This window comes from Paraburkholderia atlantica (assembly GCF_009362785.1).
GTDB lineage: Bacteria > Pseudomonadota > Gammaproteobacteria > Burkholderiales > Burkholderiaceae > Paraburkholderia > Paraburkholderia atlantica.
The window spans coordinates 1-57671 of record NZ_WHNQ01000024.1; the positions used below are offsets into that span (position 1 = coordinate 1).

Genomic DNA, 57671 nt, shown 5'->3' on the forward strand with positions numbered 1-57671 from the left:
AGCGAAGGACATGGACGGCACCGTGGTGAACGTGGCGGGCGCGGCGGGTAACCGCACGGTGACGGGCGTGGCGAATGGCGCAGTGAACGCATCGAGCGTGGATGCGATCAACGGCAGCCAGCTGTACGGCGCGGCATCGAGCACGGCCGAGGCACTGGGCGGCGGTTCGACCGTGAACGCAGACGGTACGCTCAGCGCACCGAGCTACAGCGTAGGCGGCACGACGGTGCATAGCGTGGGCGATGCCGTCACGAACATCGACGGTCGCACCACGCAGAACACGGAGGACATCACGAAGCTGCAGACCCAGGTGGGCGATGTCGGCACGCAATTGTCCGGCGCAGTGCAGTACGACCGTAAAGCTGACGGCTCGGTGAACCTCGGTGCCGTGACGCTGGGTGGAGGCCAGAGCACGGGTCCGGTGATCCTGACCAACGTTGCCAACGGCGCGAGCCAGTACGACGCGGTGAACTTCGGCCAGTTGTCGGCGTTGCAGGACCAGGTGACGGATCTTAACGGGCAGGTCTGGACTCTGGGCAGCCAGCTGTCCAACGGCCAGCCGGGCAGCTCGAATTCTGATGCGTCGAATGGTCCGTCTTCGGGCGGCGGCAACGACGCGGTGGTCAACGCAGCAGCGCCCGGTATCGGTGCGGCCAGCACGGTGGCTGGAGCGGGCGCGGCAGCCTCGGGCGACAACGCGACGGCAGTCGGCGCCAACGCAGCGGCAAGCGGCGTCAACTCGACGGCGATCGGCACGGGCTCGCAGGCCGCCAATGCGAACTCGGTGGCGTTGGGCCAGGGTTCGGTGACGGATCGCGACAACTCGGTGTCGGTGGGTTCGGCCACTCAGCAGCGTCAGATCACCAACGTTGCAGCGGGTACGGCGGACACGGATGCGGTGAATGTCGGTCAGATGAACAGCTCGGTTGCGCAGGGCGTGCAGCAGGCCAACAACTACACCGATCAGCGTATCAACGCCACCAACCAGGCAATCAACGACGTCGCGAAGAACGCTTATGCAGGCATCGCAGCGGCAATGGCAATGCCGAACATGACGCCGTCGGGTCCGGGCAAAACAATCGTCGCGGCGGGAGGCGCGACTTATAAGGGTGGTAGCGCGGCAGCAGTAGGCGCCACGTATCGCTCGAGGAACAACAAGTGGCTCGTCAACGCTGCGATGTCGGTCACTTCAACTGGCGATGCAGGTGTACGTGCGCAGGTTGGCTACGAGTTCTGATAGCCGTGTAACGCAAAAAGCAGGAGACCTGTCAGTCGAATAGTTGTTGAGCGAGTGTGTTGAAGGAGTCTTGCCGTTCCCGGCAAGACTCCTTTTTTGTTTGGTGCGCCCATCATGGGCGCATTCCTGCGGTGCAAGTTCCGCCATCAGCTGGTCAGCGCTCGAAAAATCCCGCATCAGCCCACTCCGAGCCACTCCCGCATCACATCGTCACGCGACAAAAACGACGCAAGCGCGCCGTCGAACACGATCTCGCCATGCCCCATCACCGCGACCCGGCTCGCGATGTCCTGCGCGATCACGAGTCGCTGCTCGATCAACAGGATCGCGATACCCCGTTCGCGCAACGCGCGCAGACAATCCGCGACCTGTAGCATCACGAGACTCGCGAGCCCTTCGCCGGGCTCGTCGATCAGCAGCAGATCGGGGTCGCCGAGCAGCGCCCGCGCGAGCGCGAGCATCTGTTGCTCGCCGCCCGACAGCGCGCCGGCGCGCGTGCGCTTGCGCTCGGCCAGCACGGGGAATAACGCGTAGGCATCGTCGAGCGTGAAACGCGGCGCGCGGCCGCGCGCACGCGACGCGGCACCCGGCGCGATGCCGAGCAGCAGGTTTTCATGGACGCTCAGCGCGGCGAACACATCGCGATGCTCGGCCACATAGCCGAGCCCGAGCCGCGCGATCTCGAACGTGCGCAGCCCGGCGAGCGAGCGTCCCGCGAAACGCAGTTCGCCCTCGCAGCGCACGAGGCCCATGATCGCGCGTGCGAGCGTCGAGCGGCCCGAGCCGTTGCGGCCGACCAGCGCGACCACTTCGCCGGGCGCGATGCTCAGCGTGGCGCCGTGCAGCGCCTGGCTCGCGCCGTACCATGCGTTCAGGCCGCGGATGTCCAGCAGCGCGCTCATCGGCCTGCTCCGCGGTCCGGGGCGTCAGCCGAGCGCGCGTCTGAGCCGGCATCGAAGCGCTCACCCAGATACGCGGCCCGCACCACCGCGTCCGCCCGAATCGCGGCCGGCGACCCGCTCGCGATGATGCGCCCCTGCACCAGCACCGAAATCCGATCGGCGATCGCGAACACCGCGTCCATGTCGTGCTCGACCATCAGCAGCGTGCGGCCCGCCGTGGTATCGCGGATCAGCTCGATCGCGCGCGCCGCCTCGGCGCGGTTCATGCCTGCGGTCGGCTCGTCGAGCAGCAGCGTGTGCGCGCCGCCCGCGAGCGCGATGCCGAGGTCGAGCGCGCGCTGCTCCGCGTAGCTGAGCGTGCCGGCCGCGACGTCGCGGCGCGGGCCGAGGCCAACCGCGTCGAGCACGTCGGCGGCGTGCGCATCGACCGCGGCGGTGCCGGTCAGACGCTGCCACCAGCGCGTGCGATCGCGCTCGGCAAGCTGCGCCGCGCAGCGCAGGTTGTCGAACACGGACAGCCGCGCGAACACGCTGGTGCTCTGGAAGCTGCGCGCGAGGCCGCGGCGCGCGATCGCGGCCGGCGCGAGCCGCGTGATGTCCGCGCCGAACAGATGGATACGCCCCGCGCTCGGCCGCGCGCCGCCGCCGATCAGGTTGAACAGCGTCGATTTGCCCGCGCCGTTCGGGCCGATCAGCGCGTGGCGCTCGCCGGGCTCGATCGCGAGATCGACGCCGCGCAGGATCGCCGTCGCGCCGAAACGCTTTTCGATGCCGTAGAGCGCGAGTGCGGGGATCATCGTGCGGCTCCGGAGGATCTTGCCGCGCGTGCGTGCGCGGTGACGCGTGCATGCGCGCGCAGCGCATGGCGTGTGGACAATGCAGCCAGGGCGGCGAGCGCAACAAGTGCCAGCGCTAGAGGAAGCGGCGACAGCGCCGGTGCAACGGGGACATCGGCACTCGCACCGGCGCCGAACCATGCGCTAAACGCCGCGCCTTCGTCCGCACCGAACTGCGCCGCATAGGCCCACTGCACCGCGATCACGATGGCAGCGAGCCACAGCAGCCCCGCCGCCGCGCTCCACAGATACGCGGCCCGGCAACCACGCCAGCCATAGGCCGCAATCCGCGCCACCTGCCGCGACGTAAAGCCAGCAAGCCCATCCGGCGCGGCCATCACGACGACGACAAAGAACAACCCGAGATAGAACAGCCACGCCCGCGTGACACTCGCGACCACCACGCTGAAAAACGTGATCACGATCGCCCCCGCGACCGGCCCGAAGAAAGCGGCCGTGCCCCCGATCACGGTCGCGATCAGCACCGCGCCCGAACGCATCATGCCGACGCCCTCGGTCGACACGAGTTCGATATTGATCAACCCGAGCGTCCCCGCGATACCCGCAAAAAACGCCGACAGCACGACCACGCCATAGCGAACCCGGCGCGGATAGCAGCCGATCGCCGCCGCGCGCGCCGGGTTGTCGCGCACCGCGTTCGCGAGCCGCATGAACGGCGTGCGCGACAGCGCAAACATCGCGATGCTCGCGACGACGCACCACAATGCGATCAGCGCATAAGCCTCGCGCGCCGGACCGAAGCTCCAGCCGCCGGGCAGCGGCCCGCTCGCGCGATCGATCGCGACGCCCGCCTCGCCGCCGAACCAGCCCGGCAGCGTCCATGCAGCCGCGACGAGGAGCTCGCCGAGACCGAGTGTGATCATCGCGAACGCGGTGCCGGCACGGCGCGTCGCGATAAAGCCGAACAGCACGCCACACAGCGCGCCGCCGAGGCCGCCGACCACCGGCAGCAGCACGAGCGGCACGCCGCCTGCGTTGAACACGCGCGCGGCGATCAGCGCGCCGAGCCCCGCAAACGCGGCATGTCCGAACGACAGCAGCCCGGTCTCACCTAGCAGCAGGTTGTACGACAGCGCGAACACGATCATCGTCGCGCTTTGCGCGAGATAGGCGAGCAGCCAGCTGTGCGGCCAGATGAAAGGCGGCACGGCCAGGAAGATGACGAGCGCGAGCCACGGCGCGAGCGCGCGGCCGGGGCTGCAAGGCCGCACCCCGCTGTCCATCGCATCTGACGACCCGCTCCGCTTACGCATGATCGTCACGCCGTCCGAACAGCCCGCGCGGCCTCATCGCCAGCACCGCGACGAGCAGCAGGTACGGCAGCAGCGGCGCGACTTGCGCGAGCGTCAGCGCGTCCCATTCGGGCGGCAGCACCGCGCCGGCGAGCGACATCGCGTCGCCCAACGACAGATCGCTCGCGACCGCCAGCGTCTGCACGCACCCCACCAGCAGCGACGCGACCAGCGCCCCGCTCAGCGACCCGAGCCCGCCGATCACGACCACGACGAACACGATCGAGCCGAGCGACTCCGCCATCGCCGGCTCGATCACGAACAGCGGCGCGCCGATCACGCCGGCCAGCGCGGCGAGCGCGGTGCCGGCCGCGAACACGCCGGTGAACACGCGCGGCACGTTGTGGCCGAGCGCTTCGACGGCCTGCGCATGCGTGAGCGCGGCGCGCACGATCAAACCTGTCTTCGACACGCGCAGCATCGCGACGAGCGCCGCGAGCATCGCGAGCGACACCGCCATCATGAACGCGCGATAGCGCGTGAACACCGCGCCGTACAGCGAGAACAGCGGTCCGTCGAGCACGGCCGGAATCGTCGCCGACAGCGGACTGAGCCCCCAGCCGAGCTTGACCAGTTCGCCGAGCAGATACGCGGCGCCGAACGTCAGCAGCAGCTCGGGCAGATGACCGTGCCCGCGCACGCGCCGCAGCAGCCAGCGCTCGAGCGCCGCGCCGAGCAGACCGACGACGAGCGGCGCGACTATCAGCGCGCTCCAGAAACCGGCGCGCGCCGCCACCGAAAAGCCGACGTACGCGCCGAGCATGTAGAAGCTCGCATGCGCGAAGTTGAGCACGCCGAGCATGCTGAAGATCAGCGTCAGCCCGGCCGACAGCATGAACAGCAACAGCCCGTAGCTCAGGCCGTTGAGCAGAGTGATGATGAACGACTGCACGCGTCTAGTCCGCCGGTCCGGTGACGCACAAAGGTTCGAGTGCCGCGCGCAGTTCGGCGGGCAGGTTCACCGGACGGCGCGTTGCGCGATCCACGTAGACGTGCACGAAATGCCCCTGCGCGGCGGGCGCGGCGGCGTCGTCGCGGAACAGCCCCACCTCGTAGCGCACGCTCGACGTGCCGAGCCGCGCGACTCGCAAGCCCGCGTCGATACGATCGGGAAACACGAGCGGCGCGAAGTAGTTGCACTGCGTCTCGACGACGAGCCCGATCGTCGCGCCGTGCTCGAAATCGAGCACGCCCGCGCGGATCAGATACTCGTTCACGACGGTGTCGAAATAGCTGTAGTAGACGACGTTGTTCACGTGGCCGTAGACGTCGTTGTCCATCCAGCGCGTGGTGATCGACAGGAAATGCGGATACGCGGCGCGGCCGGCGGGGGCGGGTTTGTTCATCGGAGGTGGCGGTTGGTGGATGCGAGGATGCGGGGCTGCCTCACAGCGACTCGGTCAGCATGCGGCGATAGTCGTCGGCGCTCGCCTCGCGCGGATTCGTGCGGTGGCAATGATCGAGCAGCGCGCCCTGCACGACCTTGTCGAACATGCTTTCGTCGACGCCCATCTGCCTGAGGCCGGTCGGCAGGCCGAGCCGCGCGGTCATGTCGAACAGCGCCTGTGCGAGATCCGCATGCTCGGGCACCCCCATCACGCGACGCATGCGCGCATAGCGACGCTCGGCCACCACGCTCGGCGCGCGCTCGTTGAAGCGCAGCACCGCGGGCAGCACGACCGCGTTCAGCGTACCGTGATGCAGCGACGTGCGGCCGTTCACCTTCAGGCCGCCCAGTGGATGCGACAGCGAATGCACACAGCCGAGGCCCTTCTGGAACGCCATCGCGCCCTGCATCGACGCGCTCATCATGTTCAGTCGCGCCTCGCGATCGCTGCCGTCCGCGCACGCGCGCTCGATGCTGTGCCACGCGCGTTCGAGACCATCGAGCGCGATGCCGTCGGCGGGCGGATTGAAGGCCGGCGCGAGGAAGGTCTCGATGCAATGCGCGATCGCGTCCATACCGGTCGCGGCGGTCAGCCCCGGCGGCAGGCCGAGCGTGAGACCAGGGTCGCACAGCGCCGATTTCGGCAGCAGACTCCACGAATGAAAACCGAGCTTGCGGCCGTCGTTCAGAATCACGATCGCGCCGCGCGCGACTTCGCTGCCGGTGCCGGCCGTGGTCGGAATCGCGATCAGCGGCGCGACGGCGTCGGTGATCTTCGCGCTGCCGCCTTCGATCGTCGCGTACTGCGTGAGCGGCCCCGGATGCGTGGCCGCGATCGCGACGCCCTTCGCAAGATCGATCGACGAGCCGCCGCCCACCGCGATCAGCCCGTCGCAGCCTTCGTCGCGATACAACCGAGCCGCCGCGAGCACCTTTTCCTCGGTCGGATTCGACGGCGTGTCGTCGAACAGCGGCACGTCGCCGAGCTTCAGCGCGTCGAGTGCCTGCCGCACGATGCCGGCCGCGACGACGCCCTTGTCGCTGATCACCAGGGGCCGCTCGATGCCGATGCGCGCGCACTCGGACGACAGTTGCGACAGTGCGTCGTAGCCCAGATGAATATGGGTCAGGTAGTAGATGTAGGCCATGCCGTTGCTTCTCCCTGAGCGTGCGCTCATTGACCGCTGATTGACGTGGATGATCGGTTCGGTAATGCGTCGATGGCTGTGCTGTGTCGGGTAGTGTCTCGTGTGCTGTGGGCTGTCTCTATGTTGGCTGCGTTGTCCGCGTTGTCTGTGTGCTGGCTAATGTTGCGGTTCGATGGCTGGAGCGCTTCACAGCCCCGGCCGCTCGACGAATTCGAACGGCAAATTGCGCCGCCGCATCCATTCGCCGAGCGCTTGCCCCGTGCCCGCGCGCCACGGCCGCAGCTTCGCGGGCTCGACGAGCTGGTATTCCAGCAGTTCCGGCGACAGCGCGATCGTCCCATGCGCCTTCACGTGATACGCGATGATCAGCTCGTTCTTGCGGATGAATTCGTACACGCCGATCAGCTCGACCGACTCCGCGTGCAGTGACGTCTCCTCCATCACTTCGCGCGCGATGCCCTGCTCCGGCGTCTCGCCGTTTTCGAGGAAGCCGGTGATCAGCGCGAACCGGCCCTCGGGCCACGCGGCATTGCGCGCAAGCAGAATCTTGCCCTCGTACTCGACGATCGCGGCGACGACCGGCAGCGGATTATTCCAGTGCACGTAGCCGCACTCGGTGTCGGGACAGATCTGACGGACGCGGCCACCGTCGTGCTCGGGGTCGGTGCGTTCGGTGAGAGGCTTCGCGCAGCGGGGACAGAATCGATACTCGGTCATGGCGGGGGACGTCTCTTTGTTTCGTGTTTTTTGGCGGGTCGTAGTGGAGTGACTTTGTGTGTGCCGAGTGGTGCGTCGAGGCGCCGTTTGTTACCCGGGTTCCGGCAGCTTCACGCGTCTTCGATCACGCGACGCAAAGTTCGCGCACGTCGGCGGCGAAACGCTCGACCGTTTCGGGCTGCGTGTCCCACGCGCACATCAGCCGGCAACCGCCCGCGCCGATGAACTCGTAGAACTTCCAGCCACGCGCGCGCATCGCCTTCGCGGCATGCGGCGGCAACTGCGCGAACACCGCGTTCGATTCGCTCGGAAACATGATGCTCACGCCCGGGATTTCCTGCAACCGCGTCTCCAGCAGGCGCGCCATCGCGTTCGCGTGACGCGCATTGCGCAACCATACGTCGTTGTCGAGCAGACCGAGCCAGGGCGCGGAAATGAAGCGCATCTTCGATGCGAGCTGGCCCGCCTGCTTGAGCCGATAGGCGAAATCGTCGGCGAGCGCGCGGTCGAAGAACACCACCGCCTCGCCGACCGGCAAGCCGTTCTTGGTGCCGCCGAAGCACAGCACGTCGACGCCCGCGCGCCACGTGATTTCGGACGGATGCACGTCGAGCGCGGCGACCGCATTCGCGAAACGCGCGCCGTCCATGTGCACCTTCAGATGACGGCGCTTCGCGATCGCGGCGATCGCGCGCACTTCCTCGACGCTGTAGACGGTGCCGACCTCGGTCGACTGCGTCAGCGTGACGACCTTCGGCTTCGGATAGTGGATATCGGCGCGCCGCGTGACGATGGACTCGATCGCATCGGGCGTGAGCTTGCCGCCGATGCCCGGCGCCGTCAGCAGTTTCGAGCCGTTTGAAAAGAACTCCGGACCGCCGCATTCGTCGGTCTCGATGTGCGCGAGTTCGTGGCAGATCACCGAGTGGTACGACTGGCACAGCGACGCGAGCGCGAGCGAATTGGCCGCCGTGCCGTTGAACACGAAGAACACTTCGCAATCGGTCTGAAACAGGTCGCGCAGACGGTCGCAGACCTGGTTGGTCCAGGAGTCGTCGCCGTAGGCCGGCTCGTGGCCGCTGTTGTTGGCGGCGATTAGCGCGTCGAGCGCTTCGGGACAGATGCCGGCGTAGTTGTCGGACGCGAAATGTTGCATGGTCGAGCGACGCGCCCGGCGACAGGCGCGAGGAAATGACGGAAAGCGGTCATTTTAGTGCGCTCGTGCGAGATTTGTTTTCGGGTGCTAGCTGCAACCGCAATCCGGCATGCGGCCACGGCGCGGGCCGCGCGGCACGCGCATTACCGCGATCAGTCCCGCCGCCCCCGCCAGCAGGGCGCCCGCGGCGAGCCACAGCGCCAGCGAAAACGATCCCGTGTGGGCGGCAATCGGCGCGGCGACCAACGGACCCGCGATCTGTCCGATACCATAGGCCGCCGTCGCGTAACCCATCAGCCCGGCCGCGTCGTCGCCGCGCAGCCGCCGCGCCTCGCGCATCGCGAATAGCGTGATCGCGGTAAACGGCAGGCCGATCAGAATGCTGCCGAGCGAAAACCCGCCCGCCGTCGGCCACACGATGCCCAATGCGATGCCGAATGCCTGCAGCACATACGAGCCCGCGAGCAGCGCGCGGTTGTCCCAATGCAAGGGCAAACGCGCGGCGAACAACGCGCCGACGATCAGCGCGGCACCGAACATCGGCCAGAACAGGTCCGGCCACGCCGAGCCCGGCAACGCGTGGCGCGCGATGACCGGCAGAAAGGTCGCGGTAATGATGTAGCCGAAGCCCGGGATACCGTAGAGCAGGACCAGCCAGAACGCGTCGGCGCGGCTCGTGCTTGTCGGAACGCCGACCGTACGAGGCGGCGGGTTTGCGCTGGCGCGCGATCCGGCAGCAGGTTTTGCCGTGGCGGCGCTCGCAACGACAGGCCTCGCCGCCGCCACGCGCCGCGTATTCCCGAACACCGGCCACACCAGCGCCGTCAGCACCGCGCCGATCACCGCAAAGCCGATCCATCCGGTCACCGCGCCATAGCCGCCCGCGACGCTGACCAGCAAACCGGTCCCGACGATGCCCACGCCCGGCCCGGTGTAGATGACGCCGCTCCACGCATGCGCGCCGAGTTCGGCGAGCCGCCGCAAGCCCCACTGCGACGCGAACACGAAGGTCCATGCGCTGACCGCGCCGGCGACGAAGCGCACCAGCGCCCATACCCAGAACTGGCCGGTGACGCCCATCGCGAGCGTCAGCAGCACGGTTGCGGCGAGTCCGACGCGCACCATGCGCGCGGGCTCGGCCCGCAGCGCCGCGCACGTCATCGCGCCGACGAAATAGCCGGCGTAATTGAACGACGCGAGCCAGCCGCCATGCTGGATATCGAGGTGCGGCTGGCCGAGCGCGGCGCCGTGCAGCATCAGCGGCAGCAGAGGCGTAAAAGCGAAGCGTCCGATCCCCAGCGCGACGGCCAGCGCGGCCATACAGGCAAGCGCCGCGCGCCGGGCGGCGTGCGGTTCGTGGAAGCGCCGGTACGCATGGGAGGCAAGGTCGTTCATGAGCGGACGGTCAAGCAGCGATGGGGTGAATCCATATTAGCTTGACCTTTCGATCACGAAAAATGAATAATTAGGATGCCATTCATCGCCAGGAGAGAATCGTGGATCTGGCCGCTCTGACCATATTTCGCGCGGTCGTGCGCGAAAACGGCGTGACGCGCGCCGCGGCGAAGCTCAATCGCGTGCAATCGAACGTGACTACGCGCATCAAGCAGCTCGAGGAGCAGCTCGGCACCGAGCTGTTCATCCGCGACGGTCGCCGGCTCGTGCTGACGCCGGCCGGCGAGACCCTGCTGCCCTACGCGGAACGGCTGCTCGCGCTCGCCGACGAGGCGCGTCACGCGGTGCGCGAGGATCGCCCGAGCGGGCGTCTGCGCCTCGGTACGATGGAAAGCGTCGCGGCGACGCGTCTGCCGGCCCTGCTCGCGCAATATCACCAGCAATGGCCGGCCGTCGAACTGGAGCTGGAGACCGGCACGACCGGCAGGCTGATCGAGCGCGTGCGCGAGTTCGAGGTCGACGCGGCACTAGTCGCTACGCCGCTCGATCCCGCCACGCTCGGCGATGTGTTCGAGACCGTGCCGATCTTCCACGAGGAACTCGTGATGCTGACGCCGCGCGGCCATCGGCCGATCCGCGAAGTGCGCGACATTGCGCTATCGACGCTGATCGCGTTCGAGCGCGGCTGCGCCTATCGCGCGTATATCGAGAAGTGGTATCTGGAGCACGGCATGCGGCCGGAGCGCGTGCTGGAACTTGGCTCGTATCACGCGATCGTCGCGTGCGTGGCGGCTGGTGCGGGCGTTGCGGTCGCACCGCGCTCGGTGCTCGATCTACAGAGTGACACGAGCAATATCGCGGTGCACGAGTTGCCCGATATCGGCATCATCGACACCTTGCTGGTCTGGCGACGCGGACATTTTTCGTCGGCGCTCAATGCGTTGCGGCGCGCGCTGGTCGCATCGCAAGAAGGGACGGCCGACGCGGATGCGGCGGCGTCCGTGGTTGCGAACGTGGTCTGATCGTTGAATCCGCGCCGGCAACCAGGCTCGACGCAAGCCGAACGGCTTCAGCAAAAGCAAAGGGGCCACGCAGCGCGCCGATCTTGCTGGCGCGCTGCGTGGCCCCTTCGTCGAACCCGGCTGGACTTCGCGTCGAGCCGGACTCAACCGACCATCAGTTTCAAAGCTGCCCTTCGACCCAGCCCTTGACGCCCGCGAGCGCCGCCGGCAGGTTGGCCGGCTCGGTACCGCCAGCCTGCGCCATGTCCGGACGGCCACCGCCCTTGCCGCCCACCTGCTGGGCCACGAAGTTGACCAGCTCGCCCGCCTTGACCTTCTTGCTGGCGTCGGCGGTCACACCGGCGATCAGGCTGACCTTGCCGCCTTCGACCGACGCGAGTACGATCGCCGCGCTCTTCAGCTTGTCCTTGAGCTTGTCGACCGTTTCGCGCAGCGTCTTCACGTCCGCGCCTTCGAGCGTCGCCGCGAGCACATGCACGCCGCCGACTTCGATCGCCTGACCCGCGAGCTCGTCGCCCTGGCTCGACGCCATCTTCGACTTCAGCGCGCTCAGTTCCTTCTCGAGCGCCTTCACCTGGTCTTGCACCTGGCCGATGCGCTGCGTGAGTTCCGCCGGTTGCGCCTTCAGCAAGGCCGCGGCCGCGTTGACCCGCGCCTCGAGCTCCTGCACGTAGCGCACCGCGTTGTCGCCGGTGATCGCTTCGACGCGACGGATACCGGCCGCGACGCCGCCTTCCATCACGATCTTGAAGAAGCCGATGTCGCCCGAGCGATTCACGTGCGTACCGCCGCACAGCTCACGCGAGAAGCCGAGGTCGAGCACGCGCACTTCGTCGCCGTACTTTTCACCGAACAGCGCCATGGCGCCGCCCTTCACCGCATCGTCGTACGACATCAAACGCACGATACCGGGCGCGTTCGCCAGCACTTCCGCGTTGACGATTTCCTCGACGCGGCGGATCTGTTCGTCCGTCATCGGCGCGTTGTGCGCGAAGTCGAAGCGGGTCTTGTCGGCGTCGACGAGCGAGCCCTTCTGCTGCACGTGCGAACCGAGCACCTCGCGCAGCGCCTTGTGCATCAGGTGCGTGGCCGAGTGGTTGCGCGCCGTGCGAGCGCGGCGCACCGCGTCGATTTCCGCCTTGACGACGTCGCCGACCTTCAGCGTGCCCTGCTCGAGCGTGCCGTGATGGCCGACCACGTCGGCCTGCACCTTCAGCGTATCGGCAACGGCAAAGCGCGTGCTGGCGTTCGCGAGCACGCCCTGGTCGCCGACCTGGCCGCCCGACTCCGCGTAGAACGGCGTGTGATCGAGCACGACGACGGCCGGCTGGCCGGCTTGCACCTGCTGCACCGACGCGCCGTCCACATACAGCGCGACGACCTTCGCGTCGTCGAAGACGATTTCCTCGTAGCCGTGGAACGTGGTCTTCGCGCCCGAGTACTCGAGGCCCTGGGCCATCTTGAACTTGCCCGCCGCGCGCGCCTGCTCGCGCTGACGCGCCATCGCGTCGTCGAACGCGGGTTCGTCGACCGTCACTTCGCGCTCGCGGCAGACGTCCGCGGTCAGATCGAGCGGGAAGCCGTAGGTGTCGTGCAGCTTGAACGCGAGTTCGCCGTCGAGCGTCTTGCCACCCTTGGCGTCGAGATCGGCCAAGGCGGCTTCGAGAATCGACATGCCGTGCTCGATCGTCTCGAAGAAGCGCTCTTCTTCCTGACGCAGCACGTCGGTCACGCGCTTCTCGGCCTGTGCCAGTTCCGGATAGGCGTCGCCCATCTGCGCGACGAGGTCGGCGACGAGGCGATGGAAGAACGAACCCTTCTTGCCGAGCTTGTAGCCGTGGCGGATCGCGCGGCGCACGATGCGGCGCAGCACGTAGCCGCGGCCTTCGTTGCCCGGAATCACGCCGTCGACGATCAGGAACGAGCACGCGCGGATGTGATCGGCGATCACCTTCAGCGAGTTGTTGGTCAGATCGGTCACGCCGGTTTCGCGGCCGGCGGCTTGAATCAGCGCCTGGAACAGGTCGATCTCGTAGTTGCTGTGCACGTGCTGCAGCACCGCGGCGATACGCTCGAGGCCCATGCCGGTGTCCACGCATTGCTTCGGCAGCGGCGTCATGTTGCCCTGCGCGTCGCGGTTGAACTGCATGAACACGAGGTTCCAGATTTCGATGTAGCGGTCGCCGTCTTCCTCCGGCGATCCCGGCGGGCCACCCCACACGTCCGGGCCGTGGTCGTAGAAAATTTCCGAGCACGGGCCGCACGGGCCGGTGTCGGCCATCTGCCAGAAGTTGTCCGACGCGTAGCGCGCGCCCTTGTTGTCGCCGATGCGGATGATGCGCTCGGCCGGCACACCCACTTCCTTCGCCCAGATGTCGTGCGCTTCGTCGTCTTCCTGGTAGACGGTGACCCACAGCTTGTCTTTCGGCAGCTTGTAGACCTCGGTCAGCAGTTCCCACGCGTAGTGGATCGCGTCGCGCTTGAAGTAGTCGCCGAACGAGAAGTTGCCGAGCATCTCGAAGAACGTGTGATGACGCGCGGTGTAGCCGACGTTCTCGAGGTCGTTGTGCTTGCCGCCGGCGCGCACGCTGCGCTGCGCGGTCGTGGCGCGCGAATACGGACGCGATTCCGCGCCGAGGAACACATCTTTGAACTGCACCATCCCCGAATTGGTGAAGAGCAGCGTCGGGTCGTTGCCGGGCACGAGGCTCGACGAACGGACGATCGTATGGCCCTTCGATTCGAAGAACTTGAGGAATTTCTCGCGGATATCAGCGGCTTTCATAGCGTGCGGGGGACGGTCCTGACGGTTCCTGACGAAGACTGGCGGTCGGTGGGATGCGCCAACTGTCTGTTTCTTTAAACGACTGATTATACGGGATCGGCACGCGCGCGCGGCACTGCGCGCCGCCTGGCCGGCTATCCGGCCAGGCCGGCATGCGCCCGCTGCGACACTCGCGTGTCCGATCGTCCGATCCGCGCTATGACGTTCGGCTGACTGCGCCCGCGAGCGGGAATCGCTTAAGATGACTTCCACGAAACTTCGCGCGAAATGGCGCATGGCGGCTCGCCGCGCGGCCCGCAACCATCAGGAGACATTCAGAACATGGGCGCTCTCAGTCACATCCGCGTGCTGGATCTCACCCGCGTGCTCGCCGGTCCGTGGTGCGCGCAGACGCTCGCCGATTTCGGCGCCGACGTCATCAAGATCGAACGCCCCGAGGTCGGCGACGACACGCGCCACTGGGGGCCGCCGTATCTGCGGACGCCGGACGGCGCGGACACGCGCGAAGCCGCCTACTATCTCGCGGCGAACCGCAACAAGCGCTCGGTCACGCTCGACATCGCGTCGCCCGAGGGACAGAGGATCGTGCGCGAACTGGCCGCGCAAAGCGACGTCGTGCTCGAAAACTACAAGGTCGGCCAGTTGAAGAAATACGGCCTCGACTACGAATCGCTCAAAGCGGTGAAGCCCGACCTGATCTACTGCTCGGTCACGGGCTTCGGGCAAACCGGGCCGTATGCGCAGCGCGCCGGTTATGACTTCATCGTGCAGGGCATCGGCGGCTTCATGAGCATCACCGGCGAGCGCGACGGCCAGCCGGGCGGCGGCCCGCAGAAGGCCGGCGTCGCGATCGCCGACCTGATGACCGGCATGTACTCGACGATCGCCGTGCTGACCGCGCTCACGCACCGCGACCGCACGGGCGAAGGCCAGTACATCGACATGGCGCTGCTCGACGTGCAGGTCGCGATGCTCGCCAACATGAACTCGAACTACCTCGCGAGCGGCCAGCCGCCGGTGCGCTGGGGCAATGCGCATCCGAACATCGTGCCCTACCAGACCTTCCAGACGAGCGATGGCTGGATCATCGTCGCGGTCGGCAACGACGGACAGTTCCGCAAGTTCGTCGAGGTGGGCGGCCGCCCTGAACTCGCCGACGACGACCGTTTCGCGACCAACCCCGCGCGCGTGCGCAACCGCGAACTGCTCGTGCCGATGCTCGCGGACATGGTCCGTCTGCAGGGCAAGCTGCAATGGATCGCGGCGCTCGAAGCGGCCGGCGTGCCGTGCGGGCCGATCAATAACCTCGACGAAGTGTTCGACAACGAGCAGGTGGTCGCGCGCGGTCTTCAGGTGGCTCTGCCGCATCCGTCGGGCGGCACGGTCAAGCTCGTGCGCAATCCGATCAACATGACCGGCACGCCGCCGCAGGCGCTGAGCCATCCGCCGCTGCTCGGCGAGCATACCGAGCTTGTGCTGCGCGACCTGCTCGGATACGACGCGCAGACGATTGCGGAGTTGAAGCGAAAAGCGGTGATCTGATCGACGAGGCGGCGAGACTCAGCGCGGCGCCCTTAGCGAAGCCAGCCAGCTGCGCCCCTCGTCCCAATCGCCGAGGCCGCTATCGGCGTTGATGTGGCCACGCGCGCCAATCTCGATCCAGCGGCTGCCCCACGCGTTCGCGCAGGTTCGTGAAAACGGCACGCCGCCATACGGATCGTCGCTGCTCGCCACGACGATCGTCGCAAACGGCAGGCGCTCGAGCGGCACCGGCGCAAAGCCGGTCGCGTCCCGCGGGAAATGCGCTTCGGCCGGATCGGGCACGGCGACCAGCAGTGCGCCGGCCACCTTCGCGAGTTGCGCCGCGCTCGCGTACTGCGAGGCCCAGAACGCCGTGGTCAGACAGCCGAGGCTGTGAGCGGCGAACACGACCGGCGCGTCCAGGGAGTCGAGCGTGGCGGCCAGCGCGCGGCACCAGGCGTCTCGCGAAGGGTGGTCCCAGTCCGGCATCCGCACGCGGACGAACGCGGGATCGAGCGCTTGCCAGCGCGTTTGCCAGTGGCCTGGGCCGGAGTCCAGATAGCCCGGCAGTACGAGTGTGGTTGGTTGTTGTTCGGTCATCGTGCTTCCCCGTGTTTGGCTTATGGCCCGCTCGCGGGATAGCGCGGCGGGGCGTCTACCGTATCACGCGCGCCACGCCGGCACCACGGGGATCGCTCGCTGGCTCGGGTGTCGCGCCGTTCACGCGGATCATCTGCACGTCGCCGTTGAACGGCTGCTGCTCGACCGTATAGCCGAGGTCCTTCAATTGCGTGGCGAGCTCTTCCGGCGCGGGATGGTACGGCTCGAAGTAGATCGTCTTTTGCGGCAGCAGCTGATGATGGAAACGCATTGCGGCGAGCGCGTCCGTCGGCGCCATGTCGAAGTCGGACAGATTCGTCATCACCTGAAAGATCGTCGTCAGGATGCGCGAGCCGCCGGGCGTGCCGATCGCTAGCGCGATCTTGCCGTCCTTCATCAGCAGCGTGGGCGTCATCGACGAAATCGGGCGGCGGCCCGGCGCGATCGTGTTCGGCTCGGCGTCGGCGGCGCCAGTTGCCGAGACCGCGCCCGACGCGCCCGTCGCACCGGCGCCGGCCGGCTTGATGAGGAAATCGTCCATCGCATCGTTCAGCAGGAACCCGCCGCCGTCCACCACGACGCCCGAGCCGAAATCGCCGTTCAGCGTGTAGCTGTTCGACACAGCGTTGCCCCACTTGTCGACTACCGAGAAATGCGTGGTTTGCGGCTTTTCCGTCGCCGCGGCGCCGTCGACGCCGGGCTTCTCCGGGGCCGCTCCGGGCGCTTCGCCGGTTTTGACTTCGGCCGCGCGCTGCGCGAGGTAGGCGTCGTCGATCAGCTTCGCGACCGGTACCGGCGATGCGTCCGGGTCGCCGATATAGCGCTGCCGGTCAACGAATACCCGATCCTCGATCTGCGCGATCAGATGGATGTACGGCGCCGAATTCAACGCGAGACCGTCGAACGCCGGCTGCAGAGCGGCCCGCATTTTCAGCAACTGGATCAGCCCGATGCCGCCCGAACTCGGCGGTGGCGCGGTGATCACGCGGTAGCCGTGCCAGTCGGCCGCGAGCGGCTCGCGCCAGAGTGCCTTGTACTGGCTCAGATCCTGGCTCGTGATCAGGCCGTGGCCGTACATCTGCGCGGCGATCATTTGGGCCGTGCGGCCCTCGTAGAACTCGCGGCCGCCGTCGCTCGCGATCCGCCCGAGCGTCTGCGCGAGTTCGGGCTGGCGCAGCGTCGCGCCCGCTTTGAGGTTGCCGAAATAGGCGTCGAAATTGGTCTTGCTGGCGAAGCTCTTCGCAGCCGCGTCGCGTCGCTGCTGCAGCCGCGGGTCGACCTGGAAGCCGTCGGTCGCGTAATGGATCGCGGGCGCGAGCACCTGCTTCCATTTGAGCTTGCCGAAGCGCCGCTGCGCTTGCCACATACCATCGACCGTGCCCGGCACAGCCGCCGCGCGATGCCCGACCGTGCTCATGCCCGGCACCGCGTTGCCCTTGTCGTCGAGGTACATGTCGCGGGTCGCCTGCTGCGGCGCGCGCTCGCGATAGTCGAGAAAATACGGCTTACCGTCGACCAGCAGCGTCATGAAACCGCCGCCGCCGAGGTTGCCCGCATCGGGCCGCGTGACGGCGAGCGTGAAGGCCATCGCGACCGCGGCATCGACCGCGTTGCCGCCTTCGGCGAAGATCTGCTGCGCGGTGTCGGCGCTGTAGCCGTCCGGCGCGGCGACGGCCGCCCCATCGAGCGCCGGCTTCGGCGGCGGTGTTTTCGCAGCGGCGGACAGCGGCGCAGCCACGTTCACGGCCAGCGCGGCAAACCAGGCCGAAGCGAGCACGCGACGGGTACGGCAAGAAAAGCTGGCGCTAGCCAAAGCGCGGGCGGAAGGCGCGCGAAACGCGCCGTGCGTCGGGATAGACATCCGAGAAAACTCCGGCAACGAGGCGAGCATGGCGCACGAGCAGAGAAGCCTCGTGCAAGAAGATGAAGAACCGCGTGGACGGCCCGGGCAAGCCCGCCCCGCGCAAAGGCCCAGCACAGGTGCGCGGCCGCGCGCAGCAGCGCATCCTAAGTCGGCGCGCAGCCGGCCGCCAACCCGTTTTACCTCCTGTTACAGCCCCGCGCGCCTGCTTCGGTCACTGCGGCATCCGCGCCAAACCCGCCCCGCTGTTGGCTGCGCGCCGCAAGCGCCTGCCGCGACCGGGCTCGTCAGGTAGAATTGACGGCTAAGCGGGCGCATTGCGCGCCCCCACGGACTCTCATCTTCTCGCATGAATACCGAACGCAAAGACGCTGACCGCAACGACGCGCCCGCGGCATCCAATTTCATCCGCAACATCATCGACGACGACAACCGCACCGGCAAATGGAGCCAGCGCGTCGAAACGCGCTTCCCGCCGGAGCCGAACGGCTATCTGCACATCGGTCACGCGAAGAGCATCTGCCTGAACTTCGGCGTCGCGCGCAGCTACGGCGGCGTGTGCCATCTGCGCTTCGACGACACCAATCCGGAGAAGGAAAGCGTCGAGTACGTCGAGTCGATCATCGACTCGGTGCGCTGGCTCGGCTTCGAATGGGAAAAGGACCGCACCGAGCATCTGTACTACGCGAGCGACTACTACGACAAGCTGTACGAGTTCGCCGAGCTGCTGATCCAGCGCGGCAAGGCGTACGTGGATAGCCAGTCGGCCGAGGAAATGCGCGCGAACCGCGGCTCGGCCACCGAAGTCGGCACGCCGTCGCGTTTCCGCGAGCGTTCGGTCGAGGAAAACCTCGACCTGTTCCGCCGCATGAAGGCGGGCGAGTTCAAGGAAGGCGAGCACGTGCTGCGCGCAAAGATCGACATGTCGTCGCCGAACTTCAACATGCGCGACCCGGTCATCTATCGCATCCGCTTCGCGCATCACTACCGTACCGGCGACACCTGGTGCGTGTACCCGATGTACGACTACACGCACTGCATCTCGGACGCGCTCGAAAACATCACGCATTCGCTGTGCACGCTCGAATTCGAAGATCACCGCCCGCTGTACGACTGGATCCTAAACGAGCTGGCCGAAGCCGGCATCTTCAAGCGTCCGTTGCCGCAGCAAATCGAGTTTTCGCGCCTGAACCTGACCTATGCGATCACCAGCAAGCGCAAGCTGCTGCAACTCGTCAACGAAGGCCATGTGGAAGGCTGGGACGACCCGCGCATGCCGACCATCGTCGGCGTGCGTCGGCGCGGCTTCACACCCGAATCGATCCAGCTGTTCTGCGAGCGCATCGGCGTGACCAAGGTCGACTCGTGGATCGACATGAGCGTCTTCGAAGGCGCGCTGCGCGACGATCTCGACGAGAAGGCGCCGCGCATCGCCGCGGTGCTCGATCCGGTCAAGCTGATCATCGACAACTTCCCCGAGCGCCTCACCGAGCCGTGCCACGCACCGGTGCATCCGCATCATCCGGAACAGGGCGTGCGCGAGTTTCCGATTTCGCGCGAGCTGTGGATCGAGCGCGAGGACTTCACGGAAACGCCGCCGAAGGGCTACTTCCGCCTGTTCCCGGGCAACAAGGTGCGCCTGCGCTACGGCTACGTGATCGAATGCACGCACGCGGACAAGGACGAGAACGGCAACATCGTCGCGGTGCACTGCAACTACTTCCCGGACAGCAAATCGGGCACCGAAGGCGCGAACAACTACAAGGTCAAGGGCAACATCCACTGGGTCAGCGCGGCGGCCGCGTGCCCGGCCGAAGTGCGCATCTACGACCGGCTGTTCAAGGAACCGCAACCGGACGCCGGCGGCCGTGACTTCCTCGAAGCGCTGAATCCGGACTCGAAGCGCGTGGTCCAGGCCTACCTCGAAACCGGCGCGCGCCATGCGCTGCCGGAGCAGCGCTACCAGTTCGAGCGGCATGGCTACTTCGTTGCCGACCGCGTCGATTCGAAGCCGGGTAAGCCCGTATTCAACCGCATCGTCAGTCTGCGCGACAGTTGGGGCAAGCCGGCCTAAATTCGCGTCAGCGACGGCCCGGCGCTGCCGGGCCATCCGGGTTGCAGGATGTTAGATCGATAATCACAGCGCGCTCGCCTGGGCGCGCCGGTCCGGGAGGCCCGATGAAGGTTGCAGGCCGCTGCGGGGAAGGGTCTGAAGGTATGGTTCGGGTCGCACGGGGCCCGCGCGGCTCAGCCATGCCGCATCTCGTGCGCGGCATGCACCGCGTGCTGCTTGCGCTGACCGCCTGCGGCGCGGTCGCGTTCGCCGGCCCCGCCCGCGCGGATGAACTGACCGGTACGCTGAAAAAGATCCACGACGACGGCGTCGTCGTGCTCGGCGTGCGCGAGGCGTCGATCCCGTTCTCGTACTTCGACGGCAAGCGTACGGTCGGCTACTCGCAGGCGATCGCGATGCAGATCGTCGATGAAATCAGGAAAACGCTCGGCATGGCGCAGCTGCGGGTTCACGAAATCACGGTGACTTCGTCGAATCGCACGCCGATGCTGCTGAACAATCAGATCGATCTCGAATGCGGCTCGACCACGCACACGGTCGAGCGCGAAAACGTCGCCGCGTTTTCGGACAGCCTTTTCCAGTACGCTGTGCGCATGATCACGCGCAAAAACAGCGGCATCACCGACTTCCGCGATCTCGCCGGCAAGCCGGTCGTGACGACCGCGGGCACGTCCGACGAGCGCCTGCTGCGCAGCCTCAACACCGAGAAGCAGCTGAACATGCGCATCATGAGCGCGCGCGACCATCAGGAAGCCTTCAGCGCAATGAAGGACGGCCGCGCGGTGGCGTTCGTGATGGACGAGCCGATCGTCTACGGTTTCAAGGCGACCGACCCGCATCCCGACGATTTCATCGTGACGGGCACGCCGCTCGGCTACGAGGTGTACGCGTGCATGTTCCGCAAGGGCGACGAGCCGTTCCGCGCGCTCGTGAATCGCGTGATCGTTCGCTCGCAGACGTCCGGCGACGCCGAGCGTCTGTACCGGCAGTGGTTCACGCAGCCGATTCCGCCGCGCGGCATCAATGTCAATTTCCCGCTGTCGGAGCAGAACCGCGCGTTGTTCGCGCATCCGAACGACCACGCGCTCGATTGAACGCAGCCTGCGCCGTCTATAGCGAGCGGTGCAGCTCCGCGAGCGACAGCGTCGTCTCGAAGAGCCGCGTCAGACTACGGCTCGCATAGTGCGGGACCTCGTCGATCGACGCCCAGCGGTAGTCGTCCATTTCGGGGATCAGCGTGCCGTCCGAGCGGCGCGGAAACAGCGACGTGCAGGTGCAAGTGCTCAGATCCAGTTCGCCGGCACTCGCGCGCGCCGCGAACAGATGCAGGTCCTTGTCGCGCCGGTAGACGAACAGACCGAGATCCTTCAGCCGACCAGCCTCGAGCGCGATGCCGGTTTCCTCGACCATCTCGCGCAGCGCGGTCACGTGCGGCGCCTCACCGTCCTCGCCCTGCCCTTTCGGAATATCCCAGTGCGTCGTTTCGGTGGCGTGCGCGAGCAGCACGCGCCCGTCGGGATCGAGCAGCACGATGCCGCATGAAACGATTCGCGGGCTCATCGCTTCTGCAGTTGCCAGGCGCCGCCTACCTTGCAGAAGTTCGGACGCAGGTTCATCGATTGCCCTTTCGCATTGAGTACGACGCCGAGGATGCGGCAAGTGCGCCCGCCGTCGTTCGAGGTGCTGTCCATCGTGATGGTCGCGTCGATCTTCACGCTATTGCCGGTGCCGTCGTTGACCCACGTGAAACTGTCGCCGTCCTTTCTGTCATTGAGCGCGCTCATGACCGCGTGCTTGATCGAGTCGTTGTCGCGCTGCTTCATGTAGGTGATCGGTGTGTCGTTCAGAAAGGCGAGGTTCGCCGCTTGCGCGCCGATCGCCGCGCCGAGCAGCAGGCTCGCGGCACTGAGGTGGAACAGCACACGGGTTCGCGTCGACATGTGGGACTCTCCTCGAAGTGCGCACGGCGGCTTTTGATCGTGACCTCAAAAGCATAGCATGCACATTTCTGCGGGCCGCGCGCCGTCGACGCGGCCATCAACGCGTGGCGGCCGTCCTCTGCAGGCGGAACGTGTTGACGACGTCGCGCAGCATCTGCGCCTGCTCCTGCATCGACTGCGCGGCGGCCGCCGCCTGCTCGACCATCGCCGCGTTCTGCTGGGTGGTCTCGTCCATCTGCGCGATCGCGAGATTGACCTGCTCGATGCCGCGGCTCTGCTCGTCGGACGCGGCGGAAATCTCGCTGATGATGTCGGTCACGCGCTTCACCGCATCGACGAGCGAATCCATCGTGCCGCCCGCCTTCTCGACGAGCGCCTTGCCGCTGCCGACGCGCGCGACCGAATCTTCGATCAGCGTCTTGATCTCCTTGGCCGCATCGGCGCTGCGGCGCGCGAGATTGCGCACCTCGCCCGCGACGACCGCGAAGCCGCGGCCCTCCTCGCCGGCGCGCGCGGCTTCGACGGCCGCGTTCAGCGCGAGGATGTTGGTCTGAAACGCGATGCTCTCGATCACGCCGATGATATCGACGACGCGCGCCGAACTCGCCGCGATGCTCTGCATATTCGCGACGACGTGCTGCACGGCTTCGCCGCCCTCGCCCGCGAGCTGCGACGCGGAGTGCGCCATGCGGTTGGCCTGCAGCGCGTTGTCGGCGTTCTGCTTGACGGTCGCCGTCAGCTGCTCCATGCTCGCGGCCGTCTCGCCGAGCGACGACGCCTGCTGTTCCGTGCGTGCCGACAGATCGAGATTGCCCGCGGCGATCTCTTCCGCCGCGACCGTGATGGTTTCCGTACCGCCGCGAATGCGCCGGATCGCGTCGGCGAGGCGGCTTTGCATGCGCTGCATCGCGAACAGCATGCTTTCCTGATCGTTGCCGGCCAGTGTGACCGGGCACGACAGATCGCCGTCGGCGATCGTCTGCGCGACGCTCGCCGCGTAGGCGGGCTCGCCGCCGAGACTGCGCTTCACGTTGCGGATGATCAGCACGAGCGCGATGGTGCTGACGCTGCCGATCATGAGGATCGTCAGCAGATAGCGCAGCAGATCGGCGCGGAACGCCGCGTCGATATCGTTCACGTAGACGCCCGAAATCAGATACCAGTCCCACGCGGCAAAGCGCTTGACGAAGCTGATCTTCGGCACGTGCTCGTTGTGGCCGGCAAGGCGTCCCATGTAATCGACGAAGCCCTGCCCCTTCGCCTGCGCAACCTTGACCATCTCGACGAACAGCAGCTTGCCGTCGGTGTCCGCGTAGTGCGACACGTCCTTGTTGCGCAGATCGGCGAGCACCGGATGCATGATCACGACCGGCGTCGCGGTCGTCACGATCATGTAGCCGCTGCCGGGGTAGCGCATCACGGACAGGCGCGCCAACGCCTGCTGGCGCGCCTGTTCGGGCGTCAGCTCGTGCTGGTCGGCGCGCTGCGCGTAGTCGGCGACGATGCCGTACGCGGTCTCGACGACGTTCTGCACCGCCGACTTGCGCTCGGCGAGCATCGTCGAGCGCGACTGCCACGCGGCCCAGCCGCCGAGGCCGAGCAGGCCGAGCCACGTGATCAGCAACGCGAGCCAGAGTTTGGTGTTGAGGCTGAGTCGGTTCACGCTGATTCCTCCATCGCGGCGCGTCAAACGGTTCTTTCGAACTAACGGCGTCGCACGAGAATTCCTGAGTCCGGGAAACACCCGAAGCGAGCCGTTCGATGATGGAAATGACACCGTGCGTGTGGCGTCGGGGGCCTGCTGATCGTCAGGGGGTCCCGCTTGCCAATATCAGCTGCTCGCCGATCCGGGCAGCAGTCTCGCGGTGATCATGAACGATGGGCGGATCTACAGGAACACGCTCGGCATGGCGCGTTCAAATGATCCGAGCGAGGTGCGCAAAAAACCGCAAAAAGACAAAAAAGGGTTACAGGCGCGAGGCATGTAACCCTCCGATGATTCTGGTACGGCAGGAGGGGCTCGAACCCCCGACCCTCGGCTTAGAAGGCCGATGCTCTATCCAGCTGAGCTACTGCCGTATGGATCGCTATCTGCATGAAACCGGCACTCGTGGCGAGCCGCCCAATTTCGCACAAACTAAAATTCTAACTGACCTGCAAGCAACCGGGCCCGGATTATAACCGATCGCTCGCCGCGCTCAGACCGGCTGCGGATGCAGCATGAACCAGCCGAGGAACACGATCCCCGCGATCGCGCAGTACAAACCGAACGACGCGAGACGTCCGCGCCCTTCGAAATAGCGCATCAGGAAACGCACGCTCAGGTACGCGGCGATCGCGGTCAGCACGCCGCCGAGCACCGCGTCGGCAAGCTGGCTCGGCGCGTGAAGCAGCTTCGGCAGTTCGAGTACGCCAGCCGCGAAAATGATCGGCGTGCCGAGCAAAAACGAAAATTCGGCGGCTTTCTCGGTGGTGAGTCCGGCGGCATTGCCGGCGATCATCGTCAGGCCGCTGCGCGAGAAGCCCGGAATCAGCGCGCCGACCTGCGCGAGGCCGACGAAGAACGCCTGACGGAACGTCAGCTTTTCCGGCGCCCGATGCGCGCGTGCGCGTTGCAGGCGATCGCCGAACCACAGCAGCACGCCGTTCACGATCAACGCAAACGCGACGATCCGCAGATCGTGAAAAATCGCTTCGAGGCGCTTTTCCAGCACGAGGCCGACGAGACCCGCCGGAATCGTACCGATGATCAGCGCCCACATCATGTGACCGTCGTCGTTGCGGCGGCCGCCGAGCGACGCGAAGAAACCGCGCACCAGTGCACACCAGCGCGCGCGGAAGTACCACAGCAGCGCGAACGCGGTGCCCAGATGCAGCGCGACGAGGAACGGCAGCAACTGCGGCGCATGCTTGTCGATGTGCATGTCGAACACGGCTGGCACGAGCAGCGTGTGGCCAAGGCTGCTCACCGGAAACAGTTCGGTCACGCCTTGCAGCACGCTCAGAAAAATCAGAAACGACAGGTTCACGCGGCGGTCCTTGTAAGGAAAGTGTCGGGAAACTGCGCGCCGCACAAAAGGGAACCCGGCGCGTCGAAAAGCGCACCGATTATGCCTGGCTGCACAGTCAGCGCCAAGCGGTTAGACCACATTCGGGGAAATATTGACGCACTGCGTCACAACTCGACACCGTTGTTACGCAAGAGCAAGGAAGCGGGCGGTGGATTCGTCGGACGCGTACCGCGACCGCAGAGGAATGAACCAGCGGGATCAGCGCTTGAGCGAGTGGAAGAAGTAGTACGTGCTAGCCGTGAATATACCGAACAAAGAAACCGCCATTGCCATTGCGAGATCCATGATGCCTCCTGAGCCGATTCGCCCGGGAGTCGGATTGACCGGACGCTCGGACGCATTATCAATAGGATTCGCCTTTTTCCGACACCCGCAATTTCCCGGGAAGGGTTTCCCCGTAGCGCAAAGCAGCGCAAAATCGCGGTTTCACCGCGCGTGACGCAGTCGCGGCAAGTGGCGCAAAACGCCGCTTCAATGCGGATGCAACGGTCGACGCACCCGGCCCCTTTGCACGACCCTCAACCTCTATCAGGCTACCTACTGACCATGCCCCTCTCCCCGGAACAGGACATTCTCGAGATCGCCCAGGACGCCTCCGTGCTCCGCTTTTCGCCGCAAGCCGGCGGCCGTCTGCTGTCGTGGACGATCGACGGCGAAGAGGTGATCCACTGGCCCGAGCACGCCGACTGGAGCGTGCCCGCGCGGATCCGCGGCGGCAATCCGCTGCTGTTTCCGTTTCTCGGCCGTCACTTCGTGGACGGCAAGATCGGCTATTGGCGTGACGCGCATGGCACCGCGCGCGAGATGCCGATGCATGGTTTCGCGCGCGACCTGCCGTTCGAGCCCCACGCCGACGTGCATGGCGCCGGCCTGCGCATGGTTCTGACCGACAGCAAAGCGACCCGCGCCGTCTACCCGTTCGGCTTTCGCTTCGAGGCCGCCTACGAGCTCATCGATCCGCGCACGCTCGAAGTGACACTGACCACCACCAATACCGGCCACACGCGCCTGCCGTACTACGCCGGCCATCACTTCTACTTCACGCTACCGCACACGCAGCGCGCGCAGACGACGATCGAACTGCCGCCCACCGAGCGCTGCCGTCAGCTCGGGGATGGCTCGATCAGCCCCGCCGAGCCGGGCGAAGCGAGCTACACGCTCGACGAAGACCGCATCTACGACCGCTTCCATTGCCTGACCGGCACGCCCGATCAACCGGTGCGGGTCGAGGCGCCGGGCATCAACCGCGTGATTACGATCGATCTGCAGCGGCCCGGCTCGGTGCCCTGGTACTCGGTCACGACGTGGACCGAAACGCCGCAGTCGGACTTCTACTGCGTGGAACCGTGGCTCGGGCTGCCCGATGCGATCCATAACGGCCGCGGGTTGCGCTGGCTCGAGCCGGGACAAACCGAGACGGCGGCACTGCGCATTACCGTCGAGAAGACCAGCTGAAACGCCGACGCCGGAAGCGAGCCGCTCGAAGCGGCCGCCCGCCGCCTCGCCCTCCTCGCCGGGGGGCGCAACACAAAACCGTTAGAATCGAACGCTTTGTCTGTCTGTGCCGCGTGATCGGGATCGGCGCGCGGCAGCGCTTTGCGAGGTCCAATGCTGGAAACAACAAGAATCAAACGACTCGGTTGCGCGGCGTTGCTCGCGCTGCTCGCGGCGTGCGGGTCGGCGCCGGTGGCGCCGGGCTACTACCGGGTCGAACGGGGCGACACGCTGTCGAAAATCGCGCGCGGCAACCGGCAATCGGTGCAGAACATCGCGCGCTGGAACAACCTGACAAATCCGGACAACATCGAGGTCGGCCAGGTGCTGCGCGTCGCGCCACCGAGCGGAACGGCGTCGACGAGCGGCGCAATCCGGAGCGGCGGCGGCAGCGGCAGCGCGGGCGCATCGGCCGCGCCACGTCCTGCGCCAGCGGACACGGCGCCGGCCACCGCGCCCGCGGCCATTTCGCTGGTCTGGCCGGCCGACGGCACCGTGTTCCGCCGTTTCGACGGCGGCAACTCGAAGGGGATCGATATTTCCGCGGCGGCCGGCACGCCGATCGTCGCGGCGGCGCCCGGCACCGTCGTCTATGCGGGCAACGGTCTGCGCGGCTACGGCAATCTTTTGATCCTCAAGCACAACGCCGACTACCTGACCGCTTACGCGCATAACCGCGCGCTGTTCGTGAAGGAAGGCGAATCGGTCAAGCGCGGCCAGAAAATCGCCGAAATGGGTAACACCGATACCGATCGCGTGATGCTGCATTTCGAGCTGCGCTACCAGGGCCGCTCGATCGATCCGTCGAAGGAACTGCCGCCACGCTAGGCTGCGGCGGGCGTGGGAACCCCGCCGTGCTATAACGCTCAATCCGAAGCGGCGTGGCTGCGCGCCCCGCCCTTCCGTTATTTGCAAGGAATCTGAAATGAAAAGCCCATTGGCGCGCGTCGCGACGGCCGCAACGATCAGTCTCGGCCTCCTGACGCTCGGTGGCCTCGGCGGCTGCTCGACCACGACCACGATGACCTATCTGCCGAGCGGCGACACCGGCTTCGCGATCAACTGCAGCGGCAGCGACGCGAGCACGAGCTGGGCCGAGTGCTACAAGCGCGCGGGCGAAACCTGCGGCAACTACGGATACGACGTGGTTTCGAAAGACGTCGACAACGGCGCGACGTCGGGTGGCACGATCGGCGGCATTTTTGGCGCGAATGTGAAAAACCGTTCGATGGTCATTCGCTGCAAGCAGTAAAGGCAGCACGCGGTGCGTACGCGCGGTCGCCCAGTGAGATAGCGTCACCGCTTAGCGGCGTCGCCGGCGTCCGGAGTGCGGATCGATGCGCGCGGCGAAGCGCAGCAGCAACGCGAGCGCGATCACCCACACGCCGACAAAGATGATCACCCTGGTCATGAGCCTCGCGTCGCAAAAAATAATCCGTCATCATCGGCCGCGTATGTGAATTCGCGGTGAAGATCGCCGCGGCGGGTTAAACAACCGCGTAAATCCGTTCAAAAAAAAGCCCGGCACGAGGCCGGGCTAACGGGGGTTCGGCGCATATCGGCAAAGGACCGGTTCACCATGCGCCAGAACGAAATCTAACAATCCGCATTTACAAGCGCAATCCATTAATTTTGCGGTCAATGTTACACGGCGTACGGATTACGCAATCCGTGAATCGGAAATGTCGGAATGAGACCGGCTAAATGCGCCGCAGCCTAGATACCCACCACGCCAAGTCATTCAAACTGGATTGTCCGAGCCTCGCACCAGCCAATGTTCTTGGGCGATCGACGAAAATCTCGCCGAAACAGCAGAGGAAAGACATCTGTCCGAATAACACTAACCCGTCCGGTAATAACGCCGCTTTCGCATACGAATATTAACTTGGTGCGGAAACGCACGTAACGCATCGATTAGTCGCAACGACACTTCCGAATAATCTTCGATATTTCATCACAACAAATTCGCGAATAGTGAAACATTTAACACCGACAATTCCACCGACAATCTTGAAACCGGATTCAAACTCGCGTTTCAACTTCGAATATTCGGATGATTAATGGCGCTGAGTGCCCGCACGGCCCGTGCGCCGTCGTCGTTGAATCCGCCGGCAACCAGGTTCAGAATCCGACTCAGTCCGGCGATGCATAAAAGGCCGCCCGGCGCGTTGCGCGGGGCCGCCACGCGGCCCGCCGGTGCGCGCCAATAGTTTATAGTGACGGCCCCGTCCGACCCCGCCTACGATGACTTCCCACGACGCCCCCCAAAGCCCCCTATACGCGAAGCTGCTTGGCGAAACTGCCAAGATCGGCTGGAGCGAGCTCGAACGTTTGTTTGCGCGCGGCATCCTGCTGCACGTCGCGCGCGACCTGGATCTCGTGAGCGTCGCCGAAGCGATCGCCAACGACGACACCACCCAGGTCGCCCAATGGTTGTCTTCCGGCCTCGTCGAGCGCGTGCAGTCGGAGACGGCCGCCGATTTCGCCGCGCGCGACCCAGAGCTGTGGGCGGTCGTCGTTTCGCCGTGGGTCTGCGTGCAGGAGCGCTCTTGAGCGACGCGAGGACGCCCGACGCCGGGACGCCCGACGCCGCGCCTTCCGAGATTGCCGTGCAAGCCGCCAGCGCGCCCGCGCTGCCGGTGCGCTGGCATCGCCGGGTGCTCGGGCTCGCGTTCCCGATCGTCCTCGCGAATCTGACGCAGCCGATCCTCGGCGCGGTCGATACCGCCGTCGCAGGTCATCTGGACAGCGCCTCGTACCTCGGCGGCGTCGCGCTCGGCGGGCTCTTCTTCAATTTCGTGTTCTGGGGCTTCGGCTTCCTGCGCATGGGCACGACCGGCCTCGTCGCGCAGGCGCACGGGGCGGGCCACGGCGACGAGCTGCGCAACAGCGTCGTGCGCGCACTGCTGATGGCGGCCGCGATCGGCGCGCTGGTGTTGCTCGTGCAGCAACCGCTGATCGACTACTCGCTGCGGGCGATTGGCGGCAGCGACGCCGTGCAGCGGCACGCGCAGGTTTATTGCCACGCGCGGATCTGGGCCGCACCGCTCGCGCTCGGCAACTACGTGGTGCTGGGCTGGCTACTCGGCACGCAGCGGGTGCGGCTCGCGTTGCTGTCGCAGGTGTTCATCAACAGCGTGAACATCGTCGCCGTGGTGCTGTACGTGTACGCGTTTCATTGGGGCGTGGCCGGCATCGGCGCGGCGACCGCGACCGCCGACGCGCTCGGCTTCGCGCTCGGCCTCGCGCTGCTGTGGCACGGCAGGCCGCGCGGCCTTCCCGCGCTGAATCGCGCCGCCTTGTTCGACGCCGCCGCGTTGAAGCGGCTCGTCGTGCTGAATCGCGACATCTTCGTGCGCACGCTGTGTCTGCTGTCGTCGTTCGGCTGGTTTGCACATCTGGGCGCCCGGCAAGGCGACGCGACGCTCGCCGCGAATGCATTGCTGCTCAATTTCCAGACCTTCATGGCGTACGGGCTCGACGGCTTCGCGCATGCGGCCGAGGCGCTGGTCGGCGCGGCCATCGGCGCGCGCGATCGTCACGCGTTCGCGCAGGCGGTCAAGGTCACCGCGCTGTGGTCAGCGCTCGGCGCGCTCGGGTTCTCGTTCGTGTACTGGGGCGCGGGCGCATGGATCATCGAACGGCTGACCGATCAGGCCGCGGTGCGCGCCGCGGCCGAAACCTATCTGCCGTGGGCGGCGCTGTCGCCGGTCATTTCGGTGTGGGGCTTCCTGCTCGATGGCGTGTTCATCGGCGCGACGCGCACGCGCGAACTGATGATGGCAATGGTCGTGTCGCTCGCGGTATTCGTGGCGGCGTCGTCGACATTGCTCCCGTGGCACGGCAATCACGGGCTGTGGATCGCGTTGCTGATCTTCATGGCCACGCGCGGCGCAACGCTAGCGCGTTACCTGCCGGGCATGTCGCGGGGGATTGCGGCGGCCTGATGCGGGGCGGCGCGGCGCGGTGCGCTGTTGGCTGCTCCGCGGACGACAGAACGTTACGGCTTGAAACAAGCGCATACATATCGCATAGCGAGCGCGTCCTAGAATGCACTCAGCCCGTGCTCTCCGCGCGAAAAGTCGGCACGGGTCAGAAGTGCCGGCGTGCCCGCGCCGGCGCTTCGCTCTCCGCGTCCCGCCCTTTCCCGATCGTTTTCACTTCAACGAGCGCTCACTTTGCAACGGGCGCCGGCACCATCGCGGGCGGCCGATCGTCGGTGGGCACGCCGTGGTAGTCGGCGGGATCATGTGGCGGGCTGCCGCGATGCGCGGACGGATTGTCCGCACAGCCGGCGACGCCGGCGCACAACAGCAAGGCAACAGTCAGAACACGGGTCATTTTGCAATCGTCTCCGGGACAAAGGGGATGGCGGACGTCCGCCGGTGCGCCGAGAGTCTACCCGCAAAGGGCATTCCGCGACGCCGTCAGCCGCGCTCGTGCCTCGCTCGTTCCAATTCGTGAGATTTCGCCGGACCTGCGCTACTATGGCTTCATGGCTGAACCTACCGGGAGACTGCCATGGATGGTGAATCGATCGCGGGCCTGGTCGGGCTCGCAATAGGCCTGCTCGTGCTGGTGGCGTTGTCGATTTTCGAATCGCGGACCTACCGGCGAGAACACGGCGGCGAGGGCATGCTCCACCACTGGACGCATCAGCATCTGCATATGCCGCATTGGAGGCGTCCAAGGCATTGATGCAGGGGATCTTCGACTCGGACCGAAGCGCCTTTAGTCGCGGCACCGGCATGTCGCGGCGCCTCAGTTTCGCGTCCGCTAAATGACGCGATGACCGCCGTTGCGGCGCATGCATGCGCCGCGCGCGTCGTCGTCCGCTGGACGTGCGCAACGCCTTTTCAGTTCGTTGGGCATCCATACATCAAACGGTGACGCTGCGCGCGCCGCTCTCTCCTTTTTCGACTTCGTCCAACGCCTCGCGACATCGATCTTCATCGGTGATGGGCACGTGCCTTGCGGGTTCCGATCCAGCAACAGATGCGCGATAGCGCGTCGATTGTCGCGGCGCGCATGCGCCAAACCAGCGTGACGATGCGGCCAGCGATTTCGCTGCCCGTCGAAAAGGAGAACGCCATGACCGTCGGAACCATCCTGCTAATCGTGCTCATTCTGCTGTTGATCGGCGCATTGCCAAGCTGGCCGTATAGCAGCGGCTGGGGCTATCGACCGACCGGCCTCGTCGGCATCGTGCTGATCGTCGTGATCATTCTGCTGTTGATGGGACGCATATAGCTCACCGCCGAGCCAGCGCAAGCCAAGGGATTGACGCTCCTGTCCGTACCCCCTATACTCTCGGATTCGTCGGAGCGTAGCGCAGCCTGGTAGCGCATCTGATTTGGGATCAGAGGGTCGAAGGTTCGAATCCTTTCGCTCCGACCACGAAAAGCAAGTCGAAACCCGCGAAGCCTCCGCGCTTCGCGGGTTTTTTGCTTTTTGGCTCGCGTTCGCCTGGACGCCGGCAGCCAATCCGTCAGGCACTCGCCTTGCAAATCATCGCCCGTGCATGCGACAGTGCTTGCGCACGTACCTCGCTACGAAGACGCGCAAACCCTCCGCAACGCCTTCCCAAGCCGCTCAAAAGGAGACTCCCATGGATCTGATCCTCTGGCGTCACGCCGAAGCAGAAGATGTCGCCGCGAGCGATCTCTCGCGCGCGCTCACTACGCGCGGCCGCAAGCAGGCACAGAGCGCCGCGAAATGGCTGCGCGCCCGCTTACCCGAGGACGCGGTCGTACTCGCGAGCCCCGCCGTGCGCACGATCCAGACCGCCGAGACATTGAGCGACCACTATCGCGTCGTGCGCGAACTCGCGCCGAACGCGAGCGCGAACGACGTCCTCGAAGCGGCCGGCTGGCCCGGCGGCATCGCGCAGACCGTGGTGATCGTCGGCCATCAACCGACGCTCGGCCACGTCGCCGCGCAACTGCTCGGTGACAGCCGCGCGAGCTGGCCGCTGAAAAAAGCGGGCATCTGGTGGATCGAAAGCCGCGAGCGCAACGGCGAAGAAGAGGCGGTGTTGCGCGCCGCCATCAGTCCCGATCTGATCTGAACGCGCGCGGCGCGCGACGCGTCCGACATTACAGGCATACACGCGAGGGCTTACGGGCAGTCATCCAATCGTCACAGCTTTGCCATGCGAGCGTCACCGCGCGTTACTACATTGGCGAAAAAAGAAATCCTCCCTCTTTTCGACCAGGACAGCCAATGCGAGAACTGCCGACGCCCACCCTGCCCTTCGCCTCGCTTTTCGAACCGCGCCGTCTGCCGCGCGCCGAGGAAACGGTCACCGCGCAGCATCGCCTGCAAGTGTCGTGGGCGCGTACCGACGAAGAGCTGCGTGAAGCGCAGCGTCTACGCTATCGCGTCTTCGCCGACGAAATGGGCGCGCGCTTGAGCGGCCCCGCCGGCCTAGACGTCGATGCCTTCGATTCGTACTGCGATCACTTGCTGGTACGCGATCTCGACACGTTGAAAGTAGTCGGTACGTATCGCGCGTTACCGCCGCATCAGGCCGCGCGCATCGGCCGTCTGTATGCGGAAAGCGAGTTCGACGTGTCGCGTCTCACGCATCTGCGCGCGAAGATGGTCGAGGTCGGCCGCTCGTGCGTGCATCCCGACTATCGCAGCGGCTCGGTGATCATGTCGCTGTGGGCAGGGCTCGGCGCGTACATGAAGCACAACGGCTACGAGACGATGCTCGGCTGCGCGAGCGTCGCGATGGCCGACGGCGGCCACTATGCGGCGAACCTGTATTGCTCGCTGCGCGACAACGCGCTGACCGCGCCCGAATATCGCGCGTTCCCGCATACGCCGCTGCCGGTCGACGACCTGCAGACGGGCGCCGCCGTCGCGCCGCCGCCGCTCGTGAAGGGCTACTTGCGTCTCGGTGCGAAGATTTGCGGTGCACCGGCGTGGGACCCCGACTTCAATACCGCGGACTTTCTGACGCTGTTCCGCCTGTCCGATATCAACGCACGTTACGCGCGGCACTTCCTCGGCGATGCGTTGCCGCGATAAGCTGAATCACCAGGAAACGAAAAAGCCCTGCATTTGCAGGGCTTTTTTGTGCACGCTACGAATCGAAGCGCGCGTCGATCGGCGTCGCGTCAATCGTCCGTATAAACCACGCGATACGGAATCCCGACTTTCTCCCACTCCGCTGCTTCCTGGATCAGGCTGTAGTCCGTCAACGGATTGTTGGCGACCCACTCGTTCGGCAAACGCACCTCGTAACCGCCGTTCGCCTGAGCAACCGTGATACCCGGCAGGCCGACGTCCGCCCGTCGACGGCACAGCAACGCCGCGAGCCTCAGGCAGAACAGCAGCGGCCATTCGACGTCGCGCGTCTGCGACAGCTTGCCGAGCTTGCCCGCATGGCCGAGCACGAGCGCGGCGAGGCGTGCCTGGTCGGTGCGCGAAAAGCCCGGCATGTCGGCGTTACTTGCGATATACGCCGAATGCTTGTGATAAGCGCTATGCGAGATCGACAGCCCGATTTCGTGCAGCGACGCCGCCCAGCCGATGAACATGCGGTTCTCCGCGCGGCGCTCTTCGTCCGGTTCGATGAACTGATCGTAAAAGCTCGTCGACAGATCGCTGATACGCCCCGCCTGCGCACGATCGACGCCATAGCGGCGCATGAAGCCCCCGACCGTCACCGTACGCATGTCCTCGTGCTGCGAACGGCCGAGCAGGTCGTACATGACGCCGAGACGCAGCGCGCCGTCGGTGGTGTCGACATAATCGACGCCCAGTTCGTCGAACACCGCGATCATGATCGACAGACCGCCCGCGAGCACCGGCACGCGGTCGCTCTTCAGCGCGATCAGTTTCAGCCGGTTGACGTTTTCGGCCTTGATCAGCGCGCGCTTGAGCCGCTCGAGGCCGCCGCGCGAAATGCCGTGCGTGACGCCGGCATCATTGAAATTGTTCGCCTCGACCAGCTCGGCGAGCGCTCGGGCGGTGCCCGACGAGCCGATTGCCTGCTCCCAGCCGGTCTTCTTGTATTCGGCGGAAATGATCTGGATTTCGCGGCGCGCGGCGAGCTCGGCCTGGCGCATCGTGTATTCGTCGACGTTGCCGGCCGGGAAAAACGTGCGGCTATGGCTCACGCAGCCGATATACAGGCTCTCCATCTTGATCGGCGTGTAGTGCGAGCCGATGATGAATTCCGTCGAACCACCGCCGATATCGACGACGAGCCGCTTGCCCGCGCTCGCCGGCACCGAGTGCGCGGCGCCAGCGTAAATCAGGCGCGCTTCCTCGCGCCCCGCGATCACTTCGATCGGGAAACCGAGCGCCGCCTGCGCCTCGCCGAGAAACTCGCCCGCATTCTTCGCGATGCGCAGCGTATTGGTCGCGACCGCGCGCACGTGGTCGGGGTGAAAATCGCGCAGACGCTCGCCGAAGCGCTTCAACGCATCCCAGCCACGCACCTGCGAGGCGCGATCGAGCATCTTGTCGCTCGATAACCCGGCCGCGAGCCGCACCGGCTCGCGCAAGGCGTCGACCTGATAGATCTGGCTGCCCGCGTCGGTTTCCTCGACCCGGCCCACGATGAGCCGGAAGCTGTTCGAACCGAGATCCACGGCGGCGAGGAGATGAGGGATATTGACCATCGGGTAAGCGTACTCCATACGCGCGAGCGCGGCGGCTGCGGCCGCGGGCGTGGCGGCGGACGCTGGCAGCGCCACGCGCCTGCCCGGCGCCTTCGACGCATGGTGCGCGTCGCGGCCGGCCGCACTGTTCAAAGACGCCATTCTAAGCGTAGCAGCCTTCACGGTGTCACCTCGCGGTGCAGGGAGTTCGGTATCGTCGCATAGGTAACGCGTCATATTGACGACAGGCGACGATTGCGGCATAAAATGTTCAAAACACCGCCGATGTCATCAGGACGTCATCAAATCGTGAGAATTTCCGAGCGTCTTTCCGTCGCCATTTCAGACATTCCAATCTCGCCACCGATGTCCGTCCGCTATCCCCTATTGAATCGCGAGCTGGGCATTCTGGGTTTCAACGAGCGCGTGTTGGCGCAAGCCGCCGATCCTGCCGTTCCGTTGCTCGAACGTCTCCGCTTTATCTGCATCACTAGCAGCAATCTCGACGAATTCTTCGAAGTCCGCATGGCCGGGCTTCAGGAACAGATGCGCGACAATCCCGGCGCATTGTCGCCAGACGGCATGTCGCTGCAGCACGTGTACGACCTCGTGGTCGAACGTGCGCAGAAGCTCGTGCATCGCCAGTACACGATGCTGCACGACACGGTGCTCAGCGCGCTCGAGCAGGAAGGCATCTATTTCCACGGCACCGAAGCATGGAGCGACGCGCAGACCGAATGGGCGCGCAACTACTTCTTCGACGAACTGCTGCCGGTGTTGACACCGATCGGTCTCGATCCCGCCCATCCGTTTCCGCGCGTGCTGAACAAGAGCCTGAACTTCGTCGTCGAACTCGAAGGCAAGGATGCATTCGGCCGCCAGGCGATGATGGGCATCGTGCAGGCACCGCGGGCGCTGCCGCGGCTCGTGCGCATGCCGCAGGAACTGTCGGGCTATCCGCATGGCTTCGTGCTGCTGAGCTCGCTGTTGCAACGCTTCGTCGGCGAGCTGTTTCCGAACCTCGTCGTGCGCAGCTGCAATCAGTTCCGCATCACACGCAATAGCGAACTGTTCGTCGACGAAGACGAAATCACCAATCTGCGCGTCGCGTTGCAGGGCGAACTGCCGGCGCGGCATCTGGGCAACGCGGTGCGGCTCGAAGTGTCGGCGGAAACGCCCGCGCACGTGGTGCGGCGCCTGCTCGACGAAAGCGGTCTGTCGAACAAGGACTGCTACTACGTGAACGGCCCCGTCAATCTGGTGCGGCTGATGCAGCTGCCCGAGATGGTCGACCGGCCGGATCTGAAGTTCGTGCCGCATATTCCGTCGACGCCGACGCAGATCGCCAACAGCGCGAGCATGTTCGACGTGATCGATCAGGGCGACGTGCTGCTGCATCATCCGTACGAGAGCTTCCAGCCGGTGCTCGAGCTGCTGCTGCAGGCGGCCAAGGACCCGAACGTGGTCGCGATCAAGCAGACCATCTATCGCACCGGCACCGACTCGCCGCTGATGGATGCGCTGATGCAGGCCGCGCGCAACGGCAAGGAAGTCACGGTGGTCGTCGAGCTGCTCGCGCGCTTCGACGAGGAAACCAACATCAACTGGGCCTCGCAGCTCGAAGCGGTTGGTGCGCATGTGGTCTATGGCGTGGTCGGCCACAAGTGCCACGCGAAGATGATGCTGATCGTGCGACGCGTATCGGCGGGCGGCAAATCGACCCTAAAGCGCTACGCGCACCTCGGCACCGGCAACTATCACCCGCGTACCGCACGCCTCTATACCGACTTCGGCCTGATGACCGCCGATCAGAAAATCTGCGAGGATGTGCACCATGTGTTCCAGCAGCTGACCGGCATCGGCGGCGAGCTGAAGCTGCACGAGTTGTGGCAGTCGCCGTTTACGCTGCATCCTAAGCTCGTCGAAGCGATCCGCAAGGAAGCCGAGCATGCCCGAGCCGGCAAGAAGGCGCGCATCGTCGCGAAGATGAACGCGCTGCTCGAACCGACGGTGATCGCCGAGCTGTATGAAGCTGCGCAGGCCGGCGTGAAGATCGATCTGATCGTGCGCGGCGTGTGCTCGCTGCAGCCGGGCGTGCAAGGGCTCTCCGAGAACATCACGGTGCGCTCGATCGTCGGGCGCTTTCTCGAACACCATCGCATCTACTACTTCTACGACGGCGGCAAGGAGCAGGTGTATCTGTCGAGCGCCGACTGGATGGATCGCAATCTGTTCCGGCGCGTCGAAGTCGCATTCCCGGTCAACAACCGCCGGCTGAAACGGCGCGTGATCGCGGAAGGGCTATCGGCGTTTCTCGGCGACAACCAGTCGGCCTGGTTGATGCAAAGCGACGGTCACTATCGCCGGCGCCGGCCGGGCAAGGCGTCGCGCAATGCGCAGATGAGCCTGCTCGGCAAGTTCTGTTCGTAGTCGCCTGCGTTGCGGGTGTTCGCCGCGACGGCGGGCACCTGACAATCCGCGTGCATAAAAAAACCGCCTGTTTCAGGCGGTTTTTTCTTGGATCGAGCGGTAGGACGACTGCCGCACTCACACCTGCGCGGTTTGACAGCGCGCGGTCCGATACACCGGAAAGCGCACAGTGAACGTGCTGCCGCGCCCTTCTTCACTCTTCACTTCGAGTTGCGCATCGTGCCGCTGCAATACGTGCTTGACGATCGCGAGACCGAGCCCGGTGCCGCCGGTGTCGCGCGAACGGCTGCGATCGACGCGATAGAAGCGCTCGGTGAGCCGTGGGATATCGGCGGCCGGAATGCCGAGGCCGCTATCGGTGACCGAAAACACTGCATGCCCCCCCTGCGCACGCCAGTTGACCTTGATAGAGCCGCCGTCCGGCGTATAGCGGATCGCGTTCGTCACCAGGTTGCCGAACGCGCTGAGAATCTCGGTTTCGACGCCGGTGACGGTCAAAGCTTCGTCGGCTTCGAAGACGATTTTGTGATGATCGCTGGACAGGCTCTGCGCGTCGTCGTGCAGATGCCGCAATACCGCCTGCATGTCGATCATCTGATCGCTCGGCGGCTTGTTGTCGCCTTCGAGCGTCGCGAGCACCAGCAGATCGCTGACGATATGACGCATGCGCGACGCCTGTTGCTCCATCAGGTCGAGATATCGCGCGCGCTCGGCCTCGCCCAACGGCAGCTCGCGCATCGTCTCGAGAAAACCGGACAGCACGGTGAGCGGCGTCTTCAGTTCGTGCGACACGTTGGCGACGAAGTCGCGCCGCATTGCATCGGTGCGCTCGAGTTCGGTGATGTCTTGCGACAGCACCAGCTTGCGATTGTCGCCATATGGAAACACCTGCACCGACAGCACGTTCTGGCGCTTGTCGCCCATGCCGCGCATGATCAGCATTTCCTCGTACCGATGCGAATTCAGATAGCGCACGAAATCCGGATGACGCACCAGATGCGTGATGTGCTGACGCAGATCGCGCTTCGCGTCGAGCCCGAAGTGGCTTTCGGAAATCGCGTTGCACCACTCGATCTGATCGTGATCGTCGAGCATCGCGACGCCGTTCGGCGACGCCTGGATCGCCTGGATGAACCGCGAATGCTGCTGCTCGACCTGGCGCACCTGGGCGTGCCAGCGCTTCGCGAGCTTGTGCAGACGGTAGTAGATTTCGCCCCAGATGCCGGGGGCGCTCGGCACTTCGCCGTACACCGGCGCGTCGAGCAGACGCCACAGACGCTGCTTGTGGAAGGTACTGAAGACGCTCTGTGCGAGCAGCATGGCGATGGCGAGAGCGAGCCCTGCCTTGACGTTCACCAGTGCGCCGACCACCGCGCACAGAACAGCAAGCAGCACGACCGACACGATGGAGCGCGCCCAGATGATGTTCATGGTCTAGCGATCGAAGAGAAAATACAGCGCAGGAAGGAGGTGCGGCGGCTCAACAGCTACGCAGTGCAGTGCGCCGCCGCCGACGGCTATCAGGCGCTCTTCGCCAGCCGGTAGCCGCTGCCGCGTACCGTCTCAATCATAGCATCGCACCCGGCCGGCTTGAGCGCCGCGCGCAGACGCTTGATATGCACGTCGACGGTACGCTCTTCGACGAACACGTGATCGCCCCACACCTGGTCGAGCAGTTGCGTGCGGCTGTGCACGCGCTCCGGGTGAGTCATGAAGAAGTGCAGCAGACGGAATTCGGTCGGGCCGAGATCGAGCTTGATCTCGCTGCCTTCCGCATGCGCCGCGACGCGGTGCGTGGCCGGGTCGAGCTTCAGGCCGTTGATCGCGACCACGTCTTCGGTCAGCTGCGGCGCGCGGCGGCGTAGCACCGCCTTGATGCGCGCCATCAGTTCCTTCGGCGAGAACGGCTTCGTCACGTAGTCGTCGGCGCCGATCTCGAGGCCGAGCACCTTGTCCTGCTCATCGCCGCGCGCGGTCAGCATGATGATCGGAATGTGCTTCGTACGCTCGTTGTTGCGCAGATCGCGCGCGAACGAAATGCCCGATTTGCCCGGCAACATCCAGTCGAGCAGCACGAGATCGGGCAGCACGTCGCTGATCAGGTTGTGCGCCTGCTCCGCGTTGTACGCGCGAATCGGGCAGTGCCCGGCGTGTTGAAGATTGACCGAAATCAGTTCGGAAATGGCGGGCTCATCTTCAATGACGAGAATGCTGCTGGGCATCGGCACCTCTGTTCCTTATCTCTGGATTAGCTGAGCGCTTCGCGTTCGAGCGCGTCGCGCGACTGGTGCCGCACGTCGGTACCCTTGACGATGTAGATGATGAATTCCGCGATGTTCTTGGCGTGGTCGCCGATCCGCTCGATCGCCTTGGCGATGAACAGGAAGTCGAGACCCACCGAGATCGAACGCGGATCTTCGGTCATATACGAAATCAGCTTGCGCACGAACGCGCGGAATTCCTCATCGATCGCCTTGTCGTCGCGCACGATCTGCGCGGCGGCGACCGTGTCCAGACGCGCGAACGCGTCGAGCGCGCGGCGCAGGATCGACACCGCCATTTCGCCGGACAGCTTGATCTCGGCGATGTTGATGGTGCGCGAGGCGCCGTCTTCCATCAGACGCTTGGTGCGCTTCGCGATTTTTTCGGCTTCGTCGCCGGCGCGCTCGAGGTTCGTGATGGTCTTCGAGATCGCGATCAGCAAACGCAGATCGCGCGCGGCCGGCTGACGGCGCGCGATGATGTTGCTGCACTCCTCGTCGATCTCGACTTCCATCTTGTTCAGACGGTCTTCGGCAGCGATGACCTGCTCGCACATAGCGAGGTCGAATTCGTTGAGCGCCTGCATCGCGTTGACGATCTGCGATTCGACGAGGCCGCCCATTTCGAGCACTTTCGACGAAACGAGGTTCAGGTCGGCGTCGAACTGGCTGGACAGATGTTTATCGGACATGTCGTACTCCGTTGTGTTGCCCGGCGGATCAGCCGAAGCGGCCAGTGATGTAGTCCTCGGTTTCCTTGCGGACCGGCTTGATGAAGATCTTTTCGGTGTCGCCGAATTCGATCAGTTCACCGAGGTACATATAGGCAGTGTAGTCCGAACAGCGGGCCGCCTGCTGCATGTTGTGCGTGACGATCACGACCGTGTAGTCGCTCTTCAGTTCAGCGATCAGCTCTTCGATACGGCCGGTCGAGATCGGGTCGAGCGCCGAGCACGGCTCGTCGAGCAGCAGCACTTCGGGGCGAATCGCGATACCGCGCGCGATACACAGACGCTGCTGCTGGCCGCCCGACAGACCGTAGCCGCTCTGGCCGAGCTTGTCCTTCACTTCGTTCCACAGCGCCGCCTTGGTCAACGCCCATTCGACGCGGTCGTCCATTTCCGAGCGCGACAGCTTCTCGAACATCTTCACGCCGAAAGCGATGTTGTCGTAGATCGACATCGGGAACGGCGTCGGCTTCTGGAACACCATGCCGATGCGCGCACGCAGCAGCGAAATGTCCTGGCGCGTGGTCAGCAGGTTTTCGCCGTCCATCACGATCTCGCCTTCCGCGCGCTGTTCCGGATAGAGCGCGTACATCTTGTTGAAGGTTCGCAGCAGTGTGGACTTGCCGCAGCCAGACGGGCCGATGAACGCGGTCACCTTGCCTTCGGGAATCTGCAGATTGATGTTCTTCAGCGCGTGGTACTTGCCGTAGAAGAAGTTGAGATCCTTGACCTCGATCTTCGGACGCGACGGCGTTTGCGCGTGAGCGCTGTGTTCGGGGTCGGAGCCCGCGGGCGCGGTTGCGTGCCCGACCGGATTGAGTTGGGTTTCTGCCATGTTCATCGGATTCACTCCGCCCTTACTTGTTCGAGAAGATCGTGCGCGCGAGGATATTCAGTCCCAGCACCGCGAGCGTGATCAGGAAGACGCCGGCCCACGCGAGCGATTGCCACTGCGCGAACGGGCTCATCGCAAACTTGTAGATGGTGACCGGCAGGTTCGCGACCGGCTGGCCCATATCGACCGAGAAGAACTGATTCGACAGCGCGGTGAAGAGCAGCGGCGCGGTTTCGCCGGCAATCCGCGCGACAGCGAGCAGCACACCGGTGACGATGCCCGCGATCGACGCCTTCAGCGTGATCGACAGCACCATCTTCCACTTCGGCGTACCGAGCGCGAATGCGGCTTCCCGCATCGCATTCGGCACCAGCTTCAGCATGTTTTCGGTCGTGCGGATCACGATCGGGATCTGCAGCAGCGCCAGCGCGAGCACGCCGGCCCAGCCGCTGAAGTGCCCCATCTTCGCGACGACGAGCGCGTAGACGAACAGACCGATGACGATCGACGGCGCCGACAGCAGGATGTCGTTGATGAAGCGCGTGAGGTTCGCAAGCCAGCCTTTCTGGCCGTATTCGGCGAGATAGACGCCCGCCATGATGCCGATCGGCGTGCCGACGAAGGTCGCCAGCGCCACCAGCAACAGGCTGCCGACGATCGCGTTCGCGAGGCCGCCGCCATCGGTGTTCGGCGGCGGCGTCGACTGCGTGAACAGTTCGACCGACAGGCCGCCGATGCCGAGATGCAGCGTCGTATAGAGAATCCACACGAGCCACAGCAGGCCGAAGGCCATCGCCGCGAGCGACAGCGTCAGCGCGATCGCGTTGGTCATCCGACGGCGCCCTTGCAGACGCACGCGCATCGCTTCGAGCGTCGCGGGGTCCTTCAGACCCGGCATGTTCAGGGACGGCCCGCTCATTTCGCGCCCTCCCCTTTCTCGAGACGCAGCAGCATGATTTTCGAAATCGCCAGCACGATGAATGTAATCACGAACAGGATCAGGCCGAGTTCCATCAGCGCCGACGTGTGCAGCCCCGGGTCCGCTTCGGCGAACTCGTTGGCGAGCGCCGACGTGATGCTGTTGCCCGGCGAAAACAGAGAAATATTGTCGAGCAGATTGGTGTTGCCGATCACGAAGGTGACCGCCATGGTCTCACCCAGTGCGCGGCCGAGGCCGAGCATGACGCCGCCGATCACACCGGTTTTGGTGTACGGCAGCACGATCTTCCACATCACTTCCCACGTCGTGCAGCCGATACCGTAGGCCGATTCCTTCAGCAGCACCGGCGTCACTTCGAACACGTCGCGCATGACCGCGGCGATGTACGGGATGATCATGATCGCAAGGATCACGCCCGCGCACAGAATACCGATGCCGATCGGCGGACCCGAGAACAGCGCACCGACGATCGGAATGCCGCTGAGCACCGCGCCGAGCGGCTTCTGGAACCACACCGCGAAGATCGGTGCGAACACGAGCAGACCCCACATGCCGTACACGATCGACGGAATCGCGGCGAGCAGTTCGATCGCGATGCCGAGCGGCCGACGCAGCCATGCGGGCGACAGTTCAGTCAGAAACAGTGCGATGCCGAAGCTGACGGGCACCGCGATGATCAGAGCGATGATCGACGTCGCGAGGGTGCCGTAGATCGGCACGAGCGCGCCGAATTGCTTGCTGGGTGGATCCCACACCGCCGTCCACAGGAACGCGAGACCGAACTCGCGAATCGACGGCATCGAGGCGATGATCAGGGACACGATGATGCCGCCGAGCAGCAGCAGCGTGACGATGGCGGAAAGGCGTGCGAGGCCGCCGAAGATCAGATCGCCGGAGCGGCCAGGCGCCTTTTGCTGCGACGCGCTGCCAGGCGGAGTGGCCCGGCTCGTGCCGGACGCTAAATGAATATCGGACATGAGAGCCTGATGGACCTGTTTCCAGTTGCCGGACGACACATGTCGGGCGGTCGGTGATGCATGCGGCGCATGCCGCGTGAACGTCACAGGCCGTCCTCGTACGAGGACGGCCGGGGTACTACCGGGCGCGGGCGCGATTCAGACCTACCGCGCCAGCTTACGCCTGTTACTCAGCGAGCGTCTTGCCTGCCGAATCCTTGACCTTCTGCTTCCACTGCGTGCGGATTTCCGACACGACCGATTCCGGCAACGAGATGTAGTCCAGATCGTTCGCTGCCTGGCCGCCGTTCTTGAACGCCCAGTCGAAGAACTTCAGCGTTTCGGCGCCTTGCGGTGCCTTTTCCTGCGTCGTGTGCAGCAGCACGAACGTCGCGCCGACGATCGGCCATGCGTTCTTGCCCGGCTCGTTCGTCAGGATCTGGTAGAACGACTTCGACCAGTCAGCGCCAGCCGCCGCTGCCTTGAACGTTTCGGTCTGCGGCTGAACCACTGCGCCAGCCTCGTTCTTCAGCGCGACGTAATTCATGTGGTTCTGCTTGGCGTACGCCCATTCGACGTAGCCGATCGAACCCGGCAGACGCTGCACGAATGCCGCGACGCCGTCGTTACCCTTGCCGCCCGTGCCGGTCGGCCAGTTGACCGTCGCACCTTCGCCGACCTTCGTCTTCCATTCCGGGTTGACCTTCGACAGGTAGTTCGTCCAGATGAAGCTGGTGCCCGAACCGTCGGCGCGGCGCACCACGGCGATGTCCAGATCCGGCAGCTTGACCTTCGAGTTCAGCGCGACGATTGCCGGGTCATTCCACTTCTTGATCTTGCCGAGGTAGATGTCGCCGAGCACTTCACCCGACAGCACCAGTTCGCCCGGCTTCACGCCCGGCACGTTGACTGCCGGCACCACGCCGCCGACCACCGTCGGGAACTGGAACAGGCCTTGCTTCGCGAGTTCGTCGTCCTTCAGCGGAGCGTCCGAACCAGCGAAATCGACGGTCTTCGCCTCGATCTGCTTGATGCCGCCCGACGAACCGATGCCTTGGTAGTTAACCTTGCCGCCGCCGGTCTTCTGATAAGCGTCGGCCCACTTCGTGTAAATCGGTGCCGCGAACGTGCTGCCCGCGCCGGTGATGTCTGCGGCTTGCGCTGCGATTGCGAAAAGCGCGCCAGCGACGCCAGCGAACACGGTTTGCATCAATTTCATGAGACCTCCAAGGGAGTGTGAGCGTGTGGTGTGAGCGGGAAACTCGAACACCGCGAAGCTTAGGGTCTCTTTATGACAAAAACGTGACTGATCGTGAATCAGATGTGACAGTCATATTACCTATTGAAAGGTTCGGGGGCCGGCGAATTACCGCGCTAGCGATGCTCGCTGCATCGCAAGTTTCAAGTTAGACGAAGAAGACGAGGCGCGAACGTTTGCGCTCGGTATGGAGAGTCGATTTGGTGTGGGATGCGCCGACCTTTTGGCGGCTGGGGCGAGGGATTTGTTGTGGGTAAAGCCCGGCGACGCCGTCTATGTCACGAGGCTCGCTGAACCTTTTCATAACGACCGTCAGGCAGCAAGCGGTCGCCGCCGCCCGCCGCCTGTTCGGGAACAGATCAGGCCGTCGCTACCCGTACGGCTTCGGCAATCGCTTCAGAATGCTCGAGCGCGTCCGCGACGTTCTGCGCCTCTACCATCACGCGCAGTACCGGCTCGGTACCCGACGCGCGGATCAGTACGCGACCGCGGCCGTCGAGGGCGCCTTCGGCCACCTTGATCGCGCTACGAATCGCATCGCTGCCCTTCCAGTCCGCGCCAGGCTTCATGCGCACGTTGATCAGCTTCTGCGGGAACAGCGTGACACCGTCGAGCAGATCCGCAAGCGATTTGCCGCTGCGCTGCATCGCCGCCAGCACGAGCAGAGCGGACACGATGCCGTCGCCGGTCGAATGGCGATCGAGCGACAGAATGTGGCCCGAACCTTCGGCGCCGAGCTGCCAGCCGTGCTCGCGAAGCTGTTCGAGCACATAGCGATCGCCAACCGCGGCGCGCACGAACTTGACGCCGGCTCTCTGCAGCGCGACCTCCACCGCCATGTTGGTCATCAGCGTGCCGACCGCCCCTTCCACATGGCCGGCAGTCGCGATACGGTCCTTGACCAGCACGTACAGCAGCTCGTCTCCGTTGAACAGGCGGCCGGACTCGTCGACGACCTGCAGACGGTCGGCGTCGCCATCGAGCGCGATGCCGAGGTCCGCGTGGTTCGCGCGCACCGCGCGAACCAGCGCATCCGGCGCGGTCGCGCCGACGCCGTCGTTGATATTGAAGCCGTTCGGCGAGACGCCGATCGGGATTACCTCCGCGCCGAGTTCATGGAACACGTGCGGCGCGACGTCGTACGCGGCGCCATGCGCGCAATCGACGACGAGCTTCATGCCGCGCAGGTCGTACGCCGCCGGGAACGTGCTCTTGCAGAACTCGATGTAGCGGCCGGCCGCGTCGTCGAGACGGCGCGCCTTGCCCAATTGCTCGGAGGCCGCGCACGCGAGCGGCAGCTCCAGCTGCTCCTCGATCTGCGCCTCGACGTCGTCCGGCAGCTTGTTGCCGTCGGCCGAGAAGAACTTGATGCCGTTGTCGTAGTACGGGTTGTGCGACGCGCTGATTACGACGCCCGCGGCAAGCCGCAGCGCGCGCGTCAGATAGGCGATGCCGGGCGTCGGCATCGGACCGGCCAGCATCACGTCGACGCCGGCCGCCGAAAAGCCCGACTCGAGCGCGGCTTCGAGCATGTAGCCCGACACCCGCGTGTCCTTGCCGATCAGCACGGTCGGGCGAGCACCTGTCTTCGCCCATTGATCGGCGCCCGCGAGCACCTTGCCGGCCGCGTAGCCGAGCCGCAACACGAATTCCGGCGTGATCGGGCCTTCGCCGACCTTGCCTCGAATGCCGTCCGTTCCGAAGTAACGACGTGCCATGTTTGTTCTCCCTGTATCTGGCTGCGGGTTCAACCGTGCGCGCGGCTCTGCCTGGCCGCGTCGCGCAGGGTTGCCCATACTTTCAATGCATCGACTGTTTGCGCGACGTCGTGTACGCGCAGAATCGCGGCGCCCCGCTCGGCCGCACACACCGCCGCGGCGACGCTGCCGGCCACGCGCTCCGGCGCCGGCCGCCCGGTCACCGCGCCAACCATCGACTTGCGCGACATGCCCGCAAGGATCGGATATGGCGACGCGGCGCGCGGCGCCGTGTCGCGCAGATGCGCGAGCAACGCGTAGTTGTGCTCGACGACGACCTTGCCGAAGCCGAAGCCCGGATCGACGCTGATACGCTGGCGTGCAATCCCCGCCTGCTGCAATGTCGCGACACGCTCCTCGAGGAACTGGCGCACTTCGCTGACAACGTCGGCATAGTGCGGCTCGCCGCGCTGCATGGTCTGCGGCTCACCTAACATATGCATTACACAAAGGCCGCAATCGCTGTCGCGCACGGCGTCGATTGCGCCGGGCATGCGGAACGCCCAGACGTCGTTGATCAGGTCGGCGCCCGCGTTCAACGCGCTCCGCATCACTTCCGGCTTGTAGGTATCGACCGACAACGGCACGTTCGCGCCACGCAGTTGCTCGACGAGCGGTATTACGCGCTCGAGCTCTTCGTCGAGCGGCACCGGCGGCGCGCCAGGACGCGTCGATTCCCCGCCGATATCGATAATGTCCGCGCCCGCGAGCATCATGCGCTCGGCCTGGCGCAGCGCATCGCCGCGCATCGCGTACAAGCCGCCATCGGAGAAGGAATCGGGAGTGACGTTCAGGATGCCCATGACCAACGGGCGTTCAAACGTCAGCTTGAAGCGGCCGCACTGCAGCGGCTCTGGAAGGGGTACGGAAGAAGAATCGACTTTCGACACGTAGCAATGCTTCACTTTGAACGGATAAATGCAAAACGGGCCGGTGTGTAGCACACCGGCCCGCACTTTCTACTGGCTACCTATCAGGCCGGCGCGGTTGCGCTGCCCGGCTTGACTTCGGTGCCTGCGCTGCCGCCCGACGAGGCGTCGCTAGCCGACGGTGGCGAGCTCTTCGGCGAACGCGGCGGCCGGCCTGCCATGATGTCGTTGATCTGATCGGCGTCGATCGTCTCCCACTCCATCAGTGCGGCGGTCATCGCTTCGACCTTGTCGCGGTTTTCTTCCAGCAGGCGACGTGCGAGATTGTACTGCTCGTCCAGCACGCGACGGATTTCCGCGTCGACCTTCTGCTGCGTCGCTTCCGAAATGGTTCGCGTGAAGCCGCGTCCGAACGGCGAAGCGTCGTTTTCGTCGTCGACATAGACCATCGGTCCCAGCGCATCCGTCATACCGAAGCGGGCAACCATCGCGCGAGCCGTCTGGGTCGCCTTGTTGAAGTCGTCCGATGCACCGGTGCTGATCAGGTTCAGGAACAGCTCTTCCGCGACGCGGCCACCGAACAGGATGGCAAGACGGTCGAGCAGATAGTCCTTCGAGTACGTTTCGTTGTCATGCTCCGGCAACTGCCACGTGACGCCCAGCGCACGGCCGCGCGGAATGATCGTGACCTTGTGCACCGGATCAGCTTTCGGCAACAGCTTCGCGATCACCGCGTGACCCGATTCGTGATACGCGGTCGCACGCTTCGATTCTTCGCGGATGACGGCCGACTTGCGCTCGGGACCCATGAAGATCTTGTCCTTCGCGTCCTCGAAGTCCGTCATTTCGACGATGCGCTTGCCGCGCCGCGCCGCAAAAAGTGCTGCTTCGTTGACGAGGTTCGCGAGATCGGCGCCCGAGAAACCCGGCGTGCCGCGCGCGATCACTGCCGCATCGACGTCGTTCGAAATCGGTACCTTGCGCAGGTGCACCTTCATGATGTGCTCGCGGCCGCGGATATCGGGCAGACCGACGTACACCTGACGGTCGAAGCGGCCCGGACGCAACAGCGCCTTGTCGAGTACGTCAGAGCGGTTCGTCGCGGCGATCACGATGACACCCGAGTTCGCCTCGAAGCCGTCCATTTCGACGAGCATCTGGTTCAGCGTCTGTTCACGCTCGTCGTTACCGCCGCCCATACCGGCGCCGCGATGACGGCCGACTGCGTCGATTTCGTCGATGAACACGATACACGGCGCGTGCTTCTTGGCCTGCTCGAACATGTCGCGCACGCGAGCCGCGCCGACGCCGACGAACATTTCCACAAAATCCGAACCCGAAATGCTGAAGAACGGCACCTTCGCCTCGCCAGCGATGGCGCGCGCGAGCAGCGTCTTACCGGTCCCCGGCGGGCCAACGAGCAGCACACCGCGCGGAATACGACCGCCCAGCTTCTGGAATTTCTGCGGATCGCGGAGGAAGTCGACGAGTTCCGACACTTCTTCCTTGGCTTCGTCGCAACCGGCGACATCGGTGAAATTGATCGCGTTGTTGTTCTCGTCGATCAGCCGCGCGCGCGACTTGCCAAACGAGAAGGCGCCGCCTTTGCCGCCCCCCTGCATCTGTCGCATCATGTAGAACCAGAAACCGATGATCAGGATCGTCGGCCCGAGGTAATACAGCACGGACATCAGTGCATTGGGTTCGTCGTCAGCCTTGCCGCTCACCTGTACGCCATACTTCATCAGATCGCCGACCATCCAGATGTCGCCGGGCGACACGATCTGGTACTTCTGGCCGTCTGCTGGAGTGACCGTGAGGTTCCGCCCCTGGACAATGACGTTCTTGACTTTGCCGTTCTTCGCGTCGTCCATGAACTGCGAATAGGAAACGCCTTCCTGGACACGGGGCTTGTCGAACTGCTTGAACACCGTAAACAGCACCAGTGCGATTACCAACCACACTGCTGCTTTCGAAAACATATTGTTGTTCAAAGCACCACTCCTTCACTTAGACGGGCGCCTACATTTGCCTTGCGGCACCACGAAAGCATTCTAATCCAGTCCGCAGACCCCTGCCATAGCGTTTCACTACCACGGAAATAGGGTAGCGGGCCAGCTTAACGCCAGTCTCTGACGCATCGGGCTCACTATTGGCAGAAATGGAACCGGCTCGCCGTCCCCTATGCGGGACGCTTCAAATGCTTACCCAAAATAAATGTTTCTGACGATTTATCCCGCGACGCCTTCGGCTTGCGGGCCGCCACCACCTTGAATTGGCGCTTGAACTTTTCGACAATCTGACTATATCCGCTGCCGTGAAAGCATTTGACTAAAAGGGCACCATCCGGCTTCAAGTGGTTTTGTGCGAATTCGAGCGCAAGATCGCATAAATGCTCGATCCGCGCCGCATCCGCGATCGCCACACCGGACAGGTTGGGTGCCATATCCGAAATTACAAGGTCCACCTGGCGCGCACCGACCAATTCTTCGAGCTGGACCAGCACCGAGTCTTCGCGGAAATCGCCCTGGATGAAGTGCACGTCGGCTACCGGCTCCATCGGCAGAATGTCCAAAGCGATGATCGTGCCGTCGATGCCACCTTCGCGCTCCGCATTGCGCTGCGAGCCGCCGGCAAGCTTGTTGCGCGCGTACTGGCTCCAGCTGCCCGGCGAGGAACCGAGGTCGACAATCACCTGCCCCGGGCGGATCAGCTTGTCCTGCTCGTCGATTTCCTTGAGCTTGTAGGCCGCGCGGGCACGATAACCTTCCCGCTGCGCCATTTTGACGTACGGATCGTTGATGTGGTCGTGCAGCCACGCGGTATTGAACTTGTTTTTTGCCATTAAAAATTGAACTATTGCTGCGTCGGGTCGCGCTTTAGGGGATAATACGCGGTTAATTCGCGCGGCCACCGCCAGACTGGCGGCCATCCGCGATTCTGTTGTTCTGACGCGCGCCTGCTGAATCAAGCCGCCCGAATCGCTCGGCGATCGGACGAAAAACGCAGGAGCCGCCATTTTAGTCGAGTCTTCCACTTTCCATGCCAGCCCTCAAAGTCTCCTCCGACCAACGCGCCGAGTTGCGCTCCCAGGCACATGCGCTCAAACCGGTCGTGCTCGTCGGGGCCGAAGGCTTGACCGACGCTGTGCTCGCCGAAATCAAAGTACACCTCGCTGCGCATCAGCTGATCAAAATCCGCGTGTTCGGTGATGAGCGCGAAGAGCGCCTCGCCATCTACGAAGAAATCTGCGACACACTGAACGCGGCACCGATTCAACATATCGGCAAGCTGCTCGTGATCTGGAAGCCGGAATCGGCACAGCCGGCGGCAAAAGCGAAGCGCGGCGCGTTGCCGAGCGCCCGGGAGGCGGCAGCCGAAGAAGCCCGACCGGCCAAGGGACGCGCACCGCGCATCGTCAAAGTGGTCAAGCCGACCGACGTGCCGATGCGCAAGCCGCGAGCGAAAGCGGTGCTGGTGCGCGGCAACGAACGCGTGACGCAGGGCGGCAACATCAAGCGCGCGAAGAAGCGTCAAACCAGCGCGAAGCGTTCGCATCAGTCGAAGTAAGAGAACACGCGGCCAAGGTGCGGACCGGCTCCGCACCGCGCGTTTGTGCGGAGGGCGCGAAGCAGCGCGCATGAACCGTAGCTGATCGTCGCAACCTGAAGTTCATCGCGGGCATCGGCATCGACCGGCGGACATAGCGCTGCGTCATACCCCCGGCCACCCGCAAGGTTCAGCCGGCCACCTTCCCCGTGACCGCGCGCGCGCCCTCTTCGTTGGCCGCAGTGCCGACATGCGCCGGCAGCAGCCAAACGAGCGCAACACCTAGCAGGCTCTCGATCAGATAGAACAGACTCGACACGCCATGCAGGAGGCCGAAGCGCGTCGCATAAACGGAATGTTCGACGTCGCCGCCCGCCTCGAGCGCGGCGACGCGCATCGCGTTCATGAACGGCTGCAACGCGAAATAGCCGATCAGCACGCATACGAGCATACCGGCGATCAGCCAACGCAAGCGGCGATACGCGCTTCTACCGCGCCGCACGAGCAGATTGGCAAGACCGAGCAGCAGGATGCCGCACACGACGCCAATCACACCCTGAATCCGAAACAGCTGCGCGGCAACGGCGCCCGCCGTCATGCGGTCGAGCGACGTGAACAGCACGGGCGCAACCGCATAGCCGATAGTCAACAGACTACCGACCCACACCACCGTCAACAGGCGGAAAAAACGATGCGGCATCAGAGACACCGGCGCCATCCTCAGATGTAGCTGACCGCGATGATTTCGTATTCGCGGATGCCGCCCGGTGCCTGCACCGACGCGACGTCGCCTTCCGACTTGCCGATCAGCGCACGTGCGATCGGCGAGCTGATCGAGATCAGGCCGTGGTCGATGTCCGCTTCGTCGTCGCCGACGATCTGATATTTGACGGATGCGCCCGACTCGAGGTCTTCGAGCTCGAGCGTCGCGCCGAACACCACGCGGCCGTCCGCTTCCACTTGCGACGGATCGATCACCTGCGCGCCCGCAAGCTTCGACTCGATTTCGGCGATGCGGCCTTCGATGAAGCCCTGCTTTTCCTTCGCAGCGTCGTATTCAGCGTTTTCCGACAGATCGCCCTGGGCGCGCGCTTCCGCGATCGAGTTGATCACGGCCGGACGCTCGACCGATTTCAAGCGCTGCAATTCATCGCGCAGCATGTCTGCTCCGCGCTTCGTCAATGGAATAGTGCTCATAAACAACTCTGGAGGCAAAAAACGGCCATAAAAAAAATCACCGCGGTTAAGTGCATTCCGCGAAAGCCGCCGCCCATGGACAGACCCGGGCCGCAGCACCTGCGGAACGCCGCTTAACCGCGGCACTTACATCTTGGACAGGTATCGAAGCCTTAGTTTAGGCGAGCGTGGAGTCCTTGTAAATCATAGACTTCCAGGTTCTTCAGATAACGAAGACCCTCCACCGCCGCGCGTGCGCCCGACATCGTCGTGTAGTAGGTGACCTTGTTCGCCTGCGCGCTCATACGAATCGAACGCGAGTCGGCAATCGCCGCGCGCGTTTCGTCGACGGTCGTAAAGACGAGTGCGATCTCGCCGTTCTTGATCATATCGACGATGTGCGGACGGCCGTCCTTCACCTTGTTGACGACCTTGACCGGCACGCCGGCCGCTTCGATCGCGGCAGCCGTGCCCTTGGTCGCGACGATCGGGTAGCCGAGCTCGTGCAGCATGCGCGCGACTTCGACCGCCTTCGGCTTGTCGGCGTCCATCACGGTCAGCAGCACCGTGCCCGACTCCGGCAGACGCGAACCCGCCGCGAGCTGCGACTTGAACAGCGCCTCGCCGAACGTCTGGCCCACGCCCATCACTTCGCCGGTCGAACGCATTTCAGGTCCGAGCACCGGGTCGACCGTCGGGAACTTGACGAACGGGAATACCGCTTCCTTCACGCTGAAGTACGGCGGCTCGACTTCCTTCGTCACGCCTTGCGCGGCGAGCTTCTGGCCGACCATCGCGCGCGCCGCGATCTTCGCGAGCGGCAGGCTGGTCGCCTTCGACACGTACGGCACCGTGCGCGACGCGCGCGGGTTCACTTCGAGCACGTAGATGATGTCGTCCTTCGAGCCGTCAGCCGCATTCGTGGAGGAAGGCACCTGCTGGATCGCGAACTGCACGTTCATCAGGCCGATCACGTTCAGAGCCTTCGCCATCGCGGCGGTCTGGCGCTTCAGTTCGGCAACCGTCTCCTTCGACAGCGAATACGGCGGCAGCGAACAGGCCGAGTCGCCCGAGTGCACGCCCGCCTGTTCGATGTGCTCCATCACGCCGCCGATAAACACGGCATCGCCATCGGAAATGCAATCCACGTCGCATTCGATCGCGTCGTTCAGGAAGCGGTCGAGCAGCACCGGCGAATCGTTCGACACCTTGACGGCCTCACGCATATAGCGTTCGAGGTCGCGCGGCTCGTGGACGATTTCCATCGCGCGGCCGCCCAACACGTACGACGGACGCACGACGAGCGGATAGCCGATTTCGTCAGCGAGCTTCAGCGCTTCGTCTTCGGTGCGCGCGGTGCGGTTCGGCGGCTGACGCAGACCGAGATCCTGCAGCAGCTTCTGGAAGCGCTCGCGGTCTTCGGCCGCGTCGATCATGTCCGGCGACGTGCCAATGATCGGCACGCCGTTCGCTTCGAGATCGAGCGCGAGCTTCAGCGGCGTCTGGCCGCCGTATTGCACGATCACGCCGACCGGCTTTTCTTTGTCGACGATTTCGAGCACGTCTTCGAGCGTCAGCGATTCGAAGTACAGACGGTCGGAGGTGTCGTAGTCGGTCGACACGGTTTCCGGGTTGCAGTTGACCATGATCGTTTCATAGCCGTCTTCGCGCATTGCGAGCGCGGCGTGCACGCAGCAGTAGTCGAACTCGATACCCTGGCCGATCCGGTTCGGGCCGCCGCCCAGCACCATGATCTTCTTGTTGTTCGTCGGATTCGCTTCGCACTCTTCCTCGTAGGTCGAGTACATGTACGCGGTTTTGGTTGCGAACTCAGCCGCACAAGTGTCGACGCGCTTGTACACCGGACGCACGTTCAGTTCGATACGACGCGCACGCACGTCCGCCGGCTTCGCGCCGAGCAGCTTCGCGAGGCGACGATCCGAGAAGCCACTCTGCTTCAGATACTTCAGCTCATCCTTCGACAGGCTCGCGAGCGTGCGACCGGCCAGCGCCTTTTCCTTCAGCACGATCTGTTCGATCTGTGCGAGGAACCACGGGTCGATCGCGGTCTCTTCGAAGATTTCCTGTGCGCTCATGCCGGCACGGAACGCGTCGCCGACATACCAGATGCGGTCCGGACCGGCTTCGCCGATCTGGCGGATGATCTCGTCGCGATTGGCGGTCTTCTCGTCGAGACCGTCGACGCCGACTTCGAGGCCGCGCAGCGCTTTCTGGAACGACTCCTGGAACGTGCGGCCGATCGCCATCACTTCGCCGACCGACTTCATCTGCGTGGTCAGGCGCGAATCGGCTTCGCGGAATTTCTCGAACGCGAAACGCGGGATCTTCGTGACGACGTAGTCGATCGTCGGTTCGAACGATGCCGGGGTCTGGCCGCCGGTGATTTCGTTCTTGAGTTCATCGAGCGTGTAGCCGACCGCGAGCTTCGCCGCGACCTTCGCGATCGGGAAGCCGGTTGCCTTCGACGCCAGCGCCGACGAACGCGACACACGCGGGTTCATTTCGATCACGATCATCCGGCCGTCTTTCGGATTGATCGAGAACTGCACGTTCGAGCCGCCCGTGTCGACGCCGATCTCGCGCAGCACCGCCAGCGACGCGTTACGCAGGATCTGATATTCCTTGTCGGTCAGCGTCTGCGCCGGTGCGACTGTGATCGAGTCGCCGGTATGGATGCCCATCGGGTCGAGGTTTTCGATCGAGCAGACGATGATGCAGTTATCCGCCTTGTCGCGGACCACTTCCATCTCATACTCTTTCCAGCCGAGCAGCGACTCTTCGATCAGCAGCTCGCGCGTCGGCGACAGGTCGAGACCGCGCTTGCAGATCTCTTCGAATTCGTCGCGGTTGTACGCGATACCGCCGCCCGAGCCGCCCAGCGTGAACGACGGACGGATCACGACCGGATAGCCGCCGCTGCCGGTTTCCGCAGCGATCTTCGCCTGCACCGCGAGCGCTTCTTCCATCGAATGCGCGGTGCCCGACTTGGCCGAACCGAGGCCGATCTTGGTCATCGCGTCCTTGAACTTCTGGCGGTCTTCCGCCTTGTCGATCGCTTCGGGCGACGCGCCGATCAGCTCGACGTTGTACTTCGCCAGCACGCCGTGCGCGTGCAGATCGAGCGCGCAGTTCAGCGCGGTCTGGCCGCCCATCGTCGGCAGGATCGCGTCCGGGCGCTCCTTCGCGATGATGCGCTCGACCACTTCCCACGTGATCGGCTCGATGTAGGTCACGTCGGCCGTGTTCGGGTCGGTCATGATCGTCGCCGGATTGCTGTTGACGAGAATGACCTTGTAGCCTTCCTCACGCAGCGCCTTGCATGCCTGCGCGCCCGAGTAATCGAACTCGCACGCCTGGCCGATGATGATCGGACCCGCGCCGATGATGAGGATGCTCTTGATGTCTGTCCGCTTGGGCATAACGCTCTCGCTAATGTATTCCTGAATTCTTTCCGTCGGCGCGCGCCGTTTTCACGTTGCGCGCGCTGTTTGCTGCGCGCCCGCCGCATCGTGCCGCGGGCCGCAGCGGCCGCCGCGAGCCGCTTTCGTTTCCGTCTCCGGCTGGCTTGTGCGGCCGGCCTTTACTGCTTCAAGCCGCTGCGCTGTTGCCGCTCTTCTGCGCGTCCATCAACGCGGTGAAGCGGTCGAACAGATACGCGATGTCGTGCGGACCGGGCGACGCTTCCGGGTGGCCCTGGAAGCAGAATGCCGGCTTGTCGGTCAGCGCGAAGCCTTGCAGCGTGCCGTCGAACAACGATACGTGGGTCACGCGCGCGTTCGCGGGCAGCGTATCGGCATCGACCGCGAAGCCGTGGTTCTGCGACGTGATCACCACGCGGCCGTCTTCGAGATCCTTGACCGGGTGGTTCGCGCCGTGGTGGCCGGTCTTCATCTTCATCGTCTTCGCGCCGACCGCGAGGCCCATGATCTGGTGGCCAAGGCAAATGCCGAAGGTCGGAATGCCGCGCTCGATGAACTCCCTGGTCGCGGCGATCGCGTAGTCGCACGGCTCCGGGTCGCCGGGGCCATTGGACAAGAACACGCCGTCGGGGTTGAGCGCGAGCGCGTCAGCGGCGCTCGCTTGCGCCGGCAGCACGGTGACATGGCAGCCACGCTCGGCCAGCATGCGCAGGATGTTCTGCTTGACGCCGTAGTCGAATGCGACCACGCGGTACTTCGGCGCCTTCTGCTCGCCGTAGCCCGTGCCGAGACGCCATTCGGTTTTGGTCCACTCGTAGGTTTGCTGGGTCGATACGACCTTCGCGAGGTCCATGCCGGCGAGGCCCGGGAATGAGCGCGCGAGTTCGATGGCCTTCGCTTCGTCGTCGGAACCAGCGAGGATCGCGCCGTTTTGCGCGCCCTTGTCGCGCAGCAGGCGGGTCAGCTTGCGAGTATCGATGCCGGCGATGGCGACCACGCCTTCGTCCTGCAGATATTGCGGGAGCGTACGCTCCATGCGGAAGTTCGACGCGAGAACCGGCAGATCACGGATGATCAGGCCGGCGGCATGGACTTTCGTCGCTTCGACGTCTTCGGCGTTCACGCCGACGTTGCCGATATGCGGATACGTGAGGGTCACGATCTGGCGCGCGTAGCTCGGGTCAGTCAGGATTTCCTGATAGCCGGTGATGGCGGTGTTGAACACGACTTCACCGATGGTATGCCCGGGGGCCCCGATCGAATAACCACGAAAGACCGTGCCGTCGGCGAGCGCGAGAAGAGCGGGAGAAAATGACGGCAACACGGGAGACTCCTTGGGGGAACACCCTGTTGCCACCTGTCTATCCGATTTCGAGCCGCAGCGGAACACATTCTGGATGCGCGCGCAGACTCGCTCGCGAGCTGCCGGTAACGATGCAAGGGGCGCGATGAGTCCATTGTGTGGACGACTCGGCTGGGTGCGGGGCCCTTCTTGCTACGCCAATGGCGCGCGGCGGATGAACGGTATGGGGGAGGTAGGCGCTAGGGTGCGGGTTGATAAGCTCAAACCTTGAAATTATAGCCTGAAACCGCCCTTCCTTCCAAATCTGAGATAGGGCGCGGACTTGGGCCGGCGTGCCGTGCGGCCGGTCAGGCCTCCTGCTCCGCGCGCATCTCGCCCGACCGGGCAAGCTGCCGACCCGGCAATACGTACCAGATTGCGCTCAGCACCTGCAGTCCGACAAGGATTTCCCACGCGCTCAGATGCGCGACCGCCGGATAATGCCCGCCGCTCGACGGCCAGTGAGACAGCACCGCGCCAACGCCGATCTGAAAACCGAAGATCAGCAGAAAAATAATCAGCGTCAGCGTCGTGTTGACCCGGCCGATCATTTGTGGCGGGAAATGTCGCGCCATCACCGCGTAGCTCAGAATGCCGGTGCCACCGAAGATTCCGTACGCGGCCCACAACAAGCTCGCCGGCAGCGGCGCATTGAACATGATCAGCATCTGCGTCAGCACGTATAAGGCCATGCCGATGCCGCAGAACGCGTACAGCGAGAGGCCGCGCCGCTCGAGGCTACGCGCCGCCGCGCCGAAACCGACGCACCCCGCCATCATCGCGAAGCCGAGAATCGACACGAGCGCCGCCGCCTGGTGCGGCTCGAAGCCTTGTACGTCGCGCAGCCATGCTCCAACCCACAACGACTGCATCGCGTAGAAAACGCCCTGCGTAACGACCGAGAACGACGCGATTTTCCAGAATGCCGCGCTGCGCAGGATGTGCCACGTGCCCTTGAACTGCGCGACGAGGCTCGTCTGGCGATGCGTTTCGCGTGCGTCCGGCGCGAGCGTCCATTGCGCAAGCGCGACCACCACCGTCAGCACCCCGAGCCCA

51 protein-coding genes and 2 tRNA genes (1 of these 53 running past the window's edge) are annotated in these 57671 nt (G+C 64.8%); 18 read left to right on the forward strand and 35 right to left on the reverse strand.

Going from position 1 to position 57671, the window contains the following annotated elements:
• Nucleotides 1-1237: YadA family autotransporter adhesin (locus tag GCT19_RS27990; RefSeq protein ID WP_193727457.1), on the forward strand; the 1237-nt coding region annotated here is incomplete at its 5' end.
• Between the two features lie 176 nt (nt 1238-1413).
• Here GCT19_RS27990 and GCT19_RS27995 read toward each other — a convergent pair.
• The 9 genes from GCT19_RS27995 to GCT19_RS28035 form a co-directional block, all read right to left on the reverse strand.
• Nucleotides 1414-2139, reverse strand: coding sequence for an ABC transporter ATP-binding protein (locus GCT19_RS27995; protein WP_018433488.1), 726 nt, complete (start codon nt 2137-2139; stop codon nt 1414-1416).
• Nucleotides 2136-2936, reverse strand: a complete 801-nt coding sequence (locus GCT19_RS28000) for an ABC transporter ATP-binding protein (RefSeq protein ID WP_152853749.1) — start codon at nt 2934-2936, stop codon at nt 2136-2138. Before GCT19_RS28000 ends, GCT19_RS27995 begins: the two co-directional genes overlap by 4 nt.
• Nucleotides 2933-4219: a branched-chain amino acid ABC transporter permease gene (locus GCT19_RS28005; protein ID WP_152853798.1), complete on the reverse strand. Its 1287-nt coding sequence runs from the start codon at nt 4217-4219 to the stop codon at nt 2933-2935. The genes GCT19_RS28000 and GCT19_RS28005 overlap by 4 nt, the downstream gene beginning before the upstream one ends.
• 22 nt (nt 4220-4241) lie before the next feature.
• The gene (locus GCT19_RS28010; RefSeq protein ID WP_018433485.1) at nt 4242-5180 is read right to left on the reverse strand and encodes a branched-chain amino acid ABC transporter permease; all 939 of its coding nucleotides are present in this window, start codon (nt 5178-5180) and stop codon (nt 4242-4244) included.
• Nucleotides 5181-5184: 4 nt separating this feature from the next.
• A complete protein-coding gene (locus tag GCT19_RS28015; protein WP_152853750.1) occupies nt 5185-5634 on the reverse strand; it encodes an acyl-CoA thioesterase in 450 nt (149 codons plus the stop codon).
• Nucleotides 5635-5674: 40 nt separating this feature from the next.
• The gene (locus GCT19_RS28020; RefSeq protein ID WP_152853751.1) at nt 5675-6823 is read right to left on the reverse strand and encodes an iron-containing alcohol dehydrogenase; all 1149 of its coding nucleotides are present in this window, start codon (nt 6821-6823) and stop codon (nt 5675-5677) included.
• 186 nt (nt 6824-7009) lie between these two features.
• A complete protein-coding gene (locus tag GCT19_RS28025; protein WP_013089974.1) occupies nt 7010-7540 on the reverse strand; it encodes an NUDIX domain-containing protein in 531 nt (176 codons plus the stop codon).
• 124 nt (nt 7541-7664) lie between these two features.
• Entirely contained in the window at nt 7665-8696 is a 1032-nt protein-coding gene (locus GCT19_RS28030; RefSeq protein ID WP_152853752.1) for a threonine aldolase family protein, read from the reverse strand.
• 87 nt (nt 8697-8783) lie between these two features.
• Nucleotides 8784-10091 carry a YbfB/YjiJ family MFS transporter gene (locus tag GCT19_RS28035; protein WP_152853753.1) on the reverse strand — a complete coding sequence of 436 codons (1308 nt, stop codon included), beginning with the start codon at nt 10089-10091 and terminating at the stop codon, nt 8784-8786.
• A gap of 101 nt (nt 10092-10192) precedes the next feature.
• On the opposite strand from GCT19_RS28035, the gene GCT19_RS28040 reads away from it, so the two are divergent.
• Complete coding sequence (locus GCT19_RS28040) at nt 10193-11113, forward strand: LysR family transcriptional regulator (RefSeq protein ID WP_321576884.1); 921 nt, start codon at nt 10193-10195, stop codon at nt 11111-11113.
• 160 nt (nt 11114-11273) lie between these two features.
• Here GCT19_RS28040 and alaS read toward each other — a convergent pair whose 3' ends face one another.
• Nucleotides 11274-13898 (reverse strand): alanine--tRNA ligase, encoded by a 2625-nt coding sequence (alaS, locus tag GCT19_RS28045; RefSeq protein ID WP_152853754.1) that lies wholly within the window; start codon nt 13896-13898, stop codon nt 11274-11276.
• Nucleotides 13899-14219: 321 nt separating this feature from the next.
• On the opposite strand from alaS, the gene GCT19_RS28050 reads away from it, so the two are divergent.
• Nucleotides 14220-15440: a CaiB/BaiF CoA transferase family protein gene (locus GCT19_RS28050; protein WP_152853755.1), complete on the forward strand. Its 1221-nt coding sequence runs from the start codon at nt 14220-14222 to the stop codon at nt 15438-15440.
• A gap of 18 nt (nt 15441-15458) precedes the next feature.
• Here the strand turns inward: GCT19_RS28050 and GCT19_RS28055 are convergent, their stop codons facing one another.
• Nucleotides 15459-16019, reverse strand: a complete 561-nt coding sequence (locus GCT19_RS28055; protein ID WP_152853756.1) for an RBBP9/YdeN family alpha/beta hydrolase — start codon at nt 16017-16019, stop codon at nt 15459-15461.
• A 55-nt stretch (nt 16020-16074) separates the two neighbouring features.
• Nucleotides 16075-17880 (reverse strand): gamma-glutamyltransferase, encoded by a 1806-nt coding sequence (gene ggt / locus GCT19_RS28060; protein WP_152853757.1) that lies wholly within the window; start codon nt 17878-17880, stop codon nt 16075-16077.
• A gap of 349 nt (nt 17881-18229) precedes the next feature.
• Here ggt and GCT19_RS28065 point away from each other — a divergent pair, with 349 nt between their 5' ends.
• The gene (locus tag GCT19_RS28065; protein WP_018433476.1) at nt 18230-19954 is read left to right on the forward strand and encodes a glutamine--tRNA ligase/YqeY domain fusion protein; all 1725 of its coding nucleotides are present in this window, start codon (nt 18230-18232) and stop codon (nt 19952-19954) included.
• A gap of 179 nt (nt 19955-20133) precedes the next feature.
• Nucleotides 20134-21048 carry a transporter substrate-binding domain-containing protein gene (locus GCT19_RS28070; protein WP_018433475.1) on the forward strand — a complete coding sequence of 305 codons (915 nt, stop codon included), beginning with the start codon at nt 20134-20136 and terminating at the stop codon, nt 21046-21048.
• A gap of 16 nt (nt 21049-21064) precedes the next feature.
• On the opposite strand, the gene GCT19_RS28075 is transcribed toward GCT19_RS28070, so the two are convergent.
• The 3 genes from GCT19_RS28075 to GCT19_RS28085 form a co-directional block, all read right to left on the reverse strand.
• Nucleotides 21065-21514 (reverse strand): NUDIX hydrolase, encoded by a 450-nt coding sequence (locus GCT19_RS28075; protein ID WP_018433474.1) that lies wholly within the window; start codon nt 21512-21514, stop codon nt 21065-21067.
• Nucleotides 21511-21894, reverse strand: a complete 384-nt coding sequence (locus GCT19_RS28080; RefSeq protein WP_152853759.1) for a hypothetical protein — start codon at nt 21892-21894, stop codon at nt 21511-21513. Before GCT19_RS28080 ends, GCT19_RS28075 begins: the two co-directional genes overlap by 4 nt.
• A 97-nt stretch (nt 21895-21991) precedes the next feature.
• Complete coding sequence (locus tag GCT19_RS28085; protein WP_321576885.1) at nt 21992-23557, reverse strand: methyl-accepting chemotaxis protein; 1566 nt, start codon at nt 23555-23557, stop codon at nt 21992-21994.
• A 202-nt stretch (nt 23558-23759) separates the two neighbouring features.
• Here GCT19_RS28085 and GCT19_RS44440 point away from each other — a divergent pair, with 202 nt between their 5' ends.
• Nucleotides 23760-23882 (forward strand): hypothetical protein, encoded by a 123-nt coding sequence (locus GCT19_RS44440; protein ID WP_265334635.1) that lies wholly within the window; start codon nt 23760-23762, stop codon nt 23880-23882.
• Nucleotides 23883-23896: 14 nt separating this feature from the next.
• On the opposite strand, the gene GCT19_RS28090 is transcribed toward GCT19_RS44440, so the two are convergent.
• Nucleotides 23897-23973, reverse strand: a tRNA-Arg gene (locus tag GCT19_RS28090).
• A 119-nt stretch (nt 23974-24092) separates the two neighbouring features.
• The gene (locus GCT19_RS28095; RefSeq protein ID WP_018433471.1) at nt 24093-24923 is read right to left on the reverse strand and encodes an undecaprenyl-diphosphate phosphatase; all 831 of its coding nucleotides are present in this window, start codon (nt 24921-24923) and stop codon (nt 24093-24095) included.
• A gap of 588 nt (nt 24924-25511) precedes the next feature.
• Between GCT19_RS28095 and GCT19_RS28100 the strand changes: the two genes are divergently transcribed.
• The 5 genes from GCT19_RS28100 (at nt 25512) to GCT19_RS28120 (ending at nt 30406) form a co-directional block, all read left to right on the forward strand.
• A complete protein-coding gene (locus GCT19_RS28100; RefSeq protein ID WP_152853761.1) occupies nt 25512-26420 on the forward strand; it encodes an aldose epimerase family protein in 909 nt (302 codons plus the stop codon).
• A gap of 153 nt (nt 26421-26573) precedes the next feature.
• Nucleotides 26574-27287 (forward strand): peptidoglycan DD-metalloendopeptidase family protein, encoded by a 714-nt coding sequence (locus GCT19_RS28105; RefSeq protein ID WP_152853762.1) that lies wholly within the window; start codon nt 26574-26576, stop codon nt 27285-27287.
• A 97-nt stretch (nt 27288-27384) separates the two neighbouring features.
• Nucleotides 27385-27711 (forward strand): hypothetical protein, encoded by a 327-nt coding sequence (locus GCT19_RS28110; protein WP_018433468.1) that lies wholly within the window; start codon nt 27385-27387, stop codon nt 27709-27711.
• Nucleotides 27712-28703: 992 nt separating this feature from the next.
• Nucleotides 28704-29012 carry a DUF2288 domain-containing protein gene (locus GCT19_RS28115; protein ID WP_152853763.1) on the forward strand — a complete coding sequence of 103 codons (309 nt, stop codon included), beginning with the start codon at nt 28704-28706 and terminating at the stop codon, nt 29010-29012.
• A 50-nt stretch (nt 29013-29062) separates the two neighbouring features.
• Nucleotides 29063-30406, forward strand: a complete 1344-nt coding sequence (locus GCT19_RS28120; RefSeq protein ID WP_321576887.1) for an MATE family efflux transporter — start codon at nt 29063-29065, stop codon at nt 30404-30406.
• A 226-nt stretch (nt 30407-30632) separates the two neighbouring features.
• Here GCT19_RS28120 and GCT19_RS42930 read toward each other — a convergent pair whose 3' ends face one another.
• Nucleotides 30633-30800, reverse strand: coding sequence for a hypothetical protein (locus tag GCT19_RS42930; RefSeq protein ID WP_013089993.1), 168 nt, complete (start codon nt 30798-30800; stop codon nt 30633-30635).
• Nucleotides 30801-30980: 180 nt separating this feature from the next.
• Between GCT19_RS42930 and GCT19_RS42935 the strand changes: the two genes are divergently transcribed.
• From GCT19_RS42935 to GCT19_RS28140, 5 genes are all read left to right on the forward strand, one after another.
• The gene (locus GCT19_RS42935) at nt 30981-31157 is read left to right on the forward strand and encodes a hypothetical protein (RefSeq protein WP_018433464.1); all 177 of its coding nucleotides are present in this window, start codon (nt 30981-30983) and stop codon (nt 31155-31157) included.
• Nucleotides 31158-31550: 393 nt separating this feature from the next.
• Complete coding sequence (locus GCT19_RS28125; protein WP_013089995.1) at nt 31551-31709, forward strand: DUF3309 family protein; 159 nt, start codon at nt 31551-31553, stop codon at nt 31707-31709.
• A gap of 70 nt (nt 31710-31779) precedes the next feature.
• Nucleotides 31780-31856, forward strand: a tRNA-Pro gene (locus GCT19_RS28130).
• 211 nt (nt 31857-32067) lie between these two features.
• On the forward strand, nt 32068-32526 hold the full coding sequence (locus GCT19_RS28135) for a SixA phosphatase family protein (RefSeq protein WP_013089996.1): 459 nt from the start codon (nt 32068-32070) through the stop codon (nt 32524-32526).
• A gap of 155 nt (nt 32527-32681) precedes the next feature.
• Nucleotides 32682-33494 (forward strand): GNAT family N-acetyltransferase, encoded by an 813-nt coding sequence (locus tag GCT19_RS28140; RefSeq protein WP_013089997.1) that lies wholly within the window; start codon nt 32682-32684, stop codon nt 33492-33494.
• A gap of 89 nt (nt 33495-33583) precedes the next feature.
• On the opposite strand, the gene ppx is transcribed toward GCT19_RS28140, so the two are convergent.
• A complete protein-coding gene (gene ppx / locus GCT19_RS28145) occupies nt 33584-35236 on the reverse strand; it encodes an exopolyphosphatase (RefSeq protein WP_018433461.1) in 1653 nt (550 codons plus the stop codon).
• A gap of 204 nt (nt 35237-35440) precedes the next feature.
• Here ppx and ppk1 point away from each other — a divergent pair, with 204 nt between their 5' ends.
• Nucleotides 35441-37504 (forward strand): polyphosphate kinase 1, encoded by a 2064-nt coding sequence (gene ppk1 / locus GCT19_RS28150; protein ID WP_026228287.1) that lies wholly within the window; start codon nt 35441-35443, stop codon nt 37502-37504.
• Nucleotides 37505-37621: 117 nt separating this feature from the next.
• Here ppk1 and phoR read toward each other — a convergent pair whose 3' ends face one another.
• The 11 genes from phoR to GCT19_RS28210 form a co-directional block, all read right to left on the reverse strand.
• A complete protein-coding gene (gene phoR, locus GCT19_RS28155; protein WP_018433459.1) occupies nt 37622-38935 on the reverse strand; it encodes a phosphate regulon sensor histidine kinase PhoR in 1314 nt (437 codons plus the stop codon).
• Between the two features lie 89 nt (nt 38936-39024).
• On the reverse strand, nt 39025-39726 hold the full coding sequence (gene phoB, locus GCT19_RS28160) for a phosphate regulon transcriptional regulator PhoB (protein ID WP_008922879.1): 702 nt from the start codon (nt 39724-39726) through the stop codon (nt 39025-39027).
• A gap of 26 nt (nt 39727-39752) precedes the next feature.
• Nucleotides 39753-40457 carry a phosphate signaling complex protein PhoU gene (gene phoU, locus GCT19_RS28165; RefSeq protein ID WP_018433458.1) on the reverse strand — a complete coding sequence of 235 codons (705 nt, stop codon included), beginning with the start codon at nt 40455-40457 and terminating at the stop codon, nt 39753-39755.
• Nucleotides 40458-40485: 28 nt separating this feature from the next.
• Nucleotides 40486-41334 (reverse strand): phosphate ABC transporter ATP-binding protein PstB, encoded by an 849-nt coding sequence (pstB, locus tag GCT19_RS28170; protein WP_018433457.1) that lies wholly within the window; start codon nt 41332-41334, stop codon nt 40486-40488.
• Between the two features lie 16 nt (nt 41335-41350).
• Nucleotides 41351-42247 carry a phosphate ABC transporter permease PstA gene (pstA, locus tag GCT19_RS28175; protein WP_013090003.1) on the reverse strand — a complete coding sequence of 299 codons (897 nt, stop codon included), beginning with the start codon at nt 42245-42247 and terminating at the stop codon, nt 41351-41353.
• On the reverse strand, nt 42244-43245 hold the full coding sequence (gene pstC / locus GCT19_RS28180) for a phosphate ABC transporter permease PstC (protein ID WP_026228286.1): 1002 nt from the start codon (nt 43243-43245) through the stop codon (nt 42244-42246). The genes pstA and pstC overlap by 4 nt, the downstream gene beginning before the upstream one ends.
• A 166-nt stretch (nt 43246-43411) precedes the next feature.
• Nucleotides 43412-44443 carry a phosphate ABC transporter substrate-binding protein PstS gene (gene pstS, locus GCT19_RS28185; protein ID WP_013090005.1) on the reverse strand — a complete coding sequence of 344 codons (1032 nt, stop codon included), beginning with the start codon at nt 44441-44443 and terminating at the stop codon, nt 43412-43414.
• A gap of 398 nt (nt 44444-44841) precedes the next feature.
• A complete protein-coding gene (gene glmM, locus GCT19_RS28195; protein ID WP_013090006.1) occupies nt 44842-46200 on the reverse strand; it encodes a phosphoglucosamine mutase in 1359 nt (452 codons plus the stop codon).
• Between the two features lie 29 nt (nt 46201-46229).
• Nucleotides 46230-47129: a dihydropteroate synthase gene (gene folP, locus GCT19_RS28200; protein WP_408582398.1), complete on the reverse strand. Its 900-nt coding sequence runs from the start codon at nt 47127-47129 to the stop codon at nt 46230-46232.
• 83 nt (nt 47130-47212) lie between these two features.
• On the reverse strand, nt 47213-49102 hold the full coding sequence (ftsH, locus tag GCT19_RS28205; RefSeq protein WP_013090008.1) for an ATP-dependent zinc metalloprotease FtsH: 1890 nt from the start codon (nt 49100-49102) through the stop codon (nt 47213-47215).
• Nucleotides 49103-49290: 188 nt separating this feature from the next.
• Nucleotides 49291-49953, reverse strand: coding sequence for an RlmE family RNA methyltransferase (locus GCT19_RS28210; RefSeq protein WP_018433454.1), 663 nt, complete (start codon nt 49951-49953; stop codon nt 49291-49293).
• Nucleotides 49954-50150: 197 nt separating this feature from the next.
• On the opposite strand from GCT19_RS28210, the gene GCT19_RS28215 reads away from it, so the two are divergent.
• Complete coding sequence (locus tag GCT19_RS28215; protein ID WP_026228285.1) at nt 50151-50678, forward strand: YhbY family RNA-binding protein; 528 nt, start codon at nt 50151-50153, stop codon at nt 50676-50678.
• 169 nt (nt 50679-50847) lie between these two features.
• Here the strand turns inward: GCT19_RS28215 and GCT19_RS28220 are convergent, their stop codons facing one another.
• The 5 genes from GCT19_RS28220 to GCT19_RS28240 form a co-directional block, all read right to left on the reverse strand.
• A complete protein-coding gene (locus tag GCT19_RS28220) occupies nt 50848-51357 on the reverse strand; it encodes a DUF4149 domain-containing protein (RefSeq protein ID WP_193727458.1) in 510 nt (169 codons plus the stop codon).
• Between the two features lie 20 nt (nt 51358-51377).
• On the reverse strand, nt 51378-51854 hold the full coding sequence (gene greA, locus GCT19_RS28225) for a transcription elongation factor GreA (RefSeq protein ID WP_026228283.1): 477 nt from the start codon (nt 51852-51854) through the stop codon (nt 51378-51380).
• Between the two features lie 152 nt (nt 51855-52006).
• Nucleotides 52007-55273 carry a carbamoyl-phosphate synthase large subunit gene (carB, locus tag GCT19_RS28230; protein ID WP_018433450.1) on the reverse strand — a complete coding sequence of 1089 codons (3267 nt, stop codon included), beginning with the start codon at nt 55271-55273 and terminating at the stop codon, nt 52007-52009.
• A 169-nt stretch (nt 55274-55442) separates the two neighbouring features.
• Nucleotides 55443-56597, reverse strand: coding sequence for a glutamine-hydrolyzing carbamoyl-phosphate synthase small subunit (carA, locus tag GCT19_RS28235; RefSeq protein ID WP_018433449.1), 1155 nt, complete (start codon nt 56595-56597; stop codon nt 55443-55445).
• A 326-nt stretch (nt 56598-56923) separates the two neighbouring features.
• A protein-coding gene (locus GCT19_RS28240; RefSeq protein WP_018433448.1) for an MFS transporter crosses the window boundary here: on the reverse strand, nt 56924-57671 show its 3' portion. The gene runs 494 nt beyond the window's last position; 748 of the gene's 1242 nt are visible here — the last part of the coding sequence; the start codon falls outside the window, past its right edge — the gene reads right to left on this strand; the stop codon is at nt 56924-56926.

Excerpts from the sequence above, each read along its gene's own strand:
- GCT19_RS27995 (WP_018433488.1), bottom strand. The coding sequence starts at position 2,139 with ATGAGCGCGCTGCTGGACATCCGCGGCCTGAACGCATGGTACGGCGCG.
- GCT19_RS28000 (WP_152853749.1), bottom strand. The coding sequence starts at position 2,936 with ATGATCCCCGCACTCGCGCTCTACGGCATCGAAAAGCGTTTCGGCGCG.
- GCT19_RS28005 (WP_152853798.1), bottom strand. The coding sequence starts at position 4,219 with ATGGACAGCGGGGTGCGGCCTTGCAGCCCCGGCCGCGCGCTCGCGCCG.
- GCT19_RS28015 (WP_152853750.1), bottom strand. The coding sequence starts at position 5,634 with ATGAACAAACCCGCCCCCGCCGGCCGCGCCGCGTATCCGCATTTCCTG.
- GCT19_RS28020 (WP_152853751.1), bottom strand. The coding sequence starts at position 6,823 with ATGGCCTACATCTACTACCTGACCCATATTCATCTGGGCTACGACGCA.
- GCT19_RS28025 (WP_013089974.1), bottom strand. The coding sequence starts at position 7,540 with ATGACCGAGTATCGATTCTGTCCCCGCTGCGCGAAGCCTCTCACCGAA.
- GCT19_RS28030 (WP_152853752.1), bottom strand. The coding sequence starts at position 8,696 with ATGCAACATTTCGCGTCCGACAACTACGCCGGCATCTGTCCCGAAGCG.
- GCT19_RS28035 (WP_152853753.1), bottom strand. The coding sequence starts at position 10,091 with ATGAACGACCTTGCCTCCCATGCGTACCGGCGCTTCCACGAACCGCAC.
- alaS (WP_152853754.1), bottom strand. The coding sequence starts at position 13,898 with ATGAAAGCCGCTGATATCCGCGAGAAATTCCTCAAGTTCTTCGAATCG.
- GCT19_RS28050 (WP_152853755.1), top strand. The coding sequence starts at position 14,220 with ATGGGCGCTCTCAGTCACATCCGCGTGCTGGATCTCACCCGCGTGCTC.
- GCT19_RS28055 (WP_152853756.1), bottom strand. The coding sequence starts at position 16,019 with ATGACCGAACAACAACCAACCACACTCGTACTGCCGGGCTATCTGGAC.
- ggt (WP_152853757.1), bottom strand. The coding sequence starts at position 17,880 with ATGTCTATCCCGACGCACGGCGCGTTTCGCGCGCCTTCCGCCCGCGCT.
- GCT19_RS28065 (WP_018433476.1), top strand. The coding sequence starts at position 18,230 with ATGAATACCGAACGCAAAGACGCTGACCGCAACGACGCGCCCGCGGCA.
- GCT19_RS28070 (WP_018433475.1), top strand. The coding sequence starts at position 20,134 with ATGCCGCATCTCGTGCGCGGCATGCACCGCGTGCTGCTTGCGCTGACC.
- GCT19_RS28075 (WP_018433474.1), bottom strand. The coding sequence starts at position 21,514 with ATGAGCCCGCGAATCGTTTCATGCGGCATCGTGCTGCTCGATCCCGAC.
- GCT19_RS28080 (WP_152853759.1), bottom strand. The coding sequence starts at position 21,894 with ATGTCGACGCGAACCCGTGTGCTGTTCCACCTCAGTGCCGCGAGCCTG.
- GCT19_RS28100 (WP_152853761.1), top strand. The coding sequence starts at position 25,512 with ATGCCCCTCTCCCCGGAACAGGACATTCTCGAGATCGCCCAGGACGCC.
- GCT19_RS28105 (WP_152853762.1), top strand. The coding sequence starts at position 26,574 with ATGCTGGAAACAACAAGAATCAAACGACTCGGTTGCGCGGCGTTGCTC.
- GCT19_RS28110 (WP_018433468.1), top strand. The coding sequence starts at position 27,385 with ATGAAAAGCCCATTGGCGCGCGTCGCGACGGCCGCAACGATCAGTCTC.
- GCT19_RS28115 (WP_152853763.1), top strand. The coding sequence starts at position 28,704 with ATGACTTCCCACGACGCCCCCCAAAGCCCCCTATACGCGAAGCTGCTT.
- GCT19_RS42930 (WP_013089993.1), bottom strand. The coding sequence starts at position 30,800 with ATGACCCGTGTTCTGACTGTTGCCTTGCTGTTGTGCGCCGGCGTCGCC.
- GCT19_RS42935 (WP_018433464.1), top strand. The coding sequence starts at position 30,981 with ATGGATGGTGAATCGATCGCGGGCCTGGTCGGGCTCGCAATAGGCCTG.
- GCT19_RS28125 (WP_013089995.1), top strand. The coding sequence starts at position 31,551 with ATGACCGTCGGAACCATCCTGCTAATCGTGCTCATTCTGCTGTTGATC.
- GCT19_RS28135 (WP_013089996.1), top strand. The coding sequence starts at position 32,068 with ATGGATCTGATCCTCTGGCGTCACGCCGAAGCAGAAGATGTCGCCGCG.
- GCT19_RS28140 (WP_013089997.1), top strand. The coding sequence starts at position 32,682 with ATGCGAGAACTGCCGACGCCCACCCTGCCCTTCGCCTCGCTTTTCGAA.
- ppx (WP_018433461.1), bottom strand. The coding sequence starts at position 35,236 with ATGGCGTCTTTGAACAGTGCGGCCGGCCGCGACGCGCACCATGCGTCG.
- ppk1 (WP_026228287.1), top strand. The coding sequence starts at position 35,441 with ATGTCCGTCCGCTATCCCCTATTGAATCGCGAGCTGGGCATTCTGGGT.
- phoR (WP_018433459.1), bottom strand. The coding sequence starts at position 38,935 with ATGAACATCATCTGGGCGCGCTCCATCGTGTCGGTCGTGCTGCTTGCT.
- phoB (WP_008922879.1), bottom strand. The coding sequence starts at position 39,726 with ATGCCCAGCAGCATTCTCGTCATTGAAGATGAGCCCGCCATTTCCGAA.
- phoU (WP_018433458.1), bottom strand. The coding sequence starts at position 40,457 with ATGTCCGATAAACATCTGTCCAGCCAGTTCGACGCCGACCTGAACCTC.
- pstB (WP_018433457.1), bottom strand. The coding sequence starts at position 41,334 with ATGAACATGGCAGAAACCCAACTCAATCCGGTCGGGCACGCAACCGCG.
- pstA (WP_013090003.1), bottom strand. The coding sequence starts at position 42,247 with ATGAGCGGGCCGTCCCTGAACATGCCGGGTCTGAAGGACCCCGCGACG.
- pstC (WP_026228286.1), bottom strand. The coding sequence starts at position 43,245 with ATGTCCGATATTCATTTAGCGTCCGGCACGAGCCGGGCCACTCCGCCT.
- pstS (WP_013090005.1), bottom strand. The coding sequence starts at position 44,443 with ATGAAATTGATGCAAACCGTGTTCGCTGGCGTCGCTGGCGCGCTTTTC.
- glmM (WP_013090006.1), bottom strand. The coding sequence starts at position 46,200 with ATGGCACGTCGTTACTTCGGAACGGACGGCATTCGAGGCAAGGTCGGC.
- GCT19_RS28210 (WP_018433454.1), bottom strand. The coding sequence starts at position 49,953 with ATGGCAAAAAACAAGTTCAATACCGCGTGGCTGCACGACCACATCAAC.
- GCT19_RS28215 (WP_026228285.1), top strand. The coding sequence starts at position 50,151 with ATGCCAGCCCTCAAAGTCTCCTCCGACCAACGCGCCGAGTTGCGCTCC.
- GCT19_RS28220 (WP_193727458.1), bottom strand. The coding sequence starts at position 51,357 with ATGCCGCATCGTTTTTTCCGCCTGTTGACGGTGGTGTGGGTCGGTAGT.
- greA (WP_026228283.1), bottom strand. The coding sequence starts at position 51,854 with ATGAGCACTATTCCATTGACGAAGCGCGGAGCAGACATGCTGCGCGAT.
- carB (WP_018433450.1), bottom strand. The coding sequence starts at position 55,273 with ATGCCCAAGCGGACAGACATCAAGAGCATCCTCATCATCGGCGCGGGT.